At 63.1% G+C, this 57671-nt stretch carries 50 protein-coding genes and 1 tRNA gene (1 of these 51 running past the window's edge); 30 read left to right on the forward strand and 21 right to left on the reverse strand.

Annotation, left to right across the window (positions count from 1 at the left end; translation table 11 throughout):
- The first annotated feature begins 871 nt into the window (after positions 1–871).
- The 8 genes from V6M87_RS27270 to V6M87_RS15305 all read left to right on the forward strand — a co-directional run bounded on the left by V6M87_RS27270 (position 872) and on the right by V6M87_RS15305 (position 8360).
- The gene (locus V6M87_RS27270; protein ID WP_442920601.1) at positions 872–1879 is read left to right on the forward strand and encodes a DUF6396 domain-containing protein; all 1008 of its coding nucleotides are present in this window, start codon (positions 872–874) and stop codon (positions 1877–1879) included.
- A 549-nt stretch (positions 1880–2428) separates the two neighbouring features.
- Positions 2429–2683: a PAAR domain-containing protein gene (locus tag V6M87_RS15275; protein WP_332877504.1), complete on the forward strand. Its 255-nt coding sequence runs from the start codon at positions 2429–2431 to the stop codon at positions 2681–2683.
- A 65-nt stretch (positions 2684–2748) separates the two neighbouring features.
- Positions 2749–3849, forward strand: coding sequence for a glycosyltransferase (locus V6M87_RS15280; protein ID WP_332877505.1), 1101 nt, complete (start codon positions 2749–2751; stop codon positions 3847–3849).
- Positions 3850–3886: 37 nt separating this feature from the next.
- The gene (locus V6M87_RS15285) at positions 3887–4924 is read left to right on the forward strand and encodes a hypothetical protein (RefSeq protein WP_332877506.1); all 1038 of its coding nucleotides are present in this window, start codon (positions 3887–3889) and stop codon (positions 4922–4924) included.
- Positions 4855–5676 (forward strand): hypothetical protein, encoded by an 822-nt coding sequence (locus tag V6M87_RS15290; RefSeq protein ID WP_332877507.1) that lies wholly within the window; start codon positions 4855–4857, stop codon positions 5674–5676. The genes V6M87_RS15285 and V6M87_RS15290 overlap by 70 nt, the downstream gene beginning before the upstream one ends.
- Positions 5673–6782, forward strand: coding sequence for a hypothetical protein (locus V6M87_RS15295; protein ID WP_332877508.1), 1110 nt, complete (start codon positions 5673–5675; stop codon positions 6780–6782). Before V6M87_RS15290 ends, V6M87_RS15295 begins: the two co-directional genes overlap by 4 nt.
- Positions 6779–7420 (forward strand): phosphatase PAP2 family protein, encoded by a 642-nt coding sequence (locus V6M87_RS15300; protein ID WP_332877509.1) that lies wholly within the window; start codon positions 6779–6781, stop codon positions 7418–7420. Before V6M87_RS15295 ends, V6M87_RS15300 begins: the two co-directional genes overlap by 4 nt.
- Positions 7407–8360 (forward strand): fatty acid desaturase family protein, encoded by a 954-nt coding sequence (locus tag V6M87_RS15305; RefSeq protein WP_332877510.1) that lies wholly within the window; start codon positions 7407–7409, stop codon positions 8358–8360. Before V6M87_RS15300 ends, V6M87_RS15305 begins: the two co-directional genes overlap by 14 nt.
- A 248-nt stretch (positions 8361–8608) precedes the next feature.
- Here V6M87_RS15305 and V6M87_RS15310 read toward each other — a convergent pair.
- The 6 genes from V6M87_RS15310 to V6M87_RS15335 form a co-directional block, all read right to left on the reverse strand.
- Positions 8609–8698, reverse strand: a tRNA-Ser gene (locus V6M87_RS15310).
- A gap of 177 nt (positions 8699–8875) precedes the next feature.
- Entirely contained in the window at positions 8876–10174 is a 1299-nt protein-coding gene (gene serS / locus V6M87_RS15315) for a serine--tRNA ligase (protein ID WP_332877511.1), read from the reverse strand.
- Positions 10175–10278: 104 nt separating this feature from the next.
- Positions 10279–10488: a hypothetical protein gene (locus V6M87_RS15320; protein WP_332877512.1), complete on the reverse strand. Its 210-nt coding sequence runs from the start codon at positions 10486–10488 to the stop codon at positions 10279–10281.
- A gap of 170 nt (positions 10489–10658) precedes the next feature.
- Positions 10659–11963, reverse strand: a complete 1305-nt coding sequence (locus tag V6M87_RS15325) for a replication-associated recombination protein A (RefSeq protein WP_332877513.1) — start codon at positions 11961–11963, stop codon at positions 10659–10661.
- 20 nt (positions 11964–11983) lie between these two features.
- A complete protein-coding gene (gene lolA / locus V6M87_RS15330) occupies positions 11984–12613 on the reverse strand; it encodes an outer membrane lipoprotein chaperone LolA (RefSeq protein WP_332877514.1) in 630 nt (209 codons plus the stop codon).
- Between the two features lie 8 nt (positions 12614–12621).
- Positions 12622–15090, reverse strand: a complete 2469-nt coding sequence (locus V6M87_RS15335) for a DNA translocase FtsK (RefSeq protein WP_332877515.1) — start codon at positions 15088–15090, stop codon at positions 12622–12624.
- Positions 15091–15345: 255 nt separating this feature from the next.
- On the opposite strand from V6M87_RS15335, the gene trxB reads away from it, so the two are divergent.
- From trxB to V6M87_RS15355, 4 genes are all read left to right on the forward strand, one after another.
- Positions 15346–16302, forward strand: a complete 957-nt coding sequence (gene trxB / locus V6M87_RS15340) for a thioredoxin-disulfide reductase (protein WP_332877516.1) — start codon at positions 15346–15348, stop codon at positions 16300–16302.
- Between the two features lie 2 nt (positions 16303–16304).
- On the forward strand, positions 16305–16982 hold the full coding sequence (locus V6M87_RS15345) for a Smr/MutS family protein (protein ID WP_332877517.1): 678 nt from the start codon (positions 16305–16307) through the stop codon (positions 16980–16982).
- Positions 16983–17097: 115 nt separating this feature from the next.
- Positions 17098–19299 (forward strand): ATP-binding protein, encoded by a 2202-nt coding sequence (locus V6M87_RS15350; protein ID WP_332877518.1) that lies wholly within the window; start codon positions 17098–17100, stop codon positions 19297–19299.
- Between the two features lie 98 nt (positions 19300–19397).
- Positions 19398–20003: a trimeric intracellular cation channel family protein gene (locus tag V6M87_RS15355; protein WP_332877519.1), complete on the forward strand. Its 606-nt coding sequence runs from the start codon at positions 19398–19400 to the stop codon at positions 20001–20003.
- Between the two features lie 9 nt (positions 20004–20012).
- On the opposite strand, the gene V6M87_RS15360 is transcribed toward V6M87_RS15355, so the two are convergent.
- Both V6M87_RS15360 and V6M87_RS15365 read right to left on the reverse strand, forming a co-directional pair.
- A complete protein-coding gene (locus tag V6M87_RS15360) occupies positions 20013–20351 on the reverse strand; it encodes a P-II family nitrogen regulator (RefSeq protein WP_332877520.1) in 339 nt (112 codons plus the stop codon).
- Between the two features lie 23 nt (positions 20352–20374).
- Positions 20375–22456, reverse strand: a complete 2082-nt coding sequence (locus V6M87_RS15365; protein WP_332877521.1) for an NAD(+) synthase — start codon at positions 22454–22456, stop codon at positions 20375–20377.
- 73 nt (positions 22457–22529) lie between these two features.
- On the opposite strand from V6M87_RS15365, the gene V6M87_RS15370 reads away from it, so the two are divergent.
- Both V6M87_RS15370 and V6M87_RS15375 read left to right on the forward strand, forming a co-directional pair.
- The gene (locus tag V6M87_RS15370; RefSeq protein ID WP_332877522.1) at positions 22530–23666 is read left to right on the forward strand and encodes a GNAT family N-acetyltransferase; all 1137 of its coding nucleotides are present in this window, start codon (positions 22530–22532) and stop codon (positions 23664–23666) included.
- Positions 23667–23694: 28 nt separating this feature from the next.
- Positions 23695–24330, forward strand: coding sequence for a hypothetical protein (locus tag V6M87_RS15375; protein ID WP_332877523.1), 636 nt, complete (start codon positions 23695–23697; stop codon positions 24328–24330).
- Here the strand turns inward: V6M87_RS15375 and V6M87_RS15380 are convergent.
- The 3 genes from V6M87_RS15380 to V6M87_RS15390 form a co-directional block, all read right to left on the reverse strand.
- Positions 24327–26330: a TonB-dependent receptor gene (locus tag V6M87_RS15380; protein WP_332877524.1), complete on the reverse strand. Its 2004-nt coding sequence runs from the start codon at positions 26328–26330 to the stop codon at positions 24327–24329. The genes V6M87_RS15375 and V6M87_RS15380 overlap by 4 nt on opposite strands.
- Before the next feature lie 86 nt (positions 26331–26416).
- Positions 26417–26755, reverse strand: a complete 339-nt coding sequence (locus V6M87_RS15385) for a hypothetical protein (RefSeq protein ID WP_332877525.1) — start codon at positions 26753–26755, stop codon at positions 26417–26419.
- 56 nt (positions 26756–26811) lie between these two features.
- Positions 26812–27723 carry a LysR family transcriptional regulator gene (locus V6M87_RS15390; protein WP_332877526.1) on the reverse strand — a complete coding sequence of 304 codons (912 nt, stop codon included), beginning with the start codon at positions 27721–27723 and terminating at the stop codon, positions 26812–26814.
- 269 nt (positions 27724–27992) lie between these two features.
- Here V6M87_RS15390 and V6M87_RS15395 point away from each other — a divergent pair, with 269 nt between their 5' ends.
- The 10 genes from V6M87_RS15395 (at position 27993) to V6M87_RS15440 (ending at position 38635) form a co-directional block, all read left to right on the forward strand.
- Entirely contained in the window at positions 27993–30257 is a 2265-nt protein-coding gene (locus V6M87_RS15395; RefSeq protein ID WP_332877527.1) for a TonB-dependent receptor, read from the forward strand.
- A gap of 25 nt (positions 30258–30282) precedes the next feature.
- Positions 30283–31155, forward strand: coding sequence for an alpha/beta fold hydrolase (locus V6M87_RS15400; protein ID WP_332877528.1), 873 nt, complete (start codon positions 30283–30285; stop codon positions 31153–31155).
- Between the two features lie 16 nt (positions 31156–31171).
- Entirely contained in the window at positions 31172–32359 is a 1188-nt protein-coding gene (locus V6M87_RS15405) for a substrate-binding domain-containing protein (protein ID WP_442920596.1), read from the forward strand.
- Between the two features lie 2 nt (positions 32360–32361).
- Positions 32362–33159, forward strand: coding sequence for an ABC transporter ATP-binding protein (locus tag V6M87_RS15410; protein WP_332877529.1), 798 nt, complete (start codon positions 32362–32364; stop codon positions 33157–33159).
- Positions 33152–33892: an ABC transporter ATP-binding protein gene (locus V6M87_RS15415; protein ID WP_332877530.1), complete on the forward strand. Its 741-nt coding sequence runs from the start codon at positions 33152–33154 to the stop codon at positions 33890–33892. Before V6M87_RS15410 ends, V6M87_RS15415 begins: the two co-directional genes overlap by 8 nt.
- A gap of 8 nt (positions 33893–33900) precedes the next feature.
- The gene (locus V6M87_RS15420; RefSeq protein WP_332877531.1) at positions 33901–34932 is read left to right on the forward strand and encodes a branched-chain amino acid ABC transporter permease; all 1032 of its coding nucleotides are present in this window, start codon (positions 33901–33903) and stop codon (positions 34930–34932) included.
- On the forward strand, positions 34929–35990 hold the full coding sequence (locus V6M87_RS15425) for a branched-chain amino acid ABC transporter permease (RefSeq protein WP_332877677.1): 1062 nt from the start codon (positions 34929–34931) through the stop codon (positions 35988–35990). Before V6M87_RS15420 ends, V6M87_RS15425 begins: the two co-directional genes overlap by 4 nt.
- A gap of 164 nt (positions 35991–36154) precedes the next feature.
- A complete protein-coding gene (locus tag V6M87_RS15430) occupies positions 36155–36799 on the forward strand; it encodes a choice-of-anchor J family PEP-CTERM protein (protein WP_332877532.1) in 645 nt (214 codons plus the stop codon).
- 17 nt (positions 36800–36816) lie between these two features.
- Positions 36817–37206: a post-PEP-CTERM-1 domain-containing protein gene (locus tag V6M87_RS15435; RefSeq protein WP_332877533.1), complete on the forward strand. Its 390-nt coding sequence runs from the start codon at positions 36817–36819 to the stop codon at positions 37204–37206.
- Positions 37193–38635 (forward strand): PA domain-containing protein, encoded by a 1443-nt coding sequence (locus V6M87_RS15440; RefSeq protein ID WP_332877534.1) that lies wholly within the window; start codon positions 37193–37195, stop codon positions 38633–38635. The genes V6M87_RS15435 and V6M87_RS15440 overlap by 14 nt, the downstream gene beginning before the upstream one ends.
- A 74-nt stretch (positions 38636–38709) precedes the next feature.
- On the opposite strand, the gene ppa is transcribed toward V6M87_RS15440, so the two are convergent.
- The 5 genes from ppa to hemC form a co-directional block, all read right to left on the reverse strand.
- Positions 38710–39249, reverse strand: coding sequence for an inorganic diphosphatase (ppa, locus tag V6M87_RS15445; protein WP_332877535.1), 540 nt, complete (start codon positions 39247–39249; stop codon positions 38710–38712).
- A gap of 62 nt (positions 39250–39311) precedes the next feature.
- Positions 39312–40550 (reverse strand): heme biosynthesis protein HemY, encoded by a 1239-nt coding sequence (locus tag V6M87_RS15450; protein ID WP_332877536.1) that lies wholly within the window; start codon positions 40548–40550, stop codon positions 39312–39314.
- A 3-nt stretch (positions 40551–40553) separates the two neighbouring features.
- On the reverse strand, positions 40554–41651 hold the full coding sequence (locus V6M87_RS15455; RefSeq protein ID WP_442920597.1) for a uroporphyrinogen-III C-methyltransferase: 1098 nt from the start codon (positions 41649–41651) through the stop codon (positions 40554–40556).
- A 3-nt stretch (positions 41652–41654) separates the two neighbouring features.
- Positions 41655–42422, reverse strand: coding sequence for a uroporphyrinogen-III synthase (locus V6M87_RS15460; protein WP_332877537.1), 768 nt, complete (start codon positions 42420–42422; stop codon positions 41655–41657).
- A complete protein-coding gene (hemC, locus tag V6M87_RS15465) occupies positions 42415–43395 on the reverse strand; it encodes a hydroxymethylbilane synthase (RefSeq protein WP_442920598.1) in 981 nt (326 codons plus the stop codon). The genes V6M87_RS15460 and hemC overlap by 8 nt, the downstream gene beginning before the upstream one ends.
- A 167-nt stretch (positions 43396–43562) precedes the next feature.
- On the opposite strand from hemC, the gene ppc reads away from it, so the two are divergent.
- Complete coding sequence (gene ppc, locus V6M87_RS15470) at positions 43563–46358, forward strand: phosphoenolpyruvate carboxylase (protein WP_332877538.1); 2796 nt, start codon at positions 43563–43565, stop codon at positions 46356–46358.
- 38 nt (positions 46359–46396) lie between these two features.
- Here the strand turns inward: ppc and V6M87_RS15475 are convergent, their stop codons facing one another.
- From V6M87_RS15475 to rpoD, 3 genes are all read right to left on the reverse strand, one after another.
- Positions 46397–48004, reverse strand: coding sequence for a methyl-accepting chemotaxis protein (locus tag V6M87_RS15475; RefSeq protein WP_332877539.1), 1608 nt, complete (start codon positions 48002–48004; stop codon positions 46397–46399).
- 10 nt (positions 48005–48014) lie between these two features.
- Positions 48015–48827: a transporter gene (locus V6M87_RS15480; RefSeq protein WP_332877540.1), complete on the reverse strand. Its 813-nt coding sequence runs from the start codon at positions 48825–48827 to the stop codon at positions 48015–48017.
- A gap of 248 nt (positions 48828–49075) precedes the next feature.
- On the reverse strand, positions 49076–51751 hold the full coding sequence (rpoD, locus tag V6M87_RS15485; protein ID WP_332877541.1) for an RNA polymerase sigma factor RpoD: 2676 nt from the start codon (positions 51749–51751) through the stop codon (positions 49076–49078).
- Positions 51752–52300: 549 nt separating this feature from the next.
- Here rpoD and V6M87_RS15490 point away from each other — a divergent pair.
- Genes V6M87_RS15490 through V6M87_RS15505 form a run of 4 tightly spaced genes read left to right on the forward strand, consistent with a single transcriptional unit; the run spans position 52301 to position 55427 of the window.
- Positions 52301–52873, forward strand: coding sequence for a ProQ/FINO family protein (locus V6M87_RS15490; RefSeq protein ID WP_442920599.1), 573 nt, complete (start codon positions 52301–52303; stop codon positions 52871–52873).
- Between the two features lie 10 nt (positions 52874–52883).
- Entirely contained in the window at positions 52884–53477 is a 594-nt protein-coding gene (locus tag V6M87_RS15495) for a 3'-5' exonuclease (RefSeq protein WP_332877543.1), read from the forward strand.
- A gap of 43 nt (positions 53478–53520) precedes the next feature.
- Positions 53521–54189 (forward strand): c-type cytochrome, encoded by a 669-nt coding sequence (locus V6M87_RS15500; RefSeq protein WP_332877544.1) that lies wholly within the window; start codon positions 53521–53523, stop codon positions 54187–54189.
- Positions 54186–55427 carry a cytochrome c gene (locus tag V6M87_RS15505; RefSeq protein WP_332877545.1) on the forward strand — a complete coding sequence of 414 codons (1242 nt, stop codon included), beginning with the start codon at positions 54186–54188 and terminating at the stop codon, positions 55425–55427. Before V6M87_RS15500 ends, V6M87_RS15505 begins: the two co-directional genes overlap by 4 nt.
- Positions 55428–55445: 18 nt before the next feature.
- On the opposite strand, the gene V6M87_RS15510 is transcribed toward V6M87_RS15505, so the two are convergent.
- A complete protein-coding gene (locus tag V6M87_RS15510; protein WP_332877546.1) occupies positions 55446–56567 on the reverse strand; it encodes a type IV pilus twitching motility protein PilT in 1122 nt (373 codons plus the stop codon).
- Positions 56568–56664: 97 nt separating this feature from the next.
- Positions 56665–57291, reverse strand: coding sequence for an SAM-dependent methyltransferase (locus tag V6M87_RS15515; RefSeq protein WP_332877547.1), 627 nt, complete (start codon positions 57289–57291; stop codon positions 56665–56667).
- Between the two features lie 160 nt (positions 57292–57451).
- Between V6M87_RS15515 and V6M87_RS15520 the strand changes: the two genes are divergently transcribed.
- Positions 57452–57671 carry the start of a head GIN domain-containing protein gene (locus tag V6M87_RS15520; protein WP_332877548.1) on the forward strand. The gene runs 560 nt beyond the window's last position, so only the first 220 of its 780 coding nucleotides appear in the window; the start codon lies at positions 57452–57454; its stop codon lies off the right edge, out of view.

Below are 57671 nucleotides of genomic sequence, written 5' to 3' on the forward strand. Positions count from 1 at the left end.
CCAGGCACTGAAAAACTGGCACGATAAAAAGCCAGAATTATTCGTTAAACGCGTCTATAACCAAGCGGGTCTTGACAATTAGCAACGGAGGCGAAGGAACGCCAGGTCAAATTGCCAATACTTTTGACTATTGGACAAGTCTAATGAAAAATAATAACCAAATAAAGAAGGTTGGAAAAGAGGCCACGCTAGGCTTTATTTTCTCCCTTGCCGACGATCGAAAATCGACGGTACGTCAAGGATGAGCATGAAAAAACCTTTAGCGATAATTTTATTCAATCCATTCGCTCGGTTATTAACATTCTCACTTGTACTTTACTTATCGGGATGCAATATGAAAACCGCCCCTAACAACAATGTAGGCCGAAATGAAGAATTGCCGCTCTTTGATCCACATACACCAACCTTTACATGCATGCCGGAAAAGATTTTTGCTTTGGACGCGGAAGCAGACAGATGGTTTCAGCAGGCTCGGGAACTGGAAAGTGCGCAGATATTCGTGGACGACCGCGACTACAACAAAATTGTCGCGCTTACTCGCCAGTCTGCTGAACGCAACCATTGGAAAGCGATGCTGAATCTGGCTAGCTTGTATCTTGAAGGGAAGGATAAAAATCATGGCGTAGAAGATGCGGTTCAACTGGTCGAGAACGCAATGAAAATCGGCATTCCGAACGCTTATGATCGCATGGGGACTTACTACATGAATGGCACGGGTGTGAATGCGGATGCCACGCGGGCATACGCATTTTGGCAACGCGCCGCACAAATGGGAAGTCCGGAAGCTTTAACTTTCCTCGGTGAAAAACTGCAGTATAGAGAAGACCAGCCCAACGCAGCAGGATGGGCGAATATTGCGGTTGGAATACAGATGCTGGAGTGCGCATACTCCAAAGGTGACAGAAACGCTGCTTTTGAATTGGGCCTTATATATAGCATACCCGCCGGAGGCGCTGCTACAAAAACTGATCTTTCCCGTGCGCTAAATGTTTTACACGAAGGCGTGAAACTTGGATGCCAGAAATGTGCCGCAAGATTATGGATCGAATTTTCTCACCCACTTAACCCATTGAAAAAAATAGCGCCGTTTCTCGACGAGGCCCGTACAGAACGCTACAGAATATTAAGTCGCGCTCTCGACTTCGACCCTGAGCGACGTTTCCCGAATCTCGACAAGATTATCCCATTGCCACCCGCCGACCTCCCCCCCTGGAACGGCGATCGCGACACCCTGCTCGACGCCGCACGCGGCGTCAGCCATCCGCCATCCGCGCCCCGCTCACCGACCACCTCTTCGGAACGCAAGGGACGCTTTTTCCTGGCTCCCGAATATCGCCTGATGCCGACTGACGACATCACTGATGATGCGACAGCACCATTCACCGGCTACTGGCAACCCGTCATTGAAGAAAACAAGCCCTACCAGGACAGCGCGGGCAAAACAATCGGGCCAGGACTGTATCAAGTCGGCGAGCGTTTCGAGCGCGTAGATAAGCGGCGTCAAACCAGGGCCACCGATGGTGGTCCTGGTTTGCAGTGGCGCAATTGGCGCACTGTACGGCACGATCAGGGAACAATTTCTCCTCCGGTCGACAGCAAACGTACGCGTCTTGTCGCGCCGCCTGCGAAACCCACGGCGTGCGCCGCCAGCGAGCGTTGTCCGGTCACTGGCATCTGGCAACCCTGGGTGCACGCCGAGCATCCTGAGCAAAACACGATCAACCAGTATTGGCGGCAAACCTGGGTCGTTGCGGGCCAGTGCTTCCCGAATCCCCAGCTGGCGTGGATGCTCGATGTGCCGGCCACGGACATTACCTGGCACCTGATGGACTGCGTGGGGGTCGACATCGCCATGGCAACATGGTCGGCTACGTCATGAGACTGAACTCCGTGACCGACTATTGGGACACGGAAGCGCACCACTACGAAGAACCGCGCCGGGAACGGCATCTTGCCAGCCTCGCATTAGGCTTGTACGCAACAGGCGATGCATTTGACCTGCTGCCTTGTCCCACTACGGTGAGCACTTACGGAACGATACGCAATGTCGTACGGGAACGCATGCTCACCATACCGTCTGACCACTCCGCCGTTGCACCGCGGGCTGCGGGCTGCGGTCCGACTGTCGCGCGAAGTCGTGCCGCTGGAACCGCGCTTGTCATGCGATCCCAAAGAACCAGGTCCTGTGACCGGCACTTGGCAACCGTGGCTGTCGGTCGATCACCCTCTGCGGCACGCCGTCAATCAGCCATGGCGCCAGGCATGGATAACGTCGGGCCAGTCCTTCCCCGATCCGAGGTCCGAATGGCTGTTGTCGCTGGATAAATGTGAATTGTCGTGGCACTTGCTCGACGATGCATCGCCCAATTTGGTGTAACACCGTCGCCAGGAATGTCCCCTAAAACCCAGCAATTGAGAGGCCATAAAAATGAAGCATGAAGGACGTGCAGTCGTTCGGCTGAACGACAAGACCGACCACGGCGGAACGGTCATCTCTGCCTCATCCGGCACGCGGGTCATGGGACGCGATGCCGCACTTGCGGGCGATATGACGTTCTGCCCCAAATGCAAGGGCAACTTTCCGATCAAGCCCGATGGGGCCGGCGCCCGACATAACGGACGCGCCTACGCCTACGCCAACGACAGCACCGCATGCGGAGCAAAACTGATTGGCTCACTCTGAATAGTTGACCTGCCGCCAGCCAGGAGAGAACGCCCTCACCAGCCACAGGAAAAAGCCTGCTTCACATGAGCGAAATAACTTTATTGAATTCATTCGACGAAGGGGAATTGCAGATGCGCACAAGAGAAAAAGCGACTGACAACATCGACCGGGTCGCAGCAAAAACAGCCTTGATAATGGAAACCAATAATCTGCGTGGCGGGAGTGATGCCGGCCAGGCGCTGGCCAGCCTCAAACGACTGGTAACCCGTCTCGGCATGCAGACATTGGCGCCGCAGTGTTTGGCGCAGTGGATCATCACGCACGACGGCCTGGAACAGGAGGCTTGCACAGAGATCACGAAACTTGCAGGCCGGCCAGTCGACTTCGTCGCCATCGATCCTCAAGACAGCTACTACGACGCCAAAAATCTCGGCTTCGACCGGGTAGATCCGCTGCGTTGCGATTACGTGGCATTCTGCGATGCAGACTGCACCCCCGCCGCAGACTGGCTGGCGCAGCTCCTGTTGCCGTTTGCCGAAGCCGCGCCAAGCGCACCCGTCGCCGTTGCAGGCCGCACAAGCTATTCAGCAAGCGTCCTGGGCGTGGCCCTGACGTCCATCGACTTCATGTATTTTCCGGGAACGTTGCGGACTGGCGCGACATGTAACTTCTATGCGAACAATGTCGCCTTTCGTCGCGAGGTGTTCGACGCGTACCGCTATCAGGCGCTCCCCGGCGTCTACCGCGCCCATTGCCAGGTGATGGGAATGCGGCTTCAGGCTGCCGGCATCGGTATCCACTTCGCAGCGCGTGCGCATACCGAACATCGGCTTCCCGACACGCGGCGGGAACTGTTCAAACTACGCTGGATGCGCGGCGAAGACAGCGTCAGCCTCACGCCTTACCTGGTGCGCACATGCCTGCCTGGCGCACTCCAATGGCTGGCGCGCAGCGGCCCGATCGGTCCCCTGTGCGTGATGGCCGCGCGCCTCTTCTACAGCGTGCGGGCACTGAACCGGCAAGACTTGCCGCCCCTGCGCGGCTTACAGCGTCCAGCGGCAGCGGCCGTGCTGCTCGCCATGTCGTCAATCGATACATTCGGCGCTATCACCCGCGCGCTTGTCGCCCTGGCGCAGCCGCCGGCAGACCGCAAGCTCGAAGCACTGTCCTACCACCGCCAATAACCCTGTTTGCTCAACCCATGAAAGTCGAGTCTCCACCATGAAAACAAATCAACTTGGCATACTGGCCTCGCGCCTTGCACTTGCTGCTCTGATGCTCCATGGCGTGACCGTCGGCGCTGCGCCGGTCGAATTCGCCGGGCGCGGTGTGTTTCATTTCACCTCCGCCAGCGGGTGTCCGCCAGGCGGTCTCGATACGACGCATACAGAATGCAACCGCATTGCAATTGACCGGCCTGACACGCGGGTCGGGGTCAATGCGGAGAATCACACGATTGTCTTCTCGACCGGCGCCACGCAGGAAAAAGAGGCAGTGGTCGGCGACGTGCTCATTCACGGAAGCGGTGTGTCCGAAGAGGGCCAGCGGGTGCCGTTGAGCCTGCACGTCTTGCTGCGGCGCGCAGGAAAAAAATGGGATGTGGATAGCTACATCCACGCACCGGTGCGAGGAAATTTTTCGAGCGTGTCCATCGATCCCTATCAGATCGTCGCACGGGAAGGCGCGCAGACGCGCGTGCTGCTGACGCCGGAGCGTGCACATAAAATGTTTGCAGATCCATCGCTGAGAAAGCGCCTTGCGCGGGCGTTCGTGTCGGTTCGTTCCACCAGCGCCGTCAATGCGGCAAACGACAATATTACGGTTGCGCTCGGGTTGGGCAAGTTCTCGACATCGGTGCTCCGGGCTGGTTTCACATCGAGCAATCCTGCATCAGCCGGCGACCTTGCGCGCACTTTCAACAACGGCAATTGGGCGATCGAACTTGAAGCACTGAGCGACCGCATTCCACGCTGGGTGGTGCAGCGCGAACTGTTCCTGTTCGGACTCGATGCGCACCCTGCTCTGCAAACACTGCGCGAAGTTGGCTTCAAGGACCACGACAAGCTGACATTCGGTGCACGCGACGGCAAAGGCTACCTGCGTCTGAATGACCAGGAAGCGCCATTTGACGGCGCAGCCGCATCCGGTCACGCATTCATGCAAGAGAGCTTCATGGGCATGATTCTGGCGTGGCAGCGCACCCTGGCAGGCCAGGCTACTGCGGCTTCTTCCGCGGCGCCGAAACCACCACGGTCATGAGTGTCACGCCTTGCAGCGGGCCAGCGTCAGCGGCGCATGACAGTCTGGCCAATCCCGCCTTCACGCGGTCCGAAGCACGTGGCTTCACCGCCTTGCAGGCCAGGCTGGTCGACCGCATCAAGCGTGCAGCCATTCGTCATCTGCATGCCAGTGCAAGCGGCGAACGGTTGTTGCTACGCATGTACCTCGATGCCGAGGAGGCCTCCCTGGGGATCCTGCGCGAGCAACTGCGCCAGAAGCCGCCGGGCTGGCTGGCGCGCCAGATCAGGCAGCATCTGGCCGAAGAACAAATCCACACGACGCTATTCGGCGCCGCCCTGGACGCCAAGGGAGGCCGCTCTCGCTCCGCCCTGACGCCGCCAGGGCTGAGCCGCCGCAAGCTGGCACGCTGGCATCAACTGGCAAATCAACACGCACATTGCTTCGCACACGGCGCCCTGGTGCCAGCGTATGCAACGACAATGTGCGCCGAGCAGATGGCTGCGCGCATCCTGCACCGTCACTGCGAAACGATTGGCTCCGCACACGCACTGCACGCGCTGTTTGCCACGATACTGGCAGATGAAAATCGGCACGTGCGCCTCTGTGCGCATACCCTGCAGCGACTGGTCGCGCCGCACGAGATGGCAAGCCTTGCTACCCTGCTTGCCGAGGTCCGGAAAATCGAGGCGGCCTTCGGTATCAGCGGCGCGCTGGCCTTGTATGTCGCCGGCCTGATTGGGCGCGCCTGGCCCGACGGGGGTGCCAGATGACACCGCGTATCGTGTACCTTGCAACGGCGGACGCGCGCGGCCATTTGATGCGGGCGCAGTTACTGGTGCATGCGTTGCGCCAGGCAGGTGCGCAGGTGGATGTGATAACCACCTCGGATGCGGGCCAGCGCTTCCTGGCAGGTTTCGGCATCGAGGCCAGCATCCTGTCGCATCACTACGCAATGCAATTCGACACGCGCCAGAACATGCTGCGTGGCGCATCGAATCGCAACGTTCTGCATTACATGGTGCATCCAGCCAGGATGCTGCGCGATCTCCTGCGCCTGCGGCGCACCCTGCGTGGCAAGGATATTCTGGTCAACGACTCATTTCATCCTGCCGCGCTGTTCATGGGAATCCTGCCGGTCGCGCGCCGCAAGGTCGTGCACGTGTATGGAGGAAGCCTGCGGGAAGCAGTGCTCGGCAATTTTGACGGTACCAAACGACGCCTGTTCAGTCATCTGTTCAGGCATGTCGTTGGCTGGCAAATCGATGCAGCGCGGGCGCGCCTCGAGCACGATTTCAGCTATGCCATCAGCGATCACGCAAAGGGACGCGACTGTTCTCTCCCGACGCCCGTGCAGGTTGCCGGACCGCCGCCTGCCGACGGTTTGAACAGTGCTGCGATCTATCTCAACCCCCATTTCAGCGATACCAATCTGGCGCATGCGCTGTGCGAGGGAATCGCCGATGCGGGCCTGGCTGCGTATTGCGTCGGCGAAGGATACGCCGGCAACGACGGTTGGGTTGGTGTCGATCCGAACTGGGCCAGCCGAGCCGCACATGCCGAAGTGATCGTGTCCGCGCCGGGAATGGCGGCGCTCTCGATCGCTGTCGTGTACGGCCGCCCTATCATACTGGTGCTCACCGAACAGCCCGAGCAGGCCAGCAATGCCAAGCGCGCGACGGCGTTGGGTATTGCCCACCAGACCGTGACCTGGCGCGGTGAGGCGCATGATTTCCGCTGCCAGGTCCGGCAGGCTGCCAGCACGCTGCGACGTATGGTGCCGGCACCGACCGCAGTATCCTCGGGGCGGCTACAGGCGCAAGCGCGTGTCGATGCGTGGACCGTGCGCCTGCTGGCACTGTGCGGGGTGCAAACATGATGTATTCAATCGTGAAATTTCGCGCCCTGCTGGCGGAGCGCAGGCACAACCGACAGGCCGGGAGCGCATTCATGGGCATGCTGGTGGGGCTGGCAATTTTTGTGATCGTTCAACGCACGGTCGTGCCGCGGTACAGCTTTGTCACACCGGCTGATCTGGCCATTCCGTTCATGCCGCTGACATGGGCAATTTACGTCCTGTTTTTCCCATTCGTCATTGCAGTGTCGGCCTACGCGCATGAACAGGCATTCGACACGTTCAAAGTCGCCGTCGTCGTGGCGTTCATGGTGAGCATCGGATGCTTTCAGCTATTCCCCGAAATCGTTCCGCGTCCCGACCCGACATCCATCGCCAATAGCTTTCTACGCCAGCGGATCACGCGCTTGTGGGAAGTCGACCTGCCGTCAAATGGTCTGCCCAGCCTGCACGTCAGCGTCACTTGCCTGGTTTGCCGGATGGCCTGGCTGACCCGCTATCGATGGTTGATCGGCACAACCGGTTCGCTGATTTGCCTGTCCACCCTCACTCTCAAGCAGCACACCCTGGTCGATGTGGTCGCCGGTTTGCTGCTGGCAGGACTGTGCGCGATCGTCGCCGAAAAATGGCAACAGGCAGAGGTGTCACATGGTCGCGCATAAAGCAAGTGGCGGCAGCAACGCAGGTTTGCTCGGGTTCATCCCGGACGCCGGACTGTTTCGCATCCAGCCATGGCGCGCGATGACTGCCCTGGCGGCAGATTGGTGCCTGATAGCCGCGGCATTCGCAAGCGCTATACTGTGGCCCTATCCGATTACCTACCTGGCGGCGGCGGTGATCGTCGCACGTACTCAGCTGGCGTTGGCGGTCGTGATGCACGAAAGTGCGCATGGCACTTTGTTACCATCGCAATGGCTGAACGATGCCGTCGGCCAGGCTTGCGCGGCCGGGCCTTTGTGCCTGTCACTCAAGACGTATCGTGCAGGACACGTGCAACATCATCTTCTGCCTATGCGCAGTGACGATCCCGTGGCGGTCGTGTTCGACATTATCGACTATCCAATTTCGCGCCGCAGGCTGGTTTTCCGGCTGCTCGGTGCTGTACTCGGCATTGCCTATCTTGTCAGCGCATTCAAGTTCATGCGCGGCGACTATCGCGGGATCATGCCCGGTGTACCCAAATCGCGCAGCGCCAAGGTTTGGGAAGTTGGCACGATGTTGACCAGCAATGGCTTGCTCCTCGCTGTGCTTGCGCTGTGCGGACATGCCTGGTTGTACCTGGCCCTCTGGACGCTTCCATCGGTGACCTTGCTGCCGCTCTTTGGTCGCATCAGGGCCATCATGGAACACGCCGGGCTGACAGAAGGCGACGACCAAAGCCGCAATGCCAGGACGATTATTCGCCCGTCATGGCAAACGTTTCTGTTCGGCCCGCACGCCATTCACTACCATATTGAGCACCATCTTTTTGTCCGCATGCCCTTCTACAATCTGGGCAAGGTGCATCAACGACTGCGTGCCGATGGATTGCTCCCGCCTGCGAATTTGTACGCGGGGTATGGGGGTGTTTTACGGGATGTCAGTTTGCCTGATTCAAAATAAACGGGTGGTAGCTGCACTGCTCGGTGATTTGTTGCGTGGCTTGCTTGGGTAAAGCCTGATCAGAGGTACGAACGCGCGCCCACGGCGCGCGGGCTGTGCGCATGGCGCACAGCAGATGGGCGATTCGGAGAGGGCTGGGCGTAGTACGCCCAGCCCTTCGAATCCCACGCGGGGGCCACGCAGGTGGCCCCCTCCTCTCCGCCGCCAGCAAAAAAAAAGCCACCCGAGGGTGGCTTTTTTTCTGCTTCTGGCGGAGAGGGTGGGATTCGAACCCACGGTACGATTTAACGTACGCCTGATTTCGAGTCAGGTACATTCGACCACTCTGCCACCTCTCCGGTGTTCTGTGTTCGCACTCGGCCGCTACTCTGGCACAAGGGTGGTCTCGAATTCTGCTGCAGGGCTTGTATTTCTTGTGCCCCGCTGCAAGAGAACAAAATTATAGCGGCTCGCATGTAAAAACGGAAGAGCTAATCTGTAAAGATACGCAAATTTTTATGCGTACCAGATCGGCATTACGCCGAGGCAGGCGTCAGCGTCGTCAAACCACCCATGTACGGACGCAACACTTCCGGGATCGTCACACTGCCGTCAGCATGCTGATAGTTCTCCAGCACCGCCACCAGCGTGCGTCCCACGGCAAGACCCGAGCCGTTGAGCGTGTGCACCAGTTCCGGTTTGCCGGCCGGATTGCGGAAGCGCGCCTGCATGCGGCGCGACTGGAACGCTTCGCAGTTCGACAATGACGAAATCTCACGGTAGGTGTTTTGCGCCGGGAGCCACACTTCCAGGTCGTAGGTCTTGGTGGCGCCAAAACCCATGTCGCCGGTGCACAATGCCATCACGCGGTACGGCAAGCCCAGCCCCTGCAGGATCGCTTCGGCGTGGCCGACCATCTGCTCGAGCGCGTCATACGATGTGTCGGGATGCACCACCTGCACCATCTCGACTTTATCGAACTGGTGCTGACGGATCATGCCGCGCGTGTCGCGGCCGTAGCTGCCGGCTTCCGAGCGGAAGCATGGGGTGTGCGCCGTCATTTTGACCGGCAGGCTTTCCAGCGGAAGGATCTCGGCGCGCACGATATTTGTCAGCGTGACTTCCGACGTCGGGATCAGGTAGAAGGTCTCGCCCTCGCCCTCGACGCCGCCTTTTTTTACCGAGAATAAATCGGCTTCAAACTTCGGCAACTGGCCGGTGCCGCGCAGCGAATCGGCGTTGACCATATACGGCGTGTAGCACTCGGTGTAGCCGTGCTGGTCGGTGTGCGTGTTGAGCATGTACTGGGCCAGCGCGCGGTGCAGACGGGCGATGCCGCCCTTCATGACCGAGAAGCGCGTGCCCGTCAATTTGGTGGCCACTTCGAAATCCAGGCCCAGCGGGCCGCCGATGTCGACGTGGTCCTTGACTTCGAAATCGAAGCTTGGGGGCGTGCCGCTCTTGCGCACTTCGACGTTGCCCGATTCGTCGGTACCGACCGGCACCGATGGATGCGGCAGGTTCGGGACCGATTCGAGGAAGGTCGCGATTTTTTCTTGTACCGCACTCAAGGCGGTTTCGTTGGTTTTGAGCTCGTCGCCCAGGCCAGCCACTTCCGCCATCACGGCGCTGGTGTCTTCGCCTTTGCCCTTGAGCATGCCGATCTGTTTCGACAGCGCGTTGCGCTTGCTTTGCAGCTCTTCGGTACGCATTTGGATCGCTTTGCGTTCGGCTTCGATGGCGTTGAAACCTGCCACGTCGAGCTGGAACTTGCGGGTCGCGAGGCGCTCTGCGACGTTGGCGATGTCCTTGCGGAGGAGTTGGATGTCTATCATATTGTCGGGGCCAGCGCTGAATGTATAAAGCGCAATTGTACCAAGCCGACTATCGATCAATGCGAGTTTTAGCGGTCATCCTTACCGCCCTCACAACCTGGGAATTAACCCAGGTTGGCGCGCTCTGCAGCAGTCAGCCGGTGGCCGACCACGATAACGGTCGGAATGGCTGGTGCGGCGACGGCGACCGCTTTGGTGGTGGCAGCCATCATTGGCGCCGGTGCGACGATGGTTTCAGCGGAGGCGTAGCTGCCAAAGATGCCGACAGCAGCAGCGACGAGGAACAGGCCTTCGATGTTTTTACGAACTTTCATGATGTTTCTCCAGTGGGTTTCAAGGGTGCCAAGTCGTCTTGGCATGGTTGAACTTTACCCACCGGACCCGCATGACGCCATCGACTTGCGACGAAGTGCACAAAACCGGCCCTGGATTGCAAGAAATGCGGAATGGATCAATCTTGCAGGAGCTTTAGCCGCAATAAGGCTCAGTTAGCACTGGCGTCGGCGTCCAGGCTGCGCAGCCACGCCAGCTTTTCGGCGATTTTGACCTCGATCCCGCGCGGTACCGGCTCGTACCAGCCGGGTTCTTCCATACCCTCTGGTAAATAGGTTTCGCCAGCGGCGTAAGCATTCGGCTCGTCGTGCGCGTAGCGGTATTCGTGGCCATAGCCGAGCTCTTTCATGAGCTTGGTTGGCGCATTGCGCAAGTGCACCGGCACCTCGCGCGACTTGTCTTTTTTGACGAAGGCGACGGCGCGGTTGTAGGCGTTGTAGCCGGCATTGCTCTTCGCTGCCATGGCCAGGTAGATGACGGCCTGGCCGAGCGCCAGCTCCCCTTCCGGCGACCCCAGCCGCTCATACGTCGCGGCCGCATCGTTGGCGATCTGGATCGCGCGCGGGTCGGCGATGCCGATGTCTTCCCAGGCCATGCGCACGATGCGGCGCAGCATGTACTGCGGGTCGGCGCCGCCGTCGAGCATGCGGCACAGCCAGTACAGCGCCGCGTCCGGATGCGAGCCGCGCACGGATTTGTGCAGGGCCGAAATCTGGTCATAGAAATTGTCACCGCCCTTGTCGAAGCGGCGCGAATTCAGGGTCAACGCATTGTCGACGAATTCGCCGGTGATGCGCGTGAGGCCCGACGTCTCGGCCGATGTCTTGGTCTGCTCGAGCAGATTGAGGAAGCGGCGCGCATCGCCGTCGGCGTACCCGATCAGCGTGGCAATGGCGACGTCGTCGAATTGCAGGTGCTGCAGCACGCGCTCCTGGGCACGCTTGAGCAACAACAGCAGTTCGGCGTCGGTCAAGGCTTTCAACACGTACACCTGCGCGCGCGACAGCAGCGCCGAGTTGACTTCGAAGGAAGGATTCTCGGTGGTCGCGCCGATCAGCGTCACCAGCCCCGATTCAACGAAGGGCAGCAAGGCATCCTGCTGCGATTTGTTAAACCTGTGAATCTCGTCGATGAAGAGAATCGTGTGCTTGCCACTGGCCAGGTGGTGCTCGGCCTGCTCGATCGATGCGCGGATATCCTTGACGCCCGACAGCACCGCCGACAGCGCGATGAATTCGCAGTCGAAGGCGTTGGCCGTCAGGCGCGCCAGCGTGGTCTTGCCGACGCCGGGCGGGCCCCAAAGAATCATGGAATGCGGCTTGCCGGATTTGAACACCAGGTTCAGCGGCTTGCCGGCACCGAGCAGGTGGCTCTGGCCGATCACTTCATCAATGGTGCGCGGACGCAGCGCTTCGGCCAGCGGCGCAGCCGGCTCGTTCTTGAACAGGTCATCCATGGCTTGCCTTCAGTTTTGCACTATTGGGCAGAGACGTCGGCGCCCTTCGGCACCTCGAATTTGAAGAAGTTGGCCGCCAGGGTCGGATTTCTCTGGAAATTGGTAAAGCGCAGCTTCGAGGTCTGGCCGAACGCATCCTTCAAATCCATCGCTTCCGGCACGCCGTTTTTCAGGCCGATGCTGATCTGCTCGAACGAGGTGTCCTTGTTCTTCGGCTTGGCATCGAGCCACTCCAGGCCCTCGCGCGTACCTGCTTCCGACAGCGTGAAATTCTTTTCGAGGTCGTTGCTGCCGAACAGGATGGCGGCCGGCGACGAACCGAGCGCGTTGCCAAGCTTGCGCGTGGTGACCTGATTTAAATCCTTGTCGAAGACGTACAGCATGTCGCCATCGGCCTGCAGCAATTGCTCGTACGGCTTCTGGTAGGTCCAGACGAATTTACCCGGGCGGGCGAAGACGAAGGTGCCAGTTGATACAGGTGCGACCTTGCCGGGCGTGCTGCGCACTTGCTGCTGCGTGAATTCGCCGCGCGCCGACTTGGTGCCGGACACAAAGGTCTTGAATTGCTCCAGCGCGCTGGCCTGGGCGGCGCCCGCCAGGGCGATCAAGGCGGCGCCCGCGAACAGGCTCATCTTATTTTTGAATTGCATGGTTATTCCTATTCTGTATTGGCGTTGGCAGGCACCAGGATGTCCCGGTTGCCGTTCGATTGCATGCTCGAGACCACACCACTGTTTTCCATTTGTTCCAGCAAGCGCGCCGCACGGTTGTAGCCGATGCGCAAGTGACGCTGCACCAGCGAGATCGAGGCGCGGCGGTTTTTCAGTACCACGGCCACGGCCTGGTCGTACAGCGCATCGGCTTCGCCACCGCCCTCGCCGGCCGGTGCGCCCCCTTCGGCGCCGCCCTCTTCCAGCGTGCCGCCCTCGAGGATGCCTTCAATGTAGTTTGGCTCGCCCAGCAATTTCAGGTGATTCACCACCCGGTGCACCTCTTCGTCGGACACGAACGCGCCGTGCACGCGCACCGGCAGACCGGTGCCAGGCGGCATGTACAGCATGTCACCCATGCCCAGCAGCGCTTCGGCGCCCATCTGGTCGAGAATGGTGCGCGAGTCGATCTTGGACGAAACCTGGAACGCGATCCGGGTCGGGATATTCGCCTTGATCAGGCCGGTAATCACGTCGACCGATGGGCGCTGCGTTGCCAGGATCAGGTGCAGGCCGGCGGCACGGGCTTTCTGGGCGATACGGGCAATCAATTCCTCGACCTTTTTACCGACCACCATCATCAAATCGGCCAGCTCATCAATGATAATGACGATGGTTGGCAATTTTTCAAGAGGCTCCGGTGCATCGGGCGTCAGCGAGAACGGATTCGGGATGTGTTCTTCGCGCTTCTTCGCTTCAGCAATTTTGACGTTGTAGCCGGCCAGATTCCGCACGCCGAGCTTACTCATGAGCTTGTAGCGACGCTCCATCTCGTTGACGGCCCAGTTCAACGCGTGCCCGGCCTGGCGCATGTCGGTGACCACCGGCGCGAGCAAGTGCGGGATGCCTTCGTAGACCGACATCTCCAGCATTTTCGGGTCGATCAGGATCAGCCGCACATCGGCCGGATCGGATTTATAGAGCAGCGACAAAATGGTCGCGTTGATGCCCACCGATTTACCGGAACCGGTGGTACCGGCCACCAGCAAGTGCGGCATCTTGGCCAGGTCGGCGACGACTGCCTTGCCGGCGATGTCCTTGCCCAGCGCAATGGTGAGGTTGGAGGCGCTGTCGTTGTAGACTTTGGAGCCGACGATTTCGGTCAGGCGCACGATCTGGCGCTTGGCGTTTGGCAACTCCAGCGCCATGTAATTTTTGCCAGGAATGGTTTCCACGACACGGATCGAGGTGAGCGACAGCGAGCGGGCCAGGTCGCGCGCCAGGCCGACGATCTGGCTGCCTTTGACACCCGTGGCCGGCTCGATTTCGTAGCGCGTCACCACCGGGCCCGGGTAAGCGGCCACGACCTTGGCTTCGACGCCGAAGTCGGACAGTTTCTTTTCGATCAGGCGGCTGGTGAATTCCAGCGTCTCGACCGAGACGGTTTCCTGGAACGCGGCCGCTTCGTCGAGCAGGGATAAAGGCGGCAATTTCGAGTCGCCCGGCAAGTCGCGGAACAGCGTGGCCTGCTTTTCCTTCTCGACACGGTCCGACTTCTGCACCGTGCCGGGCGCTTCGAACTTGAACGGCGACGCCGCCGCAAACGCCGGCTCGGGCGCCTTGGCCAGGGCCACCGGTTTTACCGGCGCGCTGTAGGCGTCTTCATCGTCATCCATCAGGCGCGGTTCGGCCTTGGGCAATGGGACCGGCGCATGTTTTTCGACGAACTTGGCGCGCTCCTGCACCAGCACCTCGTCGCGCAGCACCGCGGCAGCTTCGCCCTGGCGGCGGTCTTCGCGGTCTTCAATGCGCAGGCGAAACCAGTCAAGGCTCACGTCGACGGCAGCACCGATGCGCTCGGCCACGGCCAGCCACGAAACCTGGAAGAACAGCGAGAAACCGATGCCGAACACCAGCAGCAGCAGCAAGGTGGCGCCGGTAAACCCGAAGGCGACGTTGGTGGCATGGCCAATCAACTGGCCCAGCACGCCGCCCGGCGCGCGCGGCAGTTCCACGCGCAGCGACCACATGCGCAGGTATTCGAGGCCGACGCTGCCAGTGAACATCATCGCGTAACCGGTCCAGCGGATGGCAGACTCGTGCTGGTGCGGCAGGTCGGTATCGCGCTCGGTGAAAAATTTGTCACTCAGGCGCCGGTAGCCGCGCCAGACCAGCAGCCCGAAGCAGATGCACCACCACCAGGCGGAAAAGCCGAAGATGAACAGCAGCAGATCGGCAAGCCAGGCGCCGGCGCGTCCGCCCAGGTTGGCCACGCGCGGCACCAGGCTTTCGTGCGACCAGCCGGGGTCAGCCTTGTGATAACTGAGCAGAATCATCACGAAGTACAGGAACGCAAAGCAAAACGCGATCCAACGCGCTTCGTTGAGCAGACGCACGAGACGATTCGGCAACGGCTGGCGCGGTGCGGCCGGGTTGCGGGTGTAGGTGTTGCTGGCAGCTTGCTTAGGTTTGGTCATGCGTCGAGACGTCGTGAAACTGGAATGTAACTTGAAAGTAAATACAACGGCAAACGCGGCCAATAGTACCGTGATCGAACTGTAAATAAACACAGTAGATACAAGATGTCACATTCTAAGCCATCTTGGGCGACCGGCCCCATGATTCATGCTCCCGCGCGCCTTCGTCTATAATTCGCCATCGCGAATATGGGCTTGATCTTGCCCAAATTGACCCCAGTTTCTTTCCATCATTTCTTTTCAGAAGTCGCCTCGATGACCACTACCAAACACGCCAAAGTCCTGATCCTCGGTTCCGGGCCTGCCGGCTACAGCGCCGCCGTCTATGCTGCCCGTGCCAACCTGAGCCCGATGCTGGTCACCGGGATCGAGCAAGGCGGTCAGTTGATGACCACCACCGACGTCGAGAACTGGCCCGGCGATCCGCTCGGGGTGCAAGGCCCGGAACTGATGGCGCGCCTGCTGCAGCACGCGGAGCGCTTCAATACCGAAATCGTGTTCGACCACATCCACACGACTTACCTGAACGAGAAGCCGATCCGCCTGGTGGGCGACAGCCACGAATTCACCTGCGACGCACTGATCATCGCCACCGGTGCGTCGGCCCAGTATCTCGGCCTGCCATCGGAAGAAGAATTCATGGGCCGCGGCGTGTCGGCCTGCGCCACCTGCGATGGCTTTTTCTATCGCAACCAGGAAGTGGCAGTGGTCGGCGGCGGCAATACCGCAGTCGAAGAAGCGCTGTACCTGTCGAACATCGCCAACAAGGTCACGCTGATCCACCGCCGCGACAAGTTCCGCGCCGAGCCGATCCTGATCGACCGCCTGAAACATAAAGCGGCCGAGGGCAAGATTGTGCTGGAATATAACCAGACGCTCGACGAAGTGGTGGGCGACAACGGCGGCGTCACTGGCCTGCGTCTGAAATCGACCATCGACGGCACCATCAAGCCATTGAATGTGCACGGCCTGTTCGTGGCCATCGGCCACAAGCCGAACACCGGCATCTTCGAAGGCCAGCTCGACATGCACAACGGCTATATTAAAACCCGCACCGGTCTGGAAGGCATGGCCACCGCCACCAACATCCCGGGCGTGTTTGCCGCCGGCGACGTGCAGGATCACATCTACCGCCAGGCGATCACCAGCTCCGGCACCGGCTGCATGGCCGCGCTCGATGCCCAGCGCTACCTGGAAGCATTGGACGACTGACCATGGGGTTGAAAGACTTTGGCGAACTGAAAGGCTTGCGCGACCAGCTCAAGCTTGACCAGGAAACGCGCGCGCGCGAAACGGCCGAGCGGCTCGAACGCGAGCGCGTGGCCAAAGCGGAGGCCAATGTCTTCAAGGGTTCGCTCGGCGGCGTGCGTAAGTTGCCTGAGTCGAACCGCTACGTCCACCCTGCACCACCGGTCATCGTCGGGCGCGAACTGCCGCCCAAATACCGCACCGAAGCCGAAGACAATGCCGCCGTCATGCGCGAGTCGCTGGCGCAGCCACTATCCGACGGTTTTGACGTCGACGGTCTGCTCGACGAAGACCCGAGCCTGTCCTACGCGCGGCCCGGCGTGGGCGCCGATGTGGTGCGCAAGCTGCGCAAGCGCCACTGGCCGGTGCAGGATGAACTCGACCTGCACGGCATGAAGCGCGATGCAGCGCGCGACCAGGTCGGCGACTTCGTGCGCCGTGCAGTGCGGCGCGGCGTGCGCTGCGTGCGCGTGATTCACGGAAAGGGCTACGGCTCGGCCGGCGGCGAGCCGGTGTTGCGCGGCATGGTGCACAGCTGGCTGGTGCAGAAAGAGGACGTGGTCGCATTCTGCATTGCCAACAAGGGCGACGGCGGTCACGGCGCCTTGATCGTCCTCCTCAAAGCGGCGCTCGACACGCCCTGATGCACTTGCGCACGGGTCAACTGCGCAACGGCCGCCAAAAACTTGTAATATCCGGCTGAGTACGACTGATCGAGCCAGCTGCCTCGGAACCTTGCTTGCCGAAGGACTGCCTGAATTGAACGTCATCCCCGCGGCCACCGCCACGTCCGATCGCGAAGTCGATCTGCTGTCCTGTGCGGACGAACCCATCCACATTCCGGGATCGATCCAGCCGCATGGCGTGCTGTTGTATTTTTGCATCAACGGTTTACTGGAAGGATGGAGCGCGAACGCGGTGTCGCTGGTCGATTCCACCCTGCAGATCGGTACGCCTTTTACTGCACTGGGCTTGCCGGGCGAAACGCTGGGACTGATCCAGGATTGCGTCGACACGGCGCTTGACGGCGAAGCCGGCGCCAGCGTCGCCTCGATCACGGTGGGCGCGCGCGAATACGATTGCATCGTCCATGCATACCATTACCGTATCGTCGCCGAATTCGAAATCCGCACCGTGCCGGCGACCGACGTGGCCATGTTTGCCGTGCGGGCGCACGGCGCCATCGACCATTTGCGGCGCCAGAAGACGGTGGCCGGCCTGCTGGAGATTGCCGTCAGGCGCATCCGCGAGATGACCGGTTTCGACCGCGTGATGGCTTACCGTTTCCGCCAGGACGAGAGTGGCGACGTGATGGCCGAGGACCGCCGCGCCGATTTGACGCCCTACCTCGGTCAGCGCTACCCCGCCAGCGATATCCCGGCCCAGGCTCGCCGCCTGTACGCTCTCAATACGCTGCGCGTGATCGCCGACATCGGCTACCAGAGCGTGCCGCTGCTGGGCGCCGCCGCCAGCGCGCCGCTGGACATGAGTTTTGCGGTGCTGCGCAGCGTGTCGCCGATCCACGTCGAATACCTGCAAAACATGGGCGTGGGCGCATCGATGAGCGTGTCGATCGTCATCAACGGCCGCCTGTGGGGCCTGATTGCCTGTCATCACAATGGCCCGAAGCAGGTGCCGTACGCGATCCGCATGGCGGCCGACGTGCTGGCGCAGGTACTGGCGTCGACCATCCAGAGCATCGAATCGAAACGTGACGCCGACGTGGTGCAGCAGGCGGCCAGCGCGCGCAGTGCGCTGGTCGAGTCGATGCTGCTCGACGACGATCCGCTCGAAGCGTTGCAGCTTCACGCCGAGGCCTTGCGCGCGAGCGGCCACGCCGCGGCCATGGTGTGCAGCCTGTACGGCAAGGTGGTGGTGTACGGCGCTGTGCCGGCGCCGGTGGCCGAGGCCATCGTCGCTTCGCTGCCGGGTGGCAGCCACGAACTGCAAATGCGCGAACAGCGGGCCGACTGGCCGCAGTCTGCACGCGACACGATCAAAGGCTGGGTTGGCATGCTGGCCCTGCCGTTCGACCCGCCCGGCGGCGGCTGGTGCATCATGCTGCGCCAGGAACAGATCGAAAACGTGATCTGGGCCGGCCAACCCGAAAAGGGGATGCGGACCGGCCCGATGGGCGCGCGCCTGACCCCGCGCGGCTCGTTCGACGCCTGGTGCGAAACCGTGGTCGGCCATGCCGAGCCGTGGGAGCCGACCGTGCTGGCCAACGCCCGCCTGATGCTGGCCGAAATGCTGCGCGTGTCCACCGAACGGCGCGCCCAGACCGAGTCGACCCGCGCGCAACTGCTGGCCATGCTGGGCCACGATCTGCGCGACCCGCTCCACTCGATCAATATGGCGGGCATGGTGCTCGAGCGCGGCACCAATCAACAGGACGACAAGCAGGCCGGCATCGGGCGCCGCATCCAGTCGTCCAGCAACCGCATGCAGCGCCTGATCGGCCAGGTGCTCGACATGAGCCGCATCGACGGCGGCATTGGCCTGGGACTGGCGACCGAGCGCATCGATCTGGCGATGGTGGTGGAAGACCTGGTCGACGAGGCGCGCACGGCCTACCCTGCCATTGCCTACCAGCTCGATAACCGGCCGCAGACCTTCGTCCAGGCCGACAGCGCGCGCATGGCGCAGGTACTGTCGAACCTGCTGTCGAATGCGCGCCACCACGGCGAGCCAGGCCAGCCGATTGCCGTGCGGGCCGACATCGATGGCCACCATGCGCTCGTCGACGTGGTCAACCGGGGCGCGCCGATTCCATCCGACTCGGTCGCGACGCTATTCAATCCGTTCAAGCGCACCTCGCTGCACAACCCGCGCAACCGCACCGGCATGGGGTTGGGCCTCTACATCGCCCAGCAGATCGTGCGCGAGCACCGCGGCGAGCTGCTATACCGCCATGAAGAAGGCAAGGTGATCTTTACCGTGCGCCTGCCCCATCTGGCGTGAAGCGCTACAACAGCGCGTATGCTGCAACGCAATAATGTACTGACGAGGGCGCGGGGCGCATGGTAGGCTGACGACCTCGTCTACTCCACCCTGCCTGCATGCATCTCATCACGTTCATCGAAATCATGGCGATCCTGGTCGGGGCATTTTCCGGCTTTATCGAAGCACGCCGGAAACGCATGGACCTGGTGGGCGTGTTCACGGTGGCGTTCATTACGGCGTTCGGCGGCGGCACGCTGCGCGACATCCTGCTCGACAAGCGTCCGCTGTTCTGGGTCACGCACCAGGAATACGCAATTTTGATTTTCGTGCTGGCCCTGGTGGCCTCGCCGCTGATCCGCACGCTGCGCCAGATCGTCTCCGAACGCTTGATCGTGATTGCCGATGCGGTGGGATTGGGACTGTTTTCGATTGCCGGTGTGTCAGCCGCGCTGGACGCCGAGATGCCGCTGTTCATCGCGTCGATGATGGGCGTGATCACCGGCATTTTCGGCGGCGTCGCGCGCGACATCGTGTGTAACGAAGTGCCAATGGTATTCCGGGACGGCAAACCGTATGCGATCTGCGCGTTCCTCGGCAACTGGCTCTTCCTTGGCATGCTGCAGTACGGTTTCCCGCACGATTTCGCGCTCTGGTCGAGCGCCTTGTTCATCAGCGGACTGCGCCTGATCACCTGGAAATTCGACCTCCGCATGGGCCGCTGAACAACTGATTTACACCGCTTCGGGGCCGGTTTCGCCGGTACGGATGCGGATGACTTGCTCGACGTTCTGCACGAAAATCTTGCCGTCGCCGATCTTGCCGGTGCGCGCGGCCTTGATGATGGCGTCGACCACCTGATCGGCCATGGCGTCATCGACCACCACTTCGATTTTTACTTTCGGCAGGAAGTCGACCACGTATTCGGCGCCGCGGTACAGCTCGGTGTGCCCCTTCTGGCGGCCGAAACCTTTCACTTCGGTGACGGTCAAACCGGTGACGTTGACGTCGGCCAGCGCTTCGCGCACTTCGTCGAGCTTGAATGGTTTGATGACACAGGTAATTTGTTTCATGATTTCTCCTTGGTGAATGGGTGTTATTTTACCGGGCCTTCGGCGGGAACCCTGTCCAGGTCGGCCAGCCAGACCACGGCCTCGGCATCGCTCGGGGCGCGCCAGTCGCCGCGCGGCGACAAAGAGCCGCCATTGCCGACCTTCGGCGCATTCGGCACGCAGCTGCGCTTGAATTGGCTGGTTTTAAAGAAGCGCCAGACGAAAATTTTCATGTTGCGCTTGATGGCGGCCAGGTCGTATTCATTGTGCACGGCGATTTCCTCGCTGTCCGGCCAGCGGCCGTTCTCGCGGTCGTGCCACGCGCACCAGGCCAGGAACGCCACCTTCGACGGCGCAAAGCCATAGCGCAGGATGTAGTACAACGTGAAATCCTGCAGCTCGTACGGGCCGATGACGTCTTCCGTGATCTGGGCCGGCGCACTGTCGGCACTTTTGCCCGGCACCAGTTCGGGGCTGACCTCGGTGGCCAGCACGGCCAGCAGCGTGGCCGAACCGGCCGTCCCGATTGCGCCCGTGTCCGCCACCCAGCGCACCAGATGCTTGATCAGCGTCTTCGGCACGCTGGCATTGACGTTGTAGTGCGACATGTGGTCGCCCACGCCATAGGTGCACCACCCCAGCGCCAGCTCGGACAAATCACCCGTGCCGATCACGATGCCATTATGGAAATTGGCCAGCCGGAACAGGTGATTCGTGCGCTCACCCGCCTGGACATTTTCGAAGGTGATATCGTACTCTTCCTTGCCGGCCGCATACGGGTGGCCCAGGTCTTTCAGCATCTGGATGCAGCTCGGGCGAATGTCGATCTCAGCTGCCTGGCAACCGACCGCCGCCATCAGCGCATGCGCCTGCTCGAGCGTGCGGCGGCTGGTGGCAAAGCCCGGCATGGTGTAGGCCAGAATATTCGTGCGCGGGAGGTTCAAGCGATCCATGGCCTTGGCGCAGACCAGCAGCGCGTGCGTCGAGTCGAGTCCGCCCGAGACCCCGATGACGACTTTTGAAATATTGCTGGAGGACAGACGCTGCACCAGCGCCTGCACCTGAATGTTGTAGACCTCGGTGCAGCGCTCGTCGCGCCGGGCCTGATCGGCCGGGACGTACGGGAAGCGCTCTACCACGCGCTGCAAGGGCAGGTCGCGCGTCAGTGGCAGCGCCAGCGGCACGGGAATCACGCGGAAGGCCGCGACCTCGGCCGCATGGCGGCGTGCCGACTGGCCGAACGTACCGGTATGCATGCGCTCATGCGACAAGCGGCCCAGGTCGACGTCGGCGTAGACGATGTGCGCATCGTCCGAAAAGCGTTCGGACTCGGCCAGCAATTCACCCTTTTCGTAGATGATGGCCTGGCCATCCCACGCCATGTCGGTCGACGATTCGCCGCGGCCCGCCGACGTGTACAGGTAAGCGGCCAGGCAGCGCGCCGATTGCTGGCCGACCAACTGGTGCCGATATCCGCTTTTGCCCACCAACACATTCGACGCGGACAGGTTGACCAGCACCGTGGCGCCGGCCAGCGCGGCAAACGACGACGGTGGAATCGGCACCCAGACGTCTTCGCAAATTTCGACGTGGAAGCGCAGCAGCGGCTGGTTTTCCAGCTCGAATAACAGGCCGGCGCCGAACGGCACGCGCTGGCCAGCCACGGTGATCTCGGTGACAGGCGCATTTTCCGCAGCACTAAACTGCCGGTTTTCGTAAAATTCGCCATAATTAGGTAAATAGCTTTTGGGAACCACGCCCAATAGGCGACCATTGGCAAGCACGGCGGCGCAATTGAACAGCTGGTGTTGCACGCGCAGCGGCAGGCCGACGATGATGGCGACCGGCAGATCGGTCGATGCAGCGATGACGGTTGCCAGTGCGGCTTCGCAGGCATCGAGCAGGGCACGCTGGTGGAACAGATCGTCGCAGGTGTAGGCGGACAGGCCCAGTTCAGGGAAGGCCACCAGCACCGCGCCTGCATCGGCAGCCTGACGCGCCAGGGCGACAGTCTGCGCGGCATTGAAAACAGGGTCGGCGATTTTGCAGACCGGAATGGCAACCGCGACGCGTGCGAACTGGTGCGCGTAGAGGTTGAAAAAATGCGGGAAAGATGGCTGGGTCATAGGGGTTCTTCAGGCTGTTTCGCCGGCGTGTTTCGCGGTGCGTTCTGCTTCTTCATTTGCTAAGAAAGTCACTTTGAATTATCGCACGCATATTGTTTCTTCTCTCGACGAGATCGGCCAGGCCGCGTGGGACGACCTCGTCGCCGCCCAGGACAAGCCGAATCCGTTTTTGTCGTACGCTTTCCTGCACGCGCTGCACGCATCCGGCAGCGCCGCGCCCGACGCAGGCTGGCAGCCCCAGTTCCTGACGCTGTTCGACGGCGACGATCTGCTGGTCGCCGCCCTGCCCCTTTACGTCAAGTACCACTCCTACGGCGAGTACGTGTTTGACTGGGCCTGGGCCGAGGCGTACGAGAGGAATGGCCTCGACTATTACCCGAAGCTGCTGTCGGCCATTCCGTTCACACCCGTCACGGGCCCGCGCCTGCTGGCGCGTGACGCGACCGCGCGCGCGGCATTGGTCCAGGTGATGAAAAAAACCCAGAAGGCGACCAAGGTGTCGTCCCTTCACATCCTGTATCCGCCGGAAAGCGAAGCGAAGCAGCTCGAAGCGGCCGGCTACATGTTGCGCAGCGGCGTGCAGTTCCACTGGATCAACCAGGACTATGCCGACTTCGACGCCTTCCTGGCGACGCTGGAAACGAAGAAACGCAAAAACATCCGCGCGGAACGCAGGAAAGTCGCCGAGGCCGGCGTGCTGCTGCGGCGCGTGCGCGGCGCCCAGGCGACCGAGGCGGACTGGCGCCTGTTCAACCGCTGCTACCGCCATACCTACGCGGCGCACCACTCGACGCCCTACCTGAACCTGGATTTTTTCAAGCGCATCGGCGCGACGATGCCGGACAACATTCTGCTGGTCATTGCCGAGCGCGACGGCCAGCCGATTGCGGCCTCGCTCGTCATCCACAACGAGGACACGCTGTTCGGCCGCTACTGGGGAGAGCTGGAGCACGTGCCCTGCCTGCATTTCGAGGCCTCGTACTACCAGCCGCTAGAATTCTGCATCGAGCACGGCATCAAGGTGTTCGAAGGCGGCGCCCAGGGCGAGCACAAGATGGCGCGCGGTTTCCTGCCGACCCGGACCTGGTCGGCCCACTGGCTGGCGCAACCGGCGTTTGCCGATGCGGTGGCACATTTCCTGGAACGGGAAAGCGGCGGCATCGAGCAATACATTGATGAACTGAACGACCGCAATCCGTTCAAGGGCTGAGGTGCAAGCGCGGCGCAGGCACCCCCTTTTGCTAATCCTGATCCTGCTGCTGCACACGGTGGCGCTGTGGCTGCTGGCGCGCCAGCACGGCATGCGCGTTCCCACGCCAGTCGAACAGGCACAGCGCATCACTTACCTGCTGCCGGTGCCGCCGCCACGCGCGAAACCGCCGCCGCTCACGCGCCCGCGCGCCGAACCGGCAACACCGCGCGCAGTGGCCACCGAGGCGCAGAAAACCAGCGCGATGCCAAGCGCCACGCCGCAGCCTGTCGCAAGTCTGCCGGCGCCGGAACCGCATCGGCCCAGCGGCGCCGAGATTCTCGAACAGGCCCGGCAGGACATGCCGCGCATCGAGCGGGAATTGCGCAACAATGTACCGACCAAACTGACCCTGCAGCCCGATTCGTTTCGCTACAAGCTCGAGCATGGCATCGCGGACGCCTATGTGGGCGGCGACCAGCGCGTGACGGTCGATTTTTATACGTCGCCCGACAACGTGCACTACATGCGCATGACCAAACGCGGCAAGTCGTGGTGCACGATGAACGGCGGGCCGGTCACCCTGGCCCGCGCGAACGGCATCGGGGTCGACAAGGACACCAAGGTCAATTGCCCAGCGGCGTCGCCGATGGAATGGAAAGACATGCCGTATCTGAATGATTAAAAGTGCGCGCGCACGCCAAACACGACATTGCGGCCCGGCAGCGGCGCCACATCCTTCAGCAGCGATGTCGACAGGCGGATATCTTCGTTCAGCAGGTTCTTCGCCAGCAGGAAGTAGGTGATATCCACATTGGCCAGCTTCTGCGTGTACGACACGTTCGCGCCCAGCTGGTTGTAGGATGCCGTCGTCGTCGATTCGAACGACGCCAGGCGCTCCTGGCCGGCGCCATGTACCAGCGACGCGCCCGCGCGCCATGCGCCATCCTTGTAGCCGATCGATGCACCGACCCGGTCGGCCGGTTGCAGCGGCAGACTACCGGCATTGTCGAGGCGGCCTTTCGAGGTGTCGGCAAACACGCGGCCATTCCAGCCATTGCCCAGCGCGTTGTACGTGAGCTCGGCCTCGACACCCTGGATGGTGGCCGGCGCCTGCTGGAAGATGCGCTGGCGCAGCGAGCTGCCATCCGCGACCACATTGCCCTCCTCATCGACCAGCGTGCCGTTCACATTGCCGAAGATGTAGTTATCGACCTTGTTGCGGAAGGCATTCGCTTTCCAGCGGATCAAGCCGGTGTTTTTTTCCAGGCTCAGCTCGAAGTTTTTCGACGATTCCTTTTTAAAATCCGGGTTACCGATATCAAAGGTTTCAGTGGCATCGTGCGGACCGCCCGAATACAACTCTTCCGTGGCCGGTGCGCGTTCGGCGTACGACAGTGTCAGGCCGGCCGCGTAGCCAGGGGTAAACGTCCACATGCCGCCGACCGAGCCGGACTTGAGCGAGAAATTCCGCTCGACATTGCTGACCGGCTTGCGCTCGACCGATTCCAGCCGGCCGCCCGCGCTCAGCACGACAGGACCGAGCTTGACTTCTTCGACCAGGAACGCTGCCTGCGAGGTCGAATGCGTGACCGGCACCGTGTCCGCGCCGCCTGTGGGGCTCAAGGCCGAAAAGTGGTTGTTGTCGGTCTGGATGCCGAACGTGCCGCGCATATTGTGCAGCGCCGCGATCGGGCTGTGGGTCAGCTCGGCACGCGTTTCGACGGTACGGTTGGTGAACAGCACTGCCGGCGAATTGTCCTCGTTCAGTTCGGCGTGGTTGTAGTCGGTGTAGCCGGCCTTGAACTTGAACGACTCGAAGCCGGCAAAGGGGTTTCTCACCAGGCTGTCGATATCGTAACGGGTCTGGGCCTGGTCGATTTTCGAGCCTTCTGCGCTCGGAATGCCGTACACATTGCTCAGCTTCGAGGCCGACGCGCCAATAAAACCCCAGTCGGCGATGTAGGAACCGCCCAGGCCCCAGCTGCGTTCCTTGGTGCCGGAATGCGGCAAACGGCCCGCACCCGCTTCCGGGTCGCCCTCGATACGCTGGCCGGGAATTTTATAGTCGTCGGCGTTGCGGATATTGCCATCCGCGTGCAGGGCGAACTGGCCGACGGCCGTGTCGATGGTACCCGAGGCATTCTTGCCGCTGTCGACGGTGCTGTAGCGCGTCTCGACGGTGCCGGTGGTCTGCTTTTCCAGCGCGGTCGGAATGCGCTCGTTGACGACGTTGACCAGGCCGCCGATCGCGCCGGAACCGTACAGCAAGGCCGCCGGCCCGCGCAGGATTTCGATCTGCTGGGCGACCGCGCCTTCACTGGCCACCGCGTGGTCATTCGACAGGCCGGAGACGTCGGAAGTCGCCATGCCATTTTCCAGCATCTTGACGCGGGCGCCTTCCATGCCGCGGATGATCGGACGCGACGCACCAGCGCCGAAGGCCGAGGCCGATACGCCGAGTTCCTGCGCCAGCGTTTCACCCAGCGAGCTGCCGACCTTGTCGCGCAGTTCATCGCCGGAAATCACTTTGGCGGGGTTCAGAATCTGGTCGCTGTCGGCATTCTTGAACGGGCTGGCCGTCACGACGACTTTTGGAACGACCTGGTCGGCATTGTCTGCAAAAGCGAAGGACGAGAACGTGGACAGCACGGCAGCTGCCAGCAGGGTATGTTGGATTTTCATGGTTCAAACCTTTGAATAACAAAATGGGATGCGTACGGACGCGCCGGCACAAACGCGCCAGCGCAGTCCAGAAAAGACGGATTTTGTTATGCCAGAGGTGGTGCGCGCGACAGGAAGACAACGTTGGTGGACTTCTCCAGCGGCTGGGTGCACAGGATGATCAGCTGTTGCAGCTTCTCGGCAGCCAGGTCGAACTGGAAAATTTTGCCGGGCACGGCGAACGCCAGATCGGCAGCCGTCAGGCACAGGCCGCACAATTGTTCAATGGCAGTCGGCGCATCGGCACTGAGCGCGGCGCGATCCTGTGCAGCGGCGCCGGAATGCGCGGCAAGGCCGGCAAAGTGCGAGTACACGTGCGTCGACGCAACCTGCTGGGACATCAGCAGGAAGAATGCGATCAGCAGGGGTAGCAGGCGACGGGTCATGCGGTGTTTGGTGGATGCGGTTGGGGCGTATTCTAACCGCACCGTTTCGCATTTGCCTAGCGCGACGCAGGCCCGTGCTGGAACAGCGCCGGCTGACTGTCGGCGTAGGTACGCAGCAAATCCCACACCAGGCGCACCCGGCGCAGGCGGTACAGGTCGGCAGGCGCCACCAGCCAGAACGCGCGTTCGGCATAAAAACCGTCGAGCACCTGCACCAGGCGGCCGTCGTGCGGCACCGCGTACGGAGGCGCCATCATCAAACCCATGCCCAGCGCGGCCGCTTCCAGTTGCCCGCTCATGCCGGAACAGCAGAGCCGCCGGCGTGGCGTAAAACCGAGTTCGTTCAAATAGCTCAATTCGCTGCTGGCCAGGCGGTCCTGCACATAATCGACGAAATCGTGCCGGACCAGGTCGCTTTGCTGCGTGATCGGCGGATGGCGCGCCAGATACGCCGGCGCCGCGTACAAATAAAACCGGAACGAGGCCAGCCGCGTGACCATGTAGCGGCCGGTGGTGGGCGGGTCGAGCATGACGCCCAGGTCGGCTTCGCGGTTGGCCAGATTGGCAAAGCGCGGCAGCGCCAGCAGATCGATCGACAAATCGGGATTATTTTCCAGCAAGCGCGCCATCAGCGGCGCCACCACGCGCACGCCGAACACTTCCGGCACGCCCAGCCGCACGACGCCGTGCGCGGCGACGTCGGCGCCTTTCACGTGCTCGGCCGCGGCCAGCGCCGCGCCTTCCATGGCCTCGGCGTGCGGCCGCAGGGCCGCGCCCAGCTCGGTCAGTTCATAACCCTCGCGGCTGCGGTCGAACAGCGTCGTGCCCAGTTGCGCCTCGAGGCGGTCGATGCGGCGCGCCACCGTGGTGTGCTCGACCGCCAGGCGGCGCGCGGCGCTCGACAGCGTGCCGGCGCGCGCCAGCTCCAGAAAAAATCGCAGGTCGGTCCATTCAGGCAGGGTATTCATCGAACATTTGCGTCATATCAAGAATGGCGAGTGTGCGCCGGTGCACACTCAGCCGCCACGGTTATCTGCACAAGGTTTGTTCCAGTGCAAATGTCCGTCGAAAGTGCGCATTCTCCCTGCATATTTTACGGTCGTGCATGAAAAAGGAGGTGTGCATAAATGCACAGCAAGTGGGCGCGTGCTTGTCTTTCATCGCGCTGCGTTCCGGATCACACTCGTTGGCATGCGGCGACGCAGCGCTTGCCGACAATAAAAACCAGGAGACCCAAATGCATTTGACCAGGAAGAAGTCGGCGCTGCTCAAGCGCACCACATTTGCCTTGCTCGCGCTGTCGGGTGGGGCGCATGCACAAAGCACGGACACTGCGCCCGGCGCGAACGCCGCCGTCGAGTCGACGGAAATGCAGAAAGTCATCGTCACCGCGCGCCGCCGCGAAGAAACGCTGCAGGACGTGCCGGTCTCGGTCACCGCCATTTCCGCCGACCAGATCTCGAAACAGGGCATCCCCGACGTCACCGCGCTGGCCACGCAGCTGCCCAACACCACACTCAAAAGCTCGCGCGCCACCAACTCCACGCTCACGGCATTTATTCGCGGCGTGGGCCAGGCCGACCCGCTGGCCGGCTTCGAGTCAGGCGTCGGCATCTACCTCGACGATGTCTACCTGGCCCGCCCGCAAGGCGCCGTGGCCGACATCTACGACGTCGAGCGCATCGAAGTGCTGCGCGGCCCGCAAGGCACGCTGTACGGCCGCAACACCATTGGCGGGGCCGTCAAATACGTCACGCGCAAGCTGTCCAACCAGCTCGACGTGCGCCTGAAGGGCACCTTCGGCAGCTACCGCCAGGCCGATGCCCAGCTCACCGCCAGCACGCCGTTGTCCGACACCGTCCGCATCGGCGGCGCCGTGGCCCGCTTTACCCGCGACGGCTTCGGCACCAACTTCGCAACCGGGCGCGACAATTACGACAAAAAGCTGACCGCGGCGCGCCTGTCGGCCGAATTCACGCCCACGCCCAGCCTGTTCATCCGCGTGGCTGGCGACATCACCGACGACGACTCCAATCCCAAAAATGGCCACCGCCTCATTGTCGGGCGCACCAGTGGCGCGCCGATCCTGCCGAACGTGTTCGACACCCAGGGCGAATTGACGAAAGCGCTCGGCGAAGACCAGGAAGTGCGCCAGCACGGCATCGCCGCCACGGTCGAGTACACCGTCAGCCCCACCCTGCTGTTCAAATCCATCACCGCCACGCGCCACGACAAATCGTTCGCGCCCATCGATTTCGATGCCCTGCCGGTGGTCGACTTCGAAGTCCCGGCCGTGTACACCAACCAGCAGTTTAGCCAGGAGTTCCAGCTTACCTACACCGGCGACAAGCTGCAGGGCGTGGCCGGCATCTATTACATCGACGCCACCGCCTTCAACAAGTTCGACACCATCCTGGCCGGCGCGGTGCCCACCTCCACCTTCACGTACGGCGACATTGGCACCCGTGCGTGGGCGGCGTTTGCCGACGGCAGCTACGCCGTCAACGATGCGTTCAGCGTGTCGCTCGGCGGCCGCTACACGGTCGACAAGCGCAGCGCCAGCATCCTGCGCCAAATCTATTTCGGCCAGCGCGGAACGCCGGAAATGGGCAACCCCGGCGCCGTGCTGTTTCGCACCGATACCGACCTGCGCTCCGGCCTCGAGCGCGAAGACAAAAAATTCACGCCGCGTCTGGCGCTGGCCTACAAAATCAACGCCCAGCAAAACCTGTACGCCTCGTATGCACAAGGCTTCAAGGGCGGCGGCTTCGATCCGCGCCTGAACGTGGTCGGCACCCGCATCCCACTGGCGCAGGCGCGCGCCGGCTATTCGCCCGAAACCATCAAGACGTTCGAACTGGGCCTGAAATCGTCCTACCTGAACCAGCGCTTCATGACCAATATCGCCCTGTTCCACAGCGACTACAAGGATGTGCAGATTCCCGGCTCGGTGGCCATCGACACCAACGGCGACGGCATCGACGACAGCTTCGCCGGCGTCACCACCAATGCCGGCAAGGCCAAGATCAAGGGGTTTGAACTCGAAGCAATGGGACGTGTCACGCCGCAGTTCAGTGTCTCGGGCATGTACAGCATCATCGACGCCAAGTACAACGAGTACATCGTCAATGGCGTGAACGTGGCAGCGCAACGCGTGTTCCAGAATACGCCAATGCACTCGTCGAACCTGCGCGGCACCTACGAAATTCCGTTGGCGACCGGGCGCGTGGCCCTGATCGGCGCCGTCTCGTACAAGGGCGCCACCAACCAGTTCGAGACCACGTCGATCCTCGACCAGGACAGTTACTACCTGGTCGACGCCAGCCTGGTCTGGACGCGCACGGACGGCAAACTGCGCGCCGCCCTGCATGGCAAGAACCTCACCGACCGCCACTACAAAACCGCCGGCTACCTGTTTCCGACGCTGGGCAACGAAGGCGTACTGACGGCGTTCTACGGCAATCCGCGCCAGCTGTCGGCCACCCTGGAATACCGGTTTTAAACGGCGTATTACAAGGAAAACCATCGTGTCCGTCTATGCGCAGCTGACCTACACCAGCGCCGATGGCCTGACGCTGGCGGCGCGCGACTATGCGGCCGCCAGCGGCCCGGCGCGCCTGCCCGTCATCTGCATCCATGGGCTCACGCGCAATGCGGCCGACTTCGACGAGCTGGCCCCGCTGCTGGCGCGCCAGAGCCGGCGCGTGCTGGCACTGGACGTGCGCGGACGTGGGGAATCGGCGCGCGACCCGAATCCGGCCAACTACAACCCGGTCACCTACGCCGGCGACGTCGCCAGGCTGATGCACGACCTGGGGCTGGCGCGCGCCGTCTTCATCGGCACGTCGATGGGTGGACTCATCACCATGACGCTGGCGATGCGCAACCTGGACCTGGTGGCAGCGGCCGTGTTGAACGACATCGGCCCGGTGATGTCGCGCGCCGGACTGGCGCGCATCGCGGGCTATGCCGGCACAGCGCGCAACGTTGGCACGTGGGAAGAAGCGACCGCCTACGTCAAGGACATCAACCGGTGCGCCTTTCCCGCCAACGAAGACGCGGAATGGGACAAGTGGGCGCACCGGGCCTTTGCCCAGGAGCCCGGCGGCGCACTGGCGCTGCGCTACGACCCGCACGTTGCCGCCGGCCTGCAGGAAGGCAAGCTGCGGCCCACTTCGCTGATGGCGCGCCTGGCCTTCAAGCGCCTGTCGCGCCATCGCCCTACCCTGCTCATTCGCGGCACCCTGTCCGACCTGGTCGAAGAGCGCCAGGCCGATTACATGCGCCGCACCGCGCCCGGCATGCAGTACGCCGAAGTGCCGAATGTCGGCCACGCGCCAATGTTGACGGAGCCAGCCGCGCTCGCTGCATTGCAAGGCTTTCTGGCCCACGTTCCATAAAACAACTGGAGACTGCATGAAACGTTTGTTCCCGATGGCCGCGCTATCGTTCGCACTGATCCTCTCTGGCGCCGCCCATGGCGCCGGCCCGGACGTCAAAATCGCCCTCATCGCCGGCAAGACCGGCGCCCTGGAAGCGTATGCCCGCGAAACCGAAACAGGTTTCATGCTGGGCCTGGAATACCTCACCGGCGGCAAGATGGAAATCAATGGCCGCAAAATCAAGGTCATCGTCAAGGATGACCAGGGCAAGCCGGACCTGGGCCGCACCCTGCTGGCCGAAGCCTACGGCGACGACAAGGTCGACATCGCCGTTGGCACCACCTCGTCCGGCTCGGCGATCGCCATGCTGCCGGTGGCGAAGGAATATAAAAAGGTGCTGGTCATCGAACCCGCGGTGGCCGACGCCATTACCGGCGACAAGTGGAACCGCTACATCTTCCGCACGGCGCGCAGTTCGATGCAGGACGCCATGGCCGCGGCCAGCACCTTGAAGGCCGGCAGCGTCGGCTTCCTGGCCCAGGATTACGCGTTCGGGCGCGACGCGGTCGCCGCTGGCAAAGAAGCGCTGGCCGCCACCGGCAGCAAGGCAAAGGTCGTCCACGAAGAATATGCACCGGCCAACACCACCGATTTCACGGCCCCGGCGCAGCGCCTGTTCGATGCCTTGAAGGACAAGCCGGAACCGCGCCTGCTGCAAATTGTCTGGGCCGGCCCCAACCCCATGAACAAGCTGGCCGACATGCAGCCTGCACGCTACGGCGTCACGCTCGCGCCAGGCGGCAATATCCTGCCGATCCTCAAAACCTGGAAGAGCTTCGCCGGCACCCAGGGCACCATCTATTATTACTACGCCTTCCCGAAAAACAAAATGAACGACTGGCTGGTGGCCGAGCACCGCAAGCGTTTCAAGGCGCCGCCCGACATGTTCACCGCCGGCGGCTTTGCCGCGGCCAGCGCGGTGTTCACGGCGCTGGCGAAAGTACCCGACGCAAACAGTGAAAAACTGGTGGCGGCCATGGAGGGCATGAACTTCGACACCCCCAAAGGCAAAATGACGTTCCGCAAGGAAGACCACCAGGCCCTGCAGGCGATGTACCACTTCAAAATCAAGAAAGACCAGAAGGACGAGTGGGATTTACTGGAACTGGTGCGCGAAATTCCGCCGGCCGAAATGCCGCTGCCGGTGCGCAACAAGCGCTGACCATGGCGGCCCAGCTACCCGCGCTGACGACACGCGCGCTGACCATCCGCTTCGGCGGCCACGTCGCCGTGGATGCGGTCAGCGCCGAATTTTATCCCGGCACCCTGACCGTCATTGTCGGCCCGAACGGCGCCGGCAAGACCACCTATTTCAATCTCATCTCCGGCCAGTTGGCGGCAACCAGCGGCAGCGTGCTGCTGGGCGGAGTCGACGTCACGCGCCTTGGGGCCGCGCGCCGCACCACGCTCGGGATCGGCCGCGCTTTCCAGTTGACCAACCTGTTTCCCAACCTGACGGTGGCGGAAAACGTGCGCCTGGCGGTGCAGGCCCGGGCCGGCATCGGCATGCACATGTTCTCCGTCTGGTCGCGGCATCGGGACATCATCGATCGCGCCGACCATTACCTCGATCGGGTGGCGCTGGCCCCGCGCCGCGACGCGCGCGTGGCCACGCTGTCGCACGGCGACCAGCGCAAGCTCGAAGTGGCGATCCTGCTGGCGCTCGAACCAGCCGTCATGATGTTCGACGAACCCACCGCCGGCATGAGCGTCGATGACGTGCCCGTGGTGCTCGACCTGATCCACCAGGTCAAGCTGGAGCGCAACAAGACCGTGCTGCTGGTCGAGCACAAGATGGACGTGGTGCGCGCGCTGGCCGACCGCATCGTGGTGCTCCACAACGGCCAGCTGGTGGCCGACGGCGAACCGGCCACGGTGATGGCCTCGCCCATCGTGCAGGAAGCGTATTTGGGCAACGCCTTGGGGAATACCTTGGGCACGGGAGCGCTGGAAGATGCCTGAATCGACATCCAACGGCGCCCTCCTCACGCTTGCTGGCGTGCACACGCACATCGGCCAGTACCACATCCTGCAAGGCGTCGACCTGGCGGTGCCACGCGGCGGCCTGACGGTACTATTAGGACGCAACGGCGCCGGCAAGACGACCACCTTGCGGACCATCATGGGCCTGTGGCGCGCCAGCGCGGGCACCATCCATTTCGACGGGCGCGACATCACCCAACTGGCCACGCCCGACATTGCGCGCGCCGGCATCGCCTACGTGCCCGAAAGCATGGCCATTTTTTCGGATTTGACGGTGCACGAAAACCTGCTGCTGGCGGCGCGTGCCGGCCCGCTGGATATGGCCAGGGTCGACTGGATCTGCGGCTTCTTTCCGGCCCTGAAGAAATTCTGGCACTACCCGGCCGGCAACCTGTCGGGCGGGCAAAAGCAGATGGTGGCCATTGCGCGCGCGATCGTCGAGCCGCGCCAACTCATCCTGATCGACGAGCCCACCAAGGGCCTGGCGCCGGCCATCGTCAACAGCCTGGCCACCGCCTTGCGCGAGCTGAAAACCAGCGCCACCACCATCCTGCTGGTCGAGCAGAATTTCGCCTTCGTGCGCGCACTGGGCGATGACGTCAACGTCATGGACGACGGCCGCGTACGCCATACCGGCAGCATGGCCAGCCTCGCGCAAGACGAGGCGCTGCAGCAGCGCCTGCTCGGCCTGGCGCTGGCCGCCCACCAATAAGGAGATCCATGAACGCCCTTATCCAACCCGTCCCTGCCACGCACGCGTCCGAGCCGCTCGCTGCCGCCCCGCGCGATATGGCGCCCCTGCTGCTGGTGCCGGTGCTGGCGCTGGCCATGCTGCCGCTGGTGGGCAGCTTTCCGACCTGGATCACGCTCACCGTGGCCGGCCTGGCCATGGGCATGATGCTGTTCATCATGGCCAGCGGCCTGACGCTGGTATTCGGGCTGATGGACGTACTCAATTTCGGCCATGGCGCCTTCGTCTCGGTTGGCGCATTCACGGCGACATTGGTCCTGCTTCCCATGCGCGGCTGGATGGATGCCGATTCGCTCGGGCTCAATCTTGCCGCGCTGGGACTGGCGGTCCTGCTGGCGATGGCGGTCACAGCCCTGCTCGGCTGGGCATTCGAGCGCATCGTCATCATGCCGGTCTACGGCCAGCATTTAAAACAGATCCTGATCACGATGGGCGCCATGATCGTCGTTGAGCAATTGATCAACGTCATCTGGGGCGCCGAGCAGATCCCGCTGCCACTCCCTTCCGGCATGCGCGGCGCGATCTTCATCGGCGACGCGGCCATCGAAAAATACCGGCTGCTGGCGGTGGTGGTCGGCCTGCTCGTCTTCGCCGCCATGTTCCTGGTGCTGAACCGCACCCGTATCGGCCTGTTGATCCGCGCCGGCGTGGAAAACCGCGACATGGTCGAAGCGCTCGGCTACCGCGTGCGGCGCCTGTTCGTGGCCGTGTTCGCGGCCGGCTCGGCGCTGGCAGGCCTGGGCGGCGTCCTCTGGGGGCTGTACAAGGAAACCCTCAGCGCTGCCATGGGCGGCGAGATGATGGTGATGATTTTTATCGTCATCATCATCGGCGGCCTGGGTTCGGTGGGCGGCTGTTTCATTGGCGCCATCCTGATGGCGCTGGTAACCAATTACGCCGGCTTCCTGGCGCCGAAATTCGCGCTGGTCTCGCATATCGTGCTGATGATCGCCATCCTGCTGTGGCGCCCCAGCGGACTGTACACGAAGGCGAGGACCTGATGCACATGCTCTCGGGCGATTTGCCGCGCAGCCGCATGCTATCCGTCGCGCTGCTGCTGATCCTGGCCGGCCTGGCCTTCGCCCCCTTCCTCACCAGCGGCGCGCGGCCATTGAACACGGCCGCCACGATCTGCGTGTATATCGTGCTGGTCGCGTCCTACGACCTGCTGCTTGGCTACACCGGCATCGTGTCGTTCGCCCACACCATGTTTTATGGTATCGGCGCGTACGGGATCGGCCTCGGCCTGGCGCGCGTCGACGAACCGACCTGGACGGCCGCGCTGACGGGGCTGGGCCTGGCGCTCCTGCTGGCCCTGGCGCTGGCCCTGGTGATCGGCCTGTTCGCGCTGCGGGTACGCGCCATTTTCTACGCGATGATCACGCTGGCGGTGGCGTCGTCGTTCGCCGTGCTGGCGTCGCAACTGTCCGATTTCACCGGGGGCGAAGACGGCAAGACCTTCAGCGTGCCGGCCGTGCTGGGGCCTGACTACCGCCTGTTCGACAACGACGTCCTCGGCCGCACCATCGACGGCAAGCTCATCACGTATTACATCGTGTTCTTCGGCTGTTTGCTGCTGTTTCTATTCCTGCTGCGGGTCGTCAATTCGCCGTTCGGCCGCGTCTTGCAGGCGATCCGCGAAAACGCCTTCCGTGCGGAAGCGCTCGGCTACCGCACCGTGCTGTACCGCATCTGGGCCAATTGCATCGCGGCACTTGTAGCAGCACTGGCCGGCGCGCTGATGGCGCTGTGGCTGCGTTACGTGGGTCCGAAGACGTCGCTCGGCTTCGAAGTCATGACCGATATCTTATTGATCGTCGTGATTGGCGGTATGGGTACGATGTACGGCGCCGTGGTCGGTGCCACCCTGTTCATCCTCGCGCAGAATTACCTCAAAGCACTGATGGGGCAAGCCTCGTCCGCCCTGGAAAGTATCCCCCTCCTCGCCGCCGCACTGCACCCGGACCGCTGGATGCTGTGGCTCGGCGTGCTGTTCGTCCTGTCGATCTATTTCTTCCCGATTGGAATCGTCGGGAAACTCAGGCTGCGCAGGCAATAAGAACCACTGATCGGCAGTGCCATCGCGCCCCGCCTTCGCGGGAACATTGAATACACGTCAATGTTGGCGAAAATTCAAATCCTAGAATTGAAGAGATCATGGCCTCGACGTTGCCAGCGCGAGTGAACCACCATCCTTCTGGCCCTGCATGGAAGCTGCATTTCATGAAAATCCCGTCATTACTCTCTGCCGGCGCCCTCGCGCTGGCGCTGCTCGCGCCAGGGGCGCAGGCAGCCACCGGCACCACTGTCCTCAACGAAGGCTTCGACGACGTCAACGCCCTCGCAGGCTGGAGCCAGTACAACTTCAGCGAGCCGCAAGGCCAGGGCTGGTTCCAGGGCTCGGCCGGCATATTTGCCGCGCAGGCCGGCAGCGCGGGCTCCTACGTTGCCACCAATTTTCTCGGCGCCCAGGACGGCGCCGGCAGCGTCGACAGCTGGCTCATTTCGCCGCTGCTCAACCTTACCGGCACCACGGAGCTGTCGTTCTTTACGCGCACGGCCGGCACACCCGGCTACCGCGACCAGCTCGAAGTACGCTTCGACGCAGGCTTCGGCACCTTCGACACGCTGCTCGCCACCGTGGGCGGCATCGAGGCTTACCCCGTCAGCTGGACGGCGTTGACCGCCTCGGTGAACCTCGAGGGCAGCGGCCGCTTTGCGTTCCGCTACCTGGGCGACGCCAGCGCGCTCGATTACATCGGCGTCGACACCGTGAAAGTCATGACCGCGGTCCCGGAACCTTCGAGCTGGCTGATGCTCGTACTGGGATTGGCCGGCGTGGGCGCGCTGCGCCGCAAATTTACGTAAGCAAGGGAGAACCAATCATGTCGAACCAAAAGATTGTGGCGCTGGCCGCGCTGACCGCGCTGACCGCCACCATGCTGGCACCACCGGCCCATGCCGCCGGGCAATCGGGCATGGTCGTCGTGCGCGACCCCCAAACGGGCGCACTGCGGGCGCCCACCGCCGCCGAATCGAATGCGCTGCTGGGCAACTCCGCCCAGCAGCGCAAGGGTCCGTCGCAGCAGGTCGAAACCGTCGGTCCGGGCGGCAGCCGCAAGGTGCAACTGGGAAAAAGTGCGCTGGTCTACAGCGTGGTCACGAAGAATCGCGACGGCACACTGAGCGAGCAATGTGTCAGCGGCGAACACGCCGCGCATGCCGCCATCGCCCATCCCACCCCAGCCAAGGAGTCGCACCATGAAAGCGAATAAACCCGCCCGCTGGGCGCAGGGACTGGCCGCGCTGGCGCTGGCCTGCTGCGCGCTGGCCAGCAGCGCCAGCCACGCCGCCGCGACCATCACCATCGTCAACGCCAACGAGCCCGGCGTCGGCTTCAACGATCCCACGCCGGCGCTGCCGGTCGGCGGCAATACCGGCACCACGCTGGGCCAGCAACGCCTGATCGCGTTCCAGTATGCGGCCAACATCTGGGGCGCCAGGCTCACCAGCGACGTCGCGGTGCGGGTCGACGCCGCCTTCGAGCCGCTCGACTGCGACGCCACCGGCGCCGTGCTGGGCGCGGCCGGCGCCTACGAAATCTATGCCGATTTCCTGAATGCACCGCGTGCCAGGACCTGGTACCCGAGCGCGCTGGCCAGCAAACTGGCCGGCTTCGACGTGACGCTGGGCCGGGTGCCACACATCTTCGCCCGCTTCAATTCACGCCTGGGCCTGTTTGACGACTGCCTGCCGGGTTCGGGCTTCTATCTTGGCCTGGACCGCCAGTTCGGCACTGGCATCGACCTGGTCACGGTACTGCTGCACGAAATGGCGCACGGCTTGGGCTTCCAGACCTTCACCGACGACTTCAGCGGCACACAACTGTTCGGCCTGCCGTCGATCTGGGATTACTACCTCGTCGACAACCGCCTCAATCGCAGCTGGGTGTCGCTCAACCCGGCCCAGCGTGCCGCCAGCGCCGTCAGCGGCAACGGCCTGTCGTGGAGCGGCCCGCGCGTGACGGCGGCCGTACCCGCCGTACTGGCGCCGTCATCCAACCTCAACATCAGCGGCGAGGCCGCCGGTAGCGCGGCGCGCAACTACGCCGTCGGCGACGCGGCGTTCGGCCCGCCGCTGGGCACGACAGCGGTGGTGGGCCAACTGATGCCGGTGGTCGACCAGGCTTTTGACACCGGCCTGGCGTGCACGCCGCTCAGTCCGGCCAATGCGCAGGCAGTGCGCGGCAATATCGCGCTGGTTGACCGCGGCGCGTGCGGCTTCGCAGTGAAGGCGCGCGTGGTGCAGGCGGCCGGGGCCATCGGCATGATCGTGGCCGACAACTTCGAAGGCGAGCTCACCGGCATGAGCGGCACCGACCCGCTGGTGACGATTCCGTCGGTGCGCATCACGCTGGCCGACGGTATCGCCCTGCGCGCGGCGCTCCAGGGCCGCTCGCGCACGCGCTCGGGGGTGATCGCCAGCCTGGGCGTCGACAGCACGCGCCTGGCCGGCGCCGATGCCAGCCGTCGCGTCCTGCTCTACACGCCGAGCTTTTACGCGCCCGGCTCGACCGTGTCGCATTACACCACTGCGGCCAAGCCCAACCAGTTGATGGAGCCGGCGATCAATACCGACCTGACCCAGGCGGTGCAGCCACCGGGCGATCTCACGCTGCCGCTGTTGCAGGATATTGGCTGGTAAATCAAAACCTCCAGCCGATAAAAAGGGCCTGGCACGCATGCGCCAGGCCCTTTTACTTTCACCGCAAGGGTGAATTACTTGCTGTTGGCCGCGTTGAATGCTGCCACGCCGTTGACGATTTCGGCTTTCGCTTCATCCGGGCCGGCCCAGCCTTCAATTTTGACCCATTTGCCTTTTTCCAGGTCCTTGTAGTGCTCGAAGAAATGCTGGATCTGGCGCAGGCGCAGTTCGTTCATGTCTTCCGGCTTTTGCCAGTGGCTGTAGATCGACAGGATCTTGTCAACAGGCACGGCCAGGATCTTGGCGTCGCCGCCGGCTTCGTCGGTCATTTTCAGCACGCCGATGGCGCGGCAGCGCACCACCACGCCCGGGAACAGCGGAAACGGCGTGATGACCAGCACGTCGCACGGGTCACCGTCCGGCGACAGCGTCTGCGGCACGTAACCGTAGTTGCACGGATAGTGCATGGCGGTGCCCATGAAACGGTCGACGAAAATCGCGCCGGTGTCCTTGTCCACTTCGTACTTGATCGGATCGGCGTTCATCGGGATTTCGATGATGACGTTGAAATCGTTCGGCACGTCGCGGCCGGCAGGCACATTATTCAAACTCATGGGATTTCCTTGTAAGCGGGTAAATATTTCAGGCGGATATTATAGCGAGATTGGCAAAATGTTCACAGCACGCCAGCGAGCGCAACTCTGGCCGACGGCACGCCGCCCGTCACGCCGGTGAGCGCACACAGGCGGTAATGCAAGGCGGCCAGTTCTTCCTGGCCCAACGCTTCATGCATCTGCGCCAGTTTCAGGTGCGCTTCGCGCCCCAGTTTCGGTTCCAGTACGTCGGACAAAGCCTGTTCCAGGTAGCGCTGGGCCTTGCCCCACAGCTTTTGCTGCAGGCACAGGGAGCCGAGCGTCAGCGCCAGTTCGGCGTCGTTCGGGCGCGTGCGCAGCCAGTGCTCGCAGCGCTCGATCTGGGCCAGCAGCGCTGGCGAGCCGGGCTGACCGGCGGCATCGCGCCAGGCACGCAGTACCCGGTCGTCCCAGCTGTTGCGCAGCGAATCTTCGGCAATGGCCCGGGCTTCCTCATGCAGCCCACAGGCATTGAAGGCGGCGGCCGCGCGCGCGGCGATGGGCGCTTGAATACGTTCTTCGGCGGGCACCTGCGACCAGACGCGGCGGATCGATTCGGCGTCGTGCGAGCCCTCGCCCAGAAGTGCTTCGTAGGACATTTCGCGCAACCGTTTTGAAAGTGCCGGATGGAGCGCCTTGCGTTTATCGAGCGTGCGCACCAGGCGCAGCACTTCGGGCCAGTTGCGCGCCTGCTGCTGCGCTTTCATCGACCATTGCAGCGCGTGGATATGGCGCTGGCCGGTGGCGTTCAGTTCGTCGACGGCAGCCAGCGCCGCTTCCGGTTGGTGGTCGTCGACCAACAATTCGGTGATCGTCATCAGGCGCGCGGTTTTCAAGGCATTGTCGTGCATGATGCCGGCGATCCAGCTGTCGCGCCGCACCGGCTCGCGCATGCGGTGCGCCGCGCGCGCGCCGATCAGCGCTGCCAGACCCGCGTTTTCAGGTAATTCGGCCGCTTTCATGGCGGCTTTTTCGGCGTGCCCGAAGCGCCCTTCGAACAGGGCTTTCAAGGCATCGCGCAAACCCTTGTTGGCTTCGCGCTCGCGCTTCCTCAAGCGATAGGCGGCCACGCGGCGCGGCATGTTCAGGGTGGCGGAAATCGCCCGCACCAGGCCGTACACCACCAGGAACAGCAGCGCGATCAGCACCACGAACAGATTGAGCGACATGTCGACCCGCTGCGGCGGATAGAACAACACCACATTGCCCGGATTAAAGCGCGCGGTGACGGCAATGCCAATGGCCGTGGCCATCAGCGCAACTAACCAGAGTAAGAGACGCATGGCTTAGGTCTTCGCCTTGTAGTTGCGCACCGCGTTCAGGCTGTCGGACAGGTCCGGTAACTCGATGGCGAGGTTGTTGCCTTGCACCTGGCGCAGCATCGCCTGGGCGCTCTGGGTGGCGCGGGCGCGCGTGTCGAAATATTTCGATAGCGTGTCCTGGGCCGTGCTCAGATCGTCGCGGAAACTGGTTTCATTGCGGGCCAGCAGCGCCAGCCGGGCGTTCAGCAGGCGCAACTTCAAATTCTCGCGCACAAAATAATTTTGCGTCGGCGAGAGCATCAGCGCTTCGGGCGTGTCGACGCTGCGCACGCGCACCAGCTGGCGCACGTCGTTCCACATGTCGCCGCTCCATTGATTCCAGGCCAGGCGCAGGCGCGCGCCCATGGTCGGCGCCGCGGCCGGGCCGTTGCCCGTGATCACGGGTGCGGTGTTGTCCGGCAGTACCGGCTTTTCACCGGACAGCAGTGGCAAGGCGTCGACCTGGTTGATCACGTTGTCGAGGCGGAGAGCAACGCCGGCCATATCCAGCGCCGGCAAGGCCTTCAGTTTGTCGGTGTCGCGTGCGATGGCGCGCCGAATGGCGATGAACTGCGGCTTGTCCGAGCGCGACAGCGAGCGGTCGGCGTTTTGCAGGGCGATCAGCGCGCCCGGCACATTGCCGGCCAGTTGCAGTTGCTGGCTGGCGGTCGACAGCACCTGCTCGATTTCGGACAGCGCCCAGTCGTCGCGGTTCTTCGACAAATCCTGGTACAACTGTTCGAGCGCGGCCTGCTGGCTTTGCGACTCAGCCTGGCGCGCTTCGAGCACGCCCACTTTCACTTGCAGCTGGGTCGACTGCTCCTGTACCTGGCGCGCCAGTGCGGCGGTGTCGGCGTTGGTGGCGTTGCCCTTTTGCAGGCTGCGCGCCATGTCCGCGCGCAGCGAGGTGATGCGGCTGTGGCTGGTCCACGCCTGCGTCGCCAGCAGCACGGCGAACGCCAGCATCACCAGCGATAGCGGCCGCTGCATGACGTGCAGGAAGCCCGGCTCGCGCCGCAGCACGGGTACGGAAAGCGGCGCAACGGCGCCGTCATGTGGGGTAGAAGGTGGCATGTCGTTCATAGTCTAGGATTGTAACGCGGCCAGCAGACGTACGTCGCCAGATCCGGTGAGCGTTACCCGGGCCAGCCCCAGTGCACGCGCGGTTTCGGCAATGCGCGCATGGGGCACGATCCAATGTTGTTGTTGCAATTTAGATACACTCATGCCGTCCAACTGTTCCACCAGCGCCACCAGCCCGCGCAGCGCTTCCGAACTGGTGACGATCCAGTCGTTGGGCGCGGCCAACACACCATGCAGCGTCGCTGCCAGTTCGGCGCACATGCGCGGCACGCGGCGCTGGTAGGCGGCCACGGTGGTCACGATGGCGCCAGCCGCCGCAAAACCGTCGGCCATCAGTTCGCGTCCGGATTCACCGCGCACGATCAGCACTTGCTGGCCAGCCAGCGCCCCCAGGTCGAGCGTGCGCAATAAACTTTCAGAATCACTGGCCGCGTCCGGGCCCGGGCTGGCGATGCGTGCGTTGGCGTCCGAGACGCCATGCGCCAGCAGCGCCGCGCGGCTGCCCTCCCCCAGCACGGCCAGCGCCACACCGGGCGGCCAGGCAACGATGTGGGAAAAGGCCGCATCGATGGCGTTGGGCGAAACGAACGCCACCAGCGCGTAGCCGGCCAGGCCGGCCAGCACCGCCTTCAAATTGGTCTGGTCGGGCAGCGGCGCAATTTCCAGCAGCGGCAGCAAGACCGGCCTGCGGCCCAGCGCGGCTACGGCCGCGGCCAGCTCCCCCGCCTGCGCGCGCGGGCGCGTGATGACGACAGCAGGCAGTTCAGGCACCGGGCGCTGCTGCCTGGCGGCAGGCGTCGAGGATGCCGGCGGCGTCCTGCATCGCCAGCAAGTCGGCCACGCCCTGGCCCAGGGCGTCCGGTGCGTCGGCCGGGCCTTCCAGCTCGGCGTAGGCGCTGCGCGCGCCATCCGGCGTGGCGACCATCGCGCGCAGGTGCATCAACGCGCCGGTGATGGTGGCATGCGCCGCCATCGGAATCTGGCAACTGGCGCCAAACACCTTGGCCACCTTGCGCTCGGCGGCGACGGCGCGCGCCGTCTCGTCATGGTTCAGCGGCGCCAGCAGCGCGGCCAGGTCGGCACCATCCTTGCGCGGTGCAGCCAGAATTTCAATCGACAACGCGCCCTGCGCCGCAGCCGGCAGGCTGCTGACCACGTCGAGCCTGGTGCGGATGCGTGCCGCCAGGCCGAGGCGTTCCAGGCCAGCCGCCGCCAGGATGATGGCGGCGTACTGGCCCGCGTCGAGTTTACCGAGGCGCGTATCGAGGTTGCCGCGCAAGGGCTGGACGAGCAGGTGCGGATAGCGCGCGGCGATCAGCGCCTGGCGGCGCAGGCTGCTGGTGCCGACAACCGCGCCGGCAGGTAAATCTTCCAGGCTGGCGTAGTCGTTCGAGACGAACGCGTCGCGCGCCTCGTGGCGCTCGAGCACCGCGCACATCGCAAAACCGTCCGGCAAATCCATCGGCACGTCCTTCAGGCAGTGCACGGCCAGGTCGGCGCGGCCGTCCAGCATGGCCGTCTCCAGTTCTTTCACAAACAGGCCCTTGCCGCCGACCTGCGACAGCGCGCGGTCGAGGATGCGGTCGCCACGTGTGGTCATGCCAAGGATGCTTATTTGGCACTGTGGATATAATGCAGCGAGGCGGTCGCGCACATGCTCGGCCTGCCACATGGCAAGACGACTTTCACGTGAAGCAATGACCAGCGTGGCTGGTACGAATACACTGGTTTCAGATCTTGTCAAAACGGCTGTCAAAACGGATTCTTTCACTGTCGTTGCGCCCGACCGGCGCGATGGCGTTATCGTGGCAATAAGTTGCGCGTTGATGCAATCACAAATTTTATCACGCGCCCCTTGGCAAACAGGCGACTTGCCTGTCACCAACTATTTATTACGTACATAAAATTACAATGGACAATCCAGCCGTACTGGGTGACAAAGACGCCCCTCTCAAGGAAGACATCCGCCTGCTCGGCCGCCTGCTTGGCGACGTGCTGCGCGACCAGGAAGGCGACGCCGTATTCGACGTCGTCGAAACCATCCGCCAGACCGCCGTGCGCTTTCGCCGCGACGACGACCCGGCCGCCGGCGTCGAACTGACCGCCCTGCTGCACCAGCTGTCGCGCAACCAGACCATTTCGGTGGTGCGCGCCTTTTCCTATTTTTCGCACCTGGCCAATATCGCCGAAGACCAGCACCACGTGCGCCGTCGCCGCGCGCACCAGCTGGCCGGCTCCGCGCCACAGCAAGGCAGCATCGGCTATGCCCTCAAGCGCCTGCACGAGGCCGGCGTCGACCAAGACCAGGTCGAAACGTTTTTCAAGGATGCGCTGATCTCGCCCGTACTGACCGCGCACCCGACCGAAGTGCAGCGTAAAAGCATCCTCGACGCCGAGCACGACATCGCGCGCCTGCTGGCAGAGCGCGACCATCCGCTCACGCCCAAGGAACAAGCGCGCAACCTGGCCCTGCTGCAAGCGCGCATCGCCACGCTGTGGCAGACGCGCATGCTGCGCTATTCAAAGCTGACGGTGGCCGACGAGATCGAAAATGCCCTGTCCTACTATCGCATCACCTTCCTGCGTGAACTGCCGGCCCTGTACGACGACATCGAGGACGATATCGGCGCGCAGTACCGCGAGCGCCCGGCCAGGCTGAGCGACGCGGCCTACGTGCAGATGGGCAGCTGGATCGGCGGCGACCGCGACGGCAACCCGAACGTCGGCGCCGAAACGATGCAGTACGCCCTGACGAAACAGGCGACCACGGTGTTTGAATATTATTTCGACGAAGTGCACGCACTCGGCGCGGAGTTGTCGACGTCGACGCTGATGGTGCCGGTCAGCGCCGCGCTGGCAGCGCTGGCACAACAATCCACCGACCAGTCGCCGCACCGCAGCGACGAGCCGTACCGGCGCGCCCTGATCGGCATTTATGCGCGCCTGGCCGCCACCGCGCGCGAACTGGGCGCCACCAACATCCTGCGCAAGGAAGTGGGCCACGCCGACGCCTACCAAGATGCGGCCGAGTTCGGCGCCGACCTGCACATCATCGCCGCTTCGCTCACCGAACACCACGGGGCCCAGCTGATCGCGCCGCGCCTGGCCGGCCTGATCCGCGCGGCCGGTATCTTCGGTTTCCACCTGGCCTCGCTCGACATGCGCCAGAGTTCCGATGTGCACGAGCGCGTTTTAAAAGAATTGTTCAACGGTGCCGGCGAGCAGCTCGATTACACCAGCCTCGACGAAGACGCCAAGGTCGCGCTGCTGTTGCGCGAACTGGCGCAACCGCGCTTGCTGTTTTCGCCTTACGCAAGCTATTCCGACGAAGCCAACTGGGAACTGGGCGTGCTGCGCGCCGCCCGTGACATCCGCGCCCGCTACGGCGTGCGCGCGATCCGCAACTACATCATCTCGCACACGGAAACCGTGTCCGATTTGCTGGAGGTGCTGCTGCTGCAAAAAGAGATGGGCATGCTGCACGTCGCTGACGGTCGGGTCGATGCGATGGTCGTCCCGCTGTTCGAAACGATCCCCGACCTGCAGCGAGCAGCCGCCATCATGGCCGAATGGATGGCGCTGCCGCTGGTCAAACAGATTGTCGCGAACCAGGGTCAGCTGCAGGAAGTCATGCTGGGCTATTCCGACTCGAACAAGGACGGCGGTTTCCTGACCTCGAACTGGGAGCTGTACCAGGCCGAACTGAAACTGGTGGAGATTTTTGCCGCCGCCAAAGTCAAGCTGCGCCTGTTCCACGGCCGCGGCGGCACGGTCGGCCGCGGCGGCGGACCGAGCTATCAAGCCATCCTGGCCCAGCCGCCGGGCACGGTGAACGGCCAGATCCGCCTGACCGAACAGGGCGAAATCATCTCGTCGAAGTTTTCCAATCCCGGCATCGGGCGGCGCAACCTCGAGCTGCTGGTCGCCGCCACCCTGGAAGCGAGCCTGATGCCGCATGGCGTCGACAGCGAACAGGTGGCGCAACTGGCCGGCTTCGAAGCCATCATGGCCGATTTGTCGCAACGCGCGTACCAGGCCTACCGCAACCTGGTATATGAGACGCCGGGCTTTACCGACTACTTTTTTGCCGCCACGCCGATCGCCGAAATCGCCGAACTCAATCTCGGTTCGCGCCCGGCGTCACGCAAGGCCACGCGCCGCATCGAAGATTTGCGCGCCATCCCGTGGGGCTTTTCGTGGGGCCAGTGCCGCCTGCTGCTGCCGGGCTGGTACGGCTTCGGCTCGGCCATCGGCACCTGGTTAAGTGAGGGCGAGCGCCCGGCCAAACTGGCGACCCTGCAGGCGATGGCGCGCGACTGGCCATTCTTTGCCACCTTGCTGTCGAATATGGACATGGTGCTGGCGAAGACCGATTTGCCGATTGCGCGCCGCTACGCCGAACTGGTGGCGGACGTGGAACTGCGCGAGCGTATTTTCAAGCGCATCGCGCAGGAGCACGCTGCCACCCTGCACGTGCTCGAAGAAATCACCGGCGCCACCGAGCGGCTGCAGGGCAATCCACTGCTGGCGCGCTCGATCCAGAACCGCTTCGCCTACCTCGATCCGCTGAACCACTTGCAGGTCGAACTGGTCAAGCGCCACCGTGCGCTTGGGCTCGATCCTGCGAAAGAGGTGGACGAGCGGGTGCACCGCGGCATCCACCTGTCGATCAACGGGGTGGCGGCGGGCTTGCGCAATACCGGCTAAGCTGGGGCGCCCGGTCGAAACAGCATGCGCGCCGGTCGCTAGGCGGTGTGCAGGGCCAGGGAAGGCGCCGCTGCGCGTGCGCTGCGCGCGGGCTGGGCCGGCTGGCCCTCAACCAGGGTGAAGTTGCGTACCAGTTCACTGAGGTGCGCGCCTTGCTCCTGCATCGATGCCGCCGCCGCGGCGGCCTGTTCCACCAGCGCGGCGTTTTGCTGCGTCACCGCATCGATTTCGCCAATGGCACGATTGACCTGCTCGATGCCGGCTTCCTGCTCGCGGCTGGCGGCGCTGATTTCACCCATGATATCGGTGACGCGGCGCACGCTGGCCACGATGTCGTTCATGGTGCCGCCGGCATCGGCCACCAGCTTGCTGCCTTCGTCCGCATGGCGTACCGACTCGTCGATCAGCACCTTGATCTCGCGTGCGGCCGTATTGGCGCGCTGGGCCAGGTTGCGCACTTCTGAGGCCACCACCGCAAAACCACGTCCCTGCTCGCCTGCACGCGCCGCTTCCACGGCGGCATTCAAGGCCAGGATATTGGTCTGGAACGCGATCGATTCGATCGTGCCGGTGATGTCGACGATGCGGCGCGAGGACGTGTGGATGGCGCCCATCGTATCGACCACTTTCGACACCACCGCGCCACCCTTGAGCGCCACATCGGAGGCCGATGCGCTCAGGGTGTTGGCCTGGCGCGCGTTGTCGGCGTTTTGCTTGACGGTCGCGGTCAGCTGCTCGATCGACGCGGCGGTCTCTTCCAGCGCGCCGGCCTGCTGCTCGGTGCGGCGCGACAGGTCCAGGTTGCCACTGGCGATTTCACCGGCAGCGGTGGCCATCGAATCGGTGCTGTCGCGCACCTGGCTGACGACACCATGCAGATTGCCGCGCATGCGCTGCAGGGCCTGCTTCAGGTGCCCGGTCTCGCTCTGGTCGGCCGGGTCGAGCGTCATCGACGCAACCAGGTTGCCGTCGGCGATCTGGGCGGCAAACGCCATCACTTGATCGAGCGGGCGGCGGATTGCGCGCGCGGTCAGGTGTCCTGCCAGGAAGGTCATCACCAGCGCTGCCAGCGCCACCAGCAGGATGCGGTGCTGCGACTGCGTGACCAGCGCGTTGCCGTGCTCGCGCGTGGCCTCGGATGCTTTCTCGATGGTCTCGCTGAGCGCCTCCATGCTTTTTTCCAGCTTGCGAAAATGCTGCATGAAGGCGCCTTGCGCTTTCTGCGCCGCCGCAGCGTCCGTGAAAGCCAGGTCGAAGGTCGTTGCCACGCTGTTCAGGTAGGCATCGACATCCGGTCGCACCGCCGCCATGGCCGCTTTCAAGGCCGGATCCTGGTTACCCTTGTCCATCTCCTCGACCAGTTTGCGCAGCAGCGCGGTGTGCTCCGTCATGTCACGCCTGACCTCGGCCTGACCGGCGCCGCCGTTGGCGCCGGAAATGAGCGCTGCCAGTACGTCGGCGCGCAAGGCATCATGGGCCTGGTCGGCCTGCACCTGGTCTTTGATGGTGCTGCCGTTGACGGTGATCTCGCCGAGTGCCACATCGAGCGCGTTGACGGCGCTGTAGCCGATCAGGGCAACCACGCCGGCCAGCAGCAAGGCAACCAGGTTCGACAGCAGCAGCCGCCGTTGGATCGTCAGGTTCATGGCGTCTCTTTTACAGTTTGAAGGAAAAGCCAACCGTCAGGGCGCGGCTGGGGGTGCGGCGATTCAGGCCAAAGGCGACCATGGCGTCGAGCTGGCAGCGCTCGGACAACAGCCAAGCCGCGCCGGTGTCGAAGGTGGCAACCGTGCCGCCCTTGGCAACCGTGGCGATGCGCGGCGCGGCCACTTCGACGAAGCCGCGCAGTTCCGGTGTCAGTTCCTTGCCCAGCACGATACCCAGGATGCCATAGCCGGCATGCGCACCGGCGTCGGTGCGGTCGACGCCCATACCCGGCATCACGCCCAGGCTCAGCCCGCCCGGCAATTCCCATTCTCCTACCAGGCGCACGGAGGGGCGCACGCCCTGGCCCCGGAATGCGCGCGAGCCACTGGCCAGGTCGGCGTGTACCAGCAGCCCGACCGACGGCACACCCGGTGCATCGTCCATCAGGTGCCATTTCAAGCCGAGCGAGGTGTCGGCGTAACCGTTGGTGGTAGCGCGCCCACCACCGCCCGGCAGCGCCATCACTTCGCGCACGTGGCCATCTGTCTCCAGGCGCAGTTCAATCGTCTCGCCAATGCCGTAGCGCAGCAACGTGGGGGTGCTGACCGTGCGCGAGTAGGCGGCGTCCCTGCTGCCTCGTTCGCCCAGCACGCTCGTCTCGATCTGGAATCGGCCAAGGCCGACGACATTGCTGGACTCGACAAAATCAGGACGATCGGTGGCGATGCCCTCATCCGGGCCGGCCGATGCCGGCGCGTGGGCCAGAAAGGCCAGATTGGCGAGGAACAGGACGGCGCATCGGGAAGTGGTCATTGTCGGCATGGAGCATGCTTTCCATTAAAGAAACGCGCGGTTCGTCGCGGTGAAAAGATTATCGCAAAAAAATCAGCAAAAATGATATCTGGAATCGATTAATTCCCAAATACAACAAATTTTTGTATTTACAGCAACAATGCCACTGTTGCGGCGCGGGGGGGCAGCAGATCGGAAGATTGCCCAACTAACGCCAACAGCGCCCAAAAAAAAACCGCACGGCCTGGCGGCGTGCGGTTCGATTTGCGCAATGCGCGTTACTGATTGTGCAGGAAGCTCTTCAGCTTGTCCGACCGGCTCGGCTGGCGTAGCTTACTCATCGCCTTCGCTTCGATCTGGCGAATCCGCTCGCGCGTCACGTCGAACTGTTTGCCCACTTCTTCCAGCGTGTGGTCGTTCGACATTTCAACGCCGTAACGCATGCGCAGCACCTTCGCTTCGCGCGGCGTGAGCGAGTCCAGCACTTCCTTGATGACGTTGCGCATCGACGCGTGCAGCGCGGCATCCAGCGGCGCCAGGGTGGCGTTGTCTTCAATAAAATCGCCCAGCTGCGAATCGCCATCTTCGCCCATCGGTGTTTCCATCGAGATCGGCTCTTTGGCGATCTTCATGATTTCGCGCACTTTGTTTTCCGGCATTTCCATTTTCAAGGCCAGCGTCGCCAGGTCCGGTTCGCTGCCGGTTTCCTGCATGATCTGGCGCGAGATGCGGTTCATCTTGTTGATCGTCTCGATCATGTGCACCGGCACGCGGATGGTGCGCGCCATGTCGGCGATCGAACGCGTGATCGCCTGGCGAATCCACCAGGTGGCGTAGGTCGAGAATTTATAGCCGCGGCGATATTCAAACTTGTCGACCGCCTTCAACAAACCGATATTGCCTTCCTGGATCAGGTCGAGGAATTGCAAGCCGCGGTTGATGTATTTTTTCGCGATCGAAATCACCAGGCGCAAGTTGGCGACCGTCATTTCACGCTTGGCCTGGCGGGCCCGCTTCTCGCCGGCAGCCATCTGCTTGTTAATCTTGCGCAGGTCGGCCAGCGGCAGGGCCACACGGGCTTGCAAGTCGATCATGCGCGTTTGCAGTTCCTTGATGGCCGGAACGTTACGGGCCAGCACGGTGCTGTACGGATACTTGCAATCGACTTCGCGGTCGACCCAGCCCAGGTCGGTTTCGTTGCCCGGGAACACTTTGATGAAGTGGGCGCGCGGCATGCCGCAGCGGTTCACGCAAATATCGAGCACAGCGCGCTCGACCGCACGCACTTCGTCCATCTGGTGGCGCAGGGTGTCGCACAGTTTTTCCACCACTTTGGCGGTGAAACGAATGCCCAGCAGCTCGTTCGAGATGACTTCCTGCGCCTTTACGTAATTCTTGGTGCCGTAGCCTTCTTTTTCGAAGGCCTTGGCCATCTTGTCGAACTGCGCTTCGATGATGTCGAATTTGTCCAGCGCGCCGCGTTTCAGTTGCGCCAGCTGCTCGGACGAGAAACCGGCCGCGCCGCCATTCGCGTCGCCGTCTTCGTCGGCTTCTTCCTCTTCCTCTTCTTCATCTTCGCCGTCGGCGGAAGGTGCGGCCACTTTCGGCGCCGGCGCCACTGGCGCGGAGGTCTCGTTCAGATCGACGAAGCCGTCGACCACTTCATCGACCTTGATTTCTTCGGCGCGGATTTTATGGGCCAGCGCGATGATCTCGGAAATCGTCGTCGGGCACGCGGAGATGGCTTGCACCATGTCTTTCAGGCCGCCTTCGATGCGCTTGGCAATTTCGATCTCGCCTTCGCGCGTCAGCAGCGCCACCGCGCCCATTTCACGCATGTACATCCGCACCGGGTCGGTGGTACGACCGAAGTCGGAGTCGACGGTCGACAGCGCAGTCGCGGCAGCCGCTTCCACTTCGTCGTCGCTGGTGGCGGTCGGAACGTTGTCAGTCAACAACATCATTTCGGCATCAGGGGCGCGCTCATAGACCGCGATGCCCATGTCGTTGAACGTGGCGATAATGCCCTCGATCGCTTCCGGATCGATGATGTTTTCCGGCAGTTGGTCGTTGATCTCGGCGTGGGTCAGGAAGCCGCGTTCCTTGCCCATATTGATCAGGTTCTTGATTTGCTGGCGGCGTTTTTCCAGTTCCGCCTCGGTGGTCGAGGCGTCGCCCGCCAGGACCGACGACAGGCCGCCCTTGGCTTTGCGCTCTTTCGCTTTCGAGACCGCTTTCAGTTCGGCGCGCTCGACCGCATTCAGGGCCGCGACTTCATCGTTTTCCGGCATGAATTCGCTCGGTTTGCGGCCGCGCCGGCCCGGCACTTTCACGGACGGCAACAGGTAGCCGGACGTGTCGATGGCGGCCAGGGTGGCGGCGTCGGTGGTCTGGCTGACCGACTGGCCGGCCGTCTCGATGACGGTCGGGGCCGGATCGATCGGACGCACGGCGGCGCGCACGCGCGGCGCCGGCGCTTTCGGCACCTCGACAATCGGAGCGGCGACGGTTTCCGCGGCTTTCACGGCGGCCAGTTTCGAGACGCGTTTCTTGACCACCACCGTCGAGGCCAGCGCGCCATTGCCGGTGACCACGTTGATCGAGGCGTCCAGGCTGGTGTCGACGGCGACCTCGTCGGCGCTGGCGGCACGGCGCTCACCGATGCGCTTGTCGGCCACGCGGTGCTCGCCGTGCGGCGCCTCGCCAAGGCTGTCGGCGCGGGCGTCGGCGATGCGCGCTTCGCCCACGCGCTGGTCGACCAGCGGCTCGCTGGCCGAATCGAAACCGGCTTTGGCAGCGGCCAGGCGTGAACGCGTTTTCACCACCGTAACCTTGGCATCCGCTTCACCCTCGATAAAATACGAGGTCGCGGTTTTCGGCACGGCCAATGTGGCAGCGCTTTTTGCTGGCGATTTATTGGCGCCCAGTGTCAAGGTTTTGGCGGGGTTCTTCATATAACAACTCTCCTGTCGCGGCAGAGGCAGGGCCTCACGCGCTAAAAATTAACACGAGCCGTGAATCAGGCTCGGTGGGACGAATTCTGGGGACGTACTTAATAAGGGGCCGGCTGGCTGAAAATCAAGCTGCGCATCGCCGCGGATAAATTGAACGGCACGCGCGGGGGGCGAGCCAGAGTGAAAAAAATGTTCAACATCGCTCAATGCAGGTCAGAATGAAAAAAAGCCCGTCGGCTAAAACGGGCTTGAATCTATTTTCATAGAGGAGACAAGTCGTATTATGCCCCTGAGAAATTAAAAATGCCAATTGACAAAACCCATAGCGGATATAAGCCAGCGGCATGAATGACTTCCCGGGAGCGGCCGAGCCGTCTCCGGCTCTCCCCCGTTGTCTGCGGCGACACAAGCCGCGCGCAAGGCAAGAGGCGGATCATACACGATTTTCGCCCGCTCTGCCTCTCCCACATTTACATTTTGCGTTGACAATAGCGCACCTGCGGCGGCGGCCATGCTATCCTTCCGGTTCCTGTTCTTACCATGAAGTCAATGAATCCAATGAGTCCTGTCGCCCCATCGGCTGACGTGCCTGCCGCCGCGGCAACTGAAGCACCCCAAGCAATCGAAACGACCACCCCGGATACCGGCACGGTCGAAGCGTCCCCTGCCGCAAACGAAGCGTCCCCTGTTGCGCCCGCCGCACCAGCACCGTCCGCCCGTACCCTGCTCAAACAATTCCAGCAGCAATTCAAGGCCTTCCGCGATTGCCTGCCGCTGTCCATCGGCATCGACAAGCAGATCATCGCGCGCATGCCGGGCATCGAACGCAAGGCGATGCGCGCCGCACTAGGCATCCATACCGGTTCGCTGCGCTACCTGCGCGCAATGGAGAAAGCCACTGTGCGTTACGATCTGGACGGCACGGCCGGTGCCGAAGTCGCCGAGACGCACCGCACCCATGCCAAGGAAACCTTGCAGCAGCGACTCAAGAAAGAAGCGGAGCGCAAGAAAGCTGAACGCGATGCCGAGAAGGTAGAACGCGAAGCGGCCCAGGCGCTCGAGGCAGACAAGTTGCGCCAGGAAAAGCTGATGCAGCTGGCATCGAAGTTTTCGCGCTCCTGAACGCATGACCATGCCGCTCGACACAGACCAGGTACTGCCCCCTTACGATGGCATTGCCCTCTCTGAAGTGCGCATGGTCAAAACGGCGACGGACGCCGCTGAGGCGCTCGCCGCCCTGTCGCAGGCCGACGTGCTGGGCTTTGACACCGAATCGAAGCCCACGTTCCTGAAAGGCGAAGTCTCGACCGGCCCGCACCTGGTGCAACTGGCCACCGACGACATCGCCTACCTGTTCCAGATCGGCGCCGTACCCGGCACCATCGAAACATCAGTCCTGAAAGCCATCCTCGAGTCACCTGCCATCCTGAAGGTCGGCTTCGGGCTGCTCGACGACATCAAACGCCTGCGCAGCAAGCTGGGCATCGACACGGCCAACGTGCTCGACCTGTCGACCGCCATGCGCCGCAACGAAAAAAATCCGCTCGGTGCAAAAACCGCCGTGGCGCGTCATTTCGGCCAGGCGCTGCAAAAATCGAAACGCATCACCACCACCAACTGGGCCATGCCGCGCCTGTCGGAAAAGCAGATTTTGTACGCCGCCGACGACGCCCATGTCGCCTTGAAACTGTACCGGCACTGGCGTGCCACGCAAGAAGCCAGCTGACACCATGGCGCGCCGGCGACCCTCCTGGTGGCTGGCGTGCTGCATGCTTTTCCTGTCTTACCCGATCCGGGCAGCCGAGCGCCCTGCCGTGTTACCCGATACGCTGGCCCAGCGCCTGATCGCCTGCACGGCGTGCCACGCGCAAACCGATCAGGCCAGGGGTACCGACTACTTTCCCCGCATTGGCGGCAAGCCCGCCGGCTACCTCTACAACCAGCTCACCAATTTCCGCGATGGCCGGCGCCAGTATCCCGTGATGACTTACATGGTCACGCACCTGCCGGACGCCTATCTGCACGAGATCGCCGGCTATTTTGCTGCCCAGCATCCGCCCGCACCACCCGCTGTGCCCGTGAGCGCCAGCACCGCGCTGCTCGAACGGGGTCGCGTGCTGGCCATGCAGGGCGATGCCGCACGCAAGGTACCGGCCTGCGTGGCCTGCCACGGCCAGGCGCTGGCCGGCACCTTGCCCACCGTCCCGGGCCTGGTCGGCCTGCCGCGCGACTACGTCAACGCCCAATTCGGCGCGTGGCGCAATCGCACCCGCCAGGCACTGCTACCCGACTGCATGGCGACCATCGCGGCACGTCTGTCGCTCGATGACATCAATGCCGTCTCGACCTGGCTAGCCAGCCAGCCGTACGCACCTGGCGCGCGCCCGGCCACCACCTTTGCCGGCCCCTTGCCGCTGGCGTGCGGCAGCGTGCCATGAAGCGCTGGCTGCTGCTGTTGGCGATCCTACTTGGCGCGCTGCTGGCCTGGGCCTGGCCGCGCGACCAGTTCATCGCGTCAAACTCGCGCGCCGACTGGGCTTTCAGCACCGCCAACGTCGCCCGTGGCGCCTACCTGGCCCGCGCCGGAGACTGCATGGGCTGCCACACGGTGCGCGGCGGCAGCCCGTACGCGGGCGGGCGCGCGCTGGCGACCCCGTTCGGCACCTTGTACGGGCCCAACCTGACGCCCGACCTTGCTACCGGTCTCGGCGCCTGGAGTGCCGACGATTTCTGGGGCGCGCTGCACAACGGGCGTTCCCGCGGCGGCAGGTACCTGTATCCCGCGTTCCCGTTCCCGCATTACACCAGGACCACGCGCGCCGACAGCGACGCCCTGTACGCCTATCTGCGCAGCGTGGCGCCGGTGCGCCAGCCGAACCTGGCGCACACGATGGACTTCCCCTTCAACACGCAGCTTGCGCTGGCCGGCTGGCGCCTGTTCTTCTTCAGGCCGGGCGTATTCGTACCAGCGCCCGAACAAGGCGCCAGCTGGAACCGCGGCGCCTACCTGGTCGAGGGCCTGGGCCACTGCAGCGCGTGCCACAGCAGCAGGAATGCGTTTGGCGCCAGCGCGGCGGGCCTGGCCGGCGGCATGATCCCGGTGCTGAACTGGTATGCGCCGTCCCTGCACGTCGACGCCAGCTGGCCCCAGGCAGAACTCGTGCAATTGCTGCACACGAGCACGACGCCGCGCGCGACCGTGTTCGGGCCGATGGCCGAAGTGGTGGCCAACAGTTTGCAATACCTGACAGTGCAGGACGTGCATGCAATGGCGCTGTACCTGAAGGCTCTCCCGGCCAGCACCACGGCTGCGCTGCCGGTGGCGGCGCCGGACGACGCAGTTATGGCGGCGGGATTGCGCCTCTACGACAAGCACTGCATGGCGTGCCATGGCAGTGATGGCAAGGGTCTGGCGCCGGCCTATCCGCCGCTGGCGGGCGCCCAGGCGCTGACCATGGCGCCGTCGGTGAACGCGGTGCGCATCGTGCTGCATGGCGGTTTCGCGCCCGGGACGGCCGCCAATCCGCGCCCGTACGGCATGCCGCCGTTTGCGCACGTGCTGGAAGATGAGGAAGTGGCGCAGGTGGTCACGTATGCCCGGGCCAGCTGGGGCAACAAGGCCGGCGCCGTGACGGCGGCCCAGGTGAATCGGTACCGGAGCGTGCCGCTGGAGTGACCAGCTTCGGCTCTCTCGCTACACCATTTCCGCGAAGCCGACCCGATCGGTCGTCGCAGCGCGTGCATCCTCGACACTCACCTTGTGCCCCGCCAGCAGTGCTTCCAGCGACACATTCATCGTGTGGCAACCCGCGTCGATCCCACTGTTCATGCGCGTGCGGATCGCCGCCAGATCACCCGCCTCCAGCATCTGCGTGACGGCAGCGCCGGGCGTCAGGCACTCGGTTGCGAGGTAATACCGGTTACCCTCGATGGACGGCAACAGCGCCTGGCACAGCACGCCGCGCAGCGCGTGCGCCAGCGCCTGCGATTGCGCCTGCGAGCTGCCCAGCAGGCGCAGCATCTTTTGCAGGCCCAGTTCGGTCGAGCGCGCGTGCAGCGTTGCCAGCACCAGCGGCCCCGATTCGGCCAGCGCCAGCGCTTCCCTTGCCGTTTCGGCGTCGCGGATTTCGCCGATGACAATCACGTCCGGCCGCTCGCGCAGCGCGTCCAGCGCGCCCAGGTAGTAACTTTCGACGTCGCCGTCGATGCCCACTTCGCGCTGCGTGATGATGCAGTGGCGCTGCGGGATCAGCGTTTCGACCGGGTCTTCGATGGTGATGATGTGGCCCGAGCGGTGCTTGTTGATCTCGTCGATCATCGAGGCGATGGTGGTCGACTTGCCCTGGCAAGTGTCGCCGATGATCAGCACCAGGCCGCTGGTCAGGCGCGCGAACTCCTGCTCGTCGCCATGCAGGCCAAGCTTGACCAGTTCGATCGGTTCCTTGGGGAAGCGGCGGATCACGCAACCGAGGCGCTTCTTGCCCTGGAAGGTAAAGCAGTTGGCGCGAATGCGCGCGGTGTGCAGGTCGATCGAGCGGTCGAACGCGCGCTCGGCAATACGCTCCGGCCAGTTCGGCTCGATCGCTTCGAAAAACTCTTCCAGCTCCTCGCGCGTGACCGGCGAATCCGTCACCGCCACCAGGCCTTTCGGCTGGCGCAGCATCAAGGGACTGTTCTGGTGGATGATGATGTCGGAAAACACCAGGCGCGAGTTCAGCAGGTGCAGAATCTGCTCGACCAGGGTGCCGAAGACCGGATGGTCTTCGTTTTCCACATACGACAGGGTGCGAATCTGGGAGGACTGTTGGTGTTCCATCGGTGCCAAAAGAGGGTGATCAAGTGGCACTGATTATAAGACCAGTTTCGGACGCAAAGTTGCCAATCGTAAATAAAATTACTCGACGCAACAGCCCTTATTTGAGCGCGCGGCGCTCGCCGGTGCGCAGTTCCAGCTGGAAGCGCACGCCCTTCTCCACCAGCGAAATGCGCGCCGGCGGCTCTTCGCCGGCCAGCGTGCGCGACTTGACCGGCAAGCCTTCGCCCTTGCGGATCAACTCGTCCGACATTTCATACACATTCGGGCACCCCGTGGCCGCGATCAGGGCCTGCACGATCGGGATTTTCCATGCGTCGACGCCAACCGCCTGGAACTGGCACAGCAATTGGCCATCGGCGCCGCCGTAGCCATCGACCAGCAAACCGGGCAAGCCGTCGTCTTCCGCATTCACCAGGCGCACCAGTTGATCGGGCAGGGCTTTTTTCGCCGCCGCAGCGCTTTTTGCCAGTGCCGCCTTGATGCGGTTTTTGATCAGGGCATGGTCGACTGGCTGCGTCTCATCGAGCGTCCAGACGCGCGCCTGGATCTGCGACTTTGGTGCCCACGCGGCGCGCGCGAGAAATTTGCGGGCGGAGTTCTGCACCAGGGCAGTGGCGCCCGGCTTGCCGTGGCCGTCGACACGTTCGATGGCGGAGGCGTAGATCCAGGGATCGCCGGCGAGCAGGCTTTTTTCCTTGCCTTGTTTGATGGTGATGATGAGCATATTCAGTCCAGGTGCATAGTGCGGAGAAGCGCCATGATACCGCAGCAGGCTATCGGCCCGGACGGCATTCTGCGCCGCTGCCCGCGCAAACTGTCGCAAAGCGCTGCCGCGGCGGCCAGCGCCTGCTTACCATGCATGCATCAACCTTTGGAGACCTGCCATGACCCTGCCACGCCGCTTCGCCCCGAAACTGCTGCTCGCCGCCTGCATCCTCGCCAGCGCCACGCCCCTGACTCAGTCCGTCGCGCACGCTGCGTCCTGGGGCTGGGGCGGCGAGCAGGTGCAGGGCAATGGCGTCATCAAGCGCCAGCAGCGCGAGCTGGGCGCGTTCAATGGCGTTTCCAGTAACCTGGCGGCAAAGGTCGAAATCCGCATCGGCA

It is taken from the genome of Massilia sp. S19_KUP03_FR1 (assembly GCF_036688685.1).
In the GTDB taxonomy this organism is placed as follows: Bacteria; Pseudomonadota; Gammaproteobacteria; order Burkholderiales; family Burkholderiaceae_D; genus JALYUM01.

Bases quoted from the DNA above. Each gene is read 5' to 3' on its own strand.
- V6M87_RS15490 (WP_442920599.1), top strand. From the start codon at position 52,301: ATGAATCCAATGAGTCCTGTCGCCCCATCGGCTGACGTGCCTGCCGCC.
- V6M87_RS15395 (WP_332877527.1), top strand. From the start codon at position 27,993: ATGCATTTGACCAGGAAGAAGTCGGCGCTGCTCAAGCGCACCACATTT.
- V6M87_RS15360 (WP_332877520.1), bottom strand. From the start codon at position 20,351: ATGAAACAAATTACCTGTGTCATCAAACCATTCAAGCTCGACGAAGTG.
- V6M87_RS15495 (WP_332877543.1), top strand. From the start codon at position 52,884: ATGCCGCTCGACACAGACCAGGTACTGCCCCCTTACGATGGCATTGCC.
- V6M87_RS15480 (WP_332877540.1), bottom strand. From the start codon at position 48,827: ATGCCGACAATGACCACTTCCCGATGCGCCGTCCTGTTCCTCGCCAAT.
- V6M87_RS15280 (WP_332877505.1), top strand. From the start codon at position 2,749: ATGAGCGAAATAACTTTATTGAATTCATTCGACGAAGGGGAATTGCAG.
- V6M87_RS15345 (WP_332877517.1), top strand. From the start codon at position 16,305: ATGGGGTTGAAAGACTTTGGCGAACTGAAAGGCTTGCGCGACCAGCTC.
- V6M87_RS15430 (WP_332877532.1), top strand. From the start codon at position 36,155: ATGAAAATCCCGTCATTACTCTCTGCCGGCGCCCTCGCGCTGGCGCTG.
- rpoD (WP_332877541.1), bottom strand. From the start codon at position 51,751: ATGAAGAACCCCGCCAAAACCTTGACACTGGGCGCCAATAAATCGCCA.
- V6M87_RS15505 (WP_332877545.1), top strand. From the start codon at position 54,186: ATGAAGCGCTGGCTGCTGCTGTTGGCGATCCTACTTGGCGCGCTGCTG.
- V6M87_RS15275 (WP_332877504.1), top strand. From the start codon at position 2,429: ATGAAGCATGAAGGACGTGCAGTCGTTCGGCTGAACGACAAGACCGAC.
- lolA (WP_332877514.1), bottom strand. From the start codon at position 12,613: ATGCAATTCAAAAATAAGATGAGCCTGTTCGCGGGCGCCGCCTTGATC.
- V6M87_RS15295 (WP_332877508.1), top strand. From the start codon at position 5,673: ATGACACCGCGTATCGTGTACCTTGCAACGGCGGACGCGCGCGGCCAT.
- V6M87_RS15380 (WP_332877524.1), bottom strand. From the start codon at position 26,330: ATGAAAATCCAACATACCCTGCTGGCAGCTGCCGTGCTGTCCACGTTC.
- serS (WP_332877511.1), bottom strand. From the start codon at position 10,174: ATGATAGACATCCAACTCCTCCGCAAGGACATCGCCAACGTCGCAGAG.
- V6M87_RS27270 (WP_442920601.1), top strand. From the start codon at position 872: ATGCTGGAGTGCGCATACTCCAAAGGTGACAGAAACGCTGCTTTTGAA.
- V6M87_RS15440 (WP_332877534.1), top strand. From the start codon at position 37,193: ATGAAAGCGAATAAACCCGCCCGCTGGGCGCAGGGACTGGCCGCGCTG.
- V6M87_RS15450 (WP_332877536.1), bottom strand. From the start codon at position 40,550: ATGCGTCTCTTACTCTGGTTAGTTGCGCTGATGGCCACGGCCATTGGC.
- ppa (WP_332877535.1), bottom strand. From the start codon at position 39,249: ATGAGTTTGAATAATGTGCCTGCCGGCCGCGACGTGCCGAACGATTTC.
- V6M87_RS15455 (WP_442920597.1), bottom strand. From the start codon at position 41,651: ATGAACGACATGCCACCTTCTACCCCACATGACGGCGCCGTTGCGCCG.
- V6M87_RS15420 (WP_332877531.1), top strand. From the start codon at position 33,901: ATGAACGCCCTTATCCAACCCGTCCCTGCCACGCACGCGTCCGAGCCG.
- V6M87_RS15500 (WP_332877544.1), top strand. From the start codon at position 53,521: ATGCTTTTCCTGTCTTACCCGATCCGGGCAGCCGAGCGCCCTGCCGTG.
- V6M87_RS15435 (WP_332877533.1), top strand. From the start codon at position 36,817: ATGTCGAACCAAAAGATTGTGGCGCTGGCCGCGCTGACCGCGCTGACC.
- V6M87_RS15390 (WP_332877526.1), bottom strand. From the start codon at position 27,723: ATGAATACCCTGCCTGAATGGACCGACCTGCGATTTTTTCTGGAGCTG.
- V6M87_RS15325 (WP_332877513.1), bottom strand. From the start codon at position 11,963: ATGGATGACCTGTTCAAGAACGAGCCGGCTGCGCCGCTGGCCGAAGCG.
- V6M87_RS15405 (WP_442920596.1), top strand. From the start codon at position 31,172: ATGAAACGTTTGTTCCCGATGGCCGCGCTATCGTTCGCACTGATCCTC.
- V6M87_RS15385 (WP_332877525.1), bottom strand. From the start codon at position 26,755: ATGACCCGTCGCCTGCTACCCCTGCTGATCGCATTCTTCCTGCTGATG.
- V6M87_RS15475 (WP_332877539.1), bottom strand. From the start codon at position 48,004: ATGAACCTGACGATCCAACGGCGGCTGCTGCTGTCGAACCTGGTTGCC.
- V6M87_RS15415 (WP_332877530.1), top strand. From the start codon at position 33,152: ATGCCTGAATCGACATCCAACGGCGCCCTCCTCACGCTTGCTGGCGTG.
- V6M87_RS15510 (WP_332877546.1), bottom strand. From the start codon at position 56,567: ATGGAACACCAACAGTCCTCCCAGATTCGCACCCTGTCGTATGTGGAA.
- V6M87_RS15365 (WP_332877521.1), bottom strand. From the start codon at position 22,456: ATGACCCAGCCATCTTTCCCGCATTTTTTCAACCTCTACGCGCACCAG.
- V6M87_RS15335 (WP_332877515.1), bottom strand. From the start codon at position 15,090: ATGACCAAACCTAAGCAAGCTGCCAGCAACACCTACACCCGCAACCCG.
- V6M87_RS15515 (WP_332877547.1), bottom strand. From the start codon at position 57,291: ATGCTCATCATCACCATCAAACAAGGCAAGGAAAAAAGCCTGCTCGCC.
- V6M87_RS15410 (WP_332877529.1), top strand. From the start codon at position 32,362: ATGGCGGCCCAGCTACCCGCGCTGACGACACGCGCGCTGACCATCCGC.
- V6M87_RS15305 (WP_332877510.1), top strand. From the start codon at position 7,407: ATGGTCGCGCATAAAGCAAGTGGCGGCAGCAACGCAGGTTTGCTCGGG.
- V6M87_RS15355 (WP_332877519.1), top strand. From the start codon at position 19,398: ATGCATCTCATCACGTTCATCGAAATCATGGCGATCCTGGTCGGGGCA.
- ppc (WP_332877538.1), top strand. From the start codon at position 43,563: ATGGACAATCCAGCCGTACTGGGTGACAAAGACGCCCCTCTCAAGGAA.
- trxB (WP_332877516.1), top strand. From the start codon at position 15,346: ATGACCACTACCAAACACGCCAAAGTCCTGATCCTCGGTTCCGGGCCT.
- V6M87_RS15285 (WP_332877506.1), top strand. From the start codon at position 3,887: ATGAAAACAAATCAACTTGGCATACTGGCCTCGCGCCTTGCACTTGCT.
- V6M87_RS15320 (WP_332877512.1), bottom strand. From the start codon at position 10,488: ATGAAAGTTCGTAAAAACATCGAAGGCCTGTTCCTCGTCGCTGCTGCT.
- V6M87_RS15300 (WP_332877509.1), top strand. From the start codon at position 6,779: ATGATGTATTCAATCGTGAAATTTCGCGCCCTGCTGGCGGAGCGCAGG.